Source organism: Oerskovia enterophila (assembly GCF_044748475.1).
In the GTDB taxonomy this organism is placed as follows: Bacteria; Actinomycetota; Actinomycetes; order Actinomycetales; family Cellulomonadaceae; genus Oerskovia; species Oerskovia enterophila.
The window spans coordinates 1,045,837-1,093,381 of sequence record NZ_JBIVFZ010000001.1; the positions used below are offsets into that span (position 1 = coordinate 1,045,837).

Sequence of the window (47,545 nt, forward strand, 5' to 3'; positions counted from 1 at the left end):
CACTGACCCCACCCACCCCCTCCGCGGGGGGGGGGGCGGGCGCGGGTTAACGGGGCCCGGCCCCCCCCCCCGCTCTCGTCGTGCGCAGGGCGTCAGCGCACCCCGAGCACGAACGGGTAGACCGCCGCGGCTCCTGCCTGGCGCAGCAGGCGGGCGGCGACCGTGAGGGTCCAGCCCGAGTCGGTGTAGTCGTCGACCAGGAGGATCCGGCGTCCTGCGAGCCCCGCCATCGCGGGGGCCGAGAGCTCGAGCCGCAGACGCTCGACGACCCCGGCCAGGCGCATGGCCGAGTTCACGTCATGTCGGCCGGGCTGCTCGCGCCCCGGCACGGGACCGACCGAGCCGACGAGCGGACGGTCGAGGTAGCGCGCGAGCCCGCCCGCCAGGTGCTGGACCAGGTGCGGGCGCGTGGCCGACCGCACGGACACGATGCCGTCGAGCAGGAGGCGGCGCGCGGGAGCGTCGCTCCCGTCAGCCGCCGCGGCGTCGACGACAGCCTCGCCGGTCCCGGTGGGCTCACCGTCCGTGGCGGCAGGCGCGTACAGCGCGTCCCACTCGTCGAGCACGCGCGCTGCCGCGCGACGCAGCGCGACGGGGGTCTCGCCGTCGGGCACGCCGGGGGCGAAGAGCTCACGCAGCGGACCCGACCATCCGAGCCCGTCGAGGCGCGCGACGGCTCGGCCCGGGGACGCGAGCTCCTCGGGGGACAGGCGTCCCTTGAGGTCGAGTCCCATCCGGTCGAGGCCCGTGGGCCACTGGCGACGGGCCACGACCTCGACGCCCGGGCGGTCCATGTCGGCGCGCGCCGCGGAGACGGCCTCGGCGTCGGGGGCCGCGGGCAGGTCCACGCCGCCGCAGCGGTCGCACCGGCCGCACGTCCAGCCCGGCTCGAGCTCGGGGTCGTCGAGGGTCGCGCGCAGGAACGCCATGCGGCAGCCGCTCGTGGCCTCGTAGTCGATCATGGAGCGCTGCTCGGCGAGCCGGGTCTGCTCGACGCGCGCGTAGCGGTCGGCGTCGTAGACCCAGGGCTGACCGGTCGAGACCCAGCCGCCCTTGACGCGACGGACCGCGCCGTCGACGTCGAGGACCTTGAGCATGGTCTCGAGGCGCGAGCGCTTGAGGTCGACCTGGGTCTCGAGGGCCGCGACCGACTGCGTCCCGCCGCCCGCCTCGAGGGCTGCGAGGGTCTCGCGGACCTGACGCTCGGCGGGGAACGCGAGCGAACCGAAGTACTCCCAGATGCGCCGGTCCTCCTCGCCGGGCAGCAGCACCACGACTGCGCTGTCGACGCCACGCCCGGCACGACCGACCTGCTGGTAGTACGCGATGGGCGACGACGGGGCGCCCAGGTGCACGACGAACGCGAGGTCCGGCTTGTCGAAGCCCATGCCGAGCGCCGACGTCGCGATGAGGGCCTTGACCCGGTTCTCCTTGAGGTCGGCCTCGAGCTGTTCGCGCTCGGTCGTGTCGGTCTGGCCCGTGTACGCGGCCACGGCCAGCCCGGTCGCTCGCAGCTGGCTCGCGACCTGCTCGGCGGCCGAGACCGTGAGGCAGTAGACGATCCCCGAGCCGTCGACGTCCTGGAGCGTCTCGGCGAGCCACGCGATACGGCTGGGCTGGTCCGGCAGGTTGAGCACGGCCAGGTGCAGCGACTCGCGGTCGAGACCGCCGCGCAGCACGAGCACGTCCTCGCGCGGCCCGGCGGGCGCCCCGGCGGCGGCGTCACCGGCCGCGGACGACGTGCTGGCCGCTGCGCTGCCGACCGACGCGCCCGTGACCCCGAGCTGCTCGGCGACGTCGGCGGTCACGCGTTCGTTGGCGGTCGCGGTCGTGGCGAGCACGGGGATGCCGGGGGGCAGGTCCGCGAGGAGGGTGCGGATGCGGCGGTAGTCGGGGCGGAAGTCGTGGCCCCAGTCGGAGATGCAGTGCGCCTCGTCGATGACCACGAGGCCCGCGTCGGCAGCGAGCCGGGGGAGCACCTCGTCACGGAAGCCGGGGTTGTTGAGGCGCTCGGGCGAGCAGAGCAGGACGTCGACCTCGCCCGCGGCGATCGCGGCGTGCACGTCGTCCCACTCGGTCATGTTCGACGAGTTGATCGTCACGGCGCGGATCCCGGCGCGGGCCGCGGCGGAGATCTGGTCGCGCATCAGGGCCAGGAGCGGCGAGACGATGACCGTGGGCCCCGCGCCGCGCGAGCGCAGCAGCGAGGTCGCGACGAAGTAGACGGCCGACTTGCCCCACCCGGTGCGCTGGACAACGAGGGCCCGACGGCGGAACGCGACCAGGGCCTCGATCGCGAGCCACTGGTCGTCGCGCAGCTTCGCGTCGTCGCGACCGACCAGCGAGCGCAGCGCGGTCTCGGCTTCTTCGCGCAGGTCCTTGCCCTCGAGGAGACCGCGCAGCATGGCGACCTTGGCGAGCCGCGCGGCGTCGGCCGCCGAGACGGCGTGGGCTGTGGCGCCCGGCGTCGGGGCGGCAGCGGGCTCCGCCGCGGTCGGCGACGGGCGAGCGGCGCTCGCGCCGACGGACGCGCGTCGCGGCGCGGCCCCCGCGTCGTCGGGGACCGGGGGCTCGTCGTACAGGTCGGCAGGCGGCTCCGACGCGAAGTCGGGAGGGAGGTCGGCGTACGGGTCGTGCTGGTCACGGGGGAACGAGGTCACCCAGCGATCGTAGGCGCAGGGTGGGACACCGCGTGCTCGGTGCACAGGCCGGGTGCCCAGGTGCGGCGGTGTGCCACGAGCACGGCCCGGTGCCGTTCCACGGAGATCCGTCGAACGGCACCGGGCCGCGGGGCCGGGCAGGGGCCGGCAGTCAGCCCCGCTCGAGCCTCGTCAGGAGTGCATGTCCATGACGACGCGGCCGTCGATCTTGCCCTTCTCCATCTCGCTGAAGATGTCGTTGACGTCGCTCAGCGGGCGCACGGTGTAGGTCGGGCTGACCTTGCCGCGCGCGAAGAAGTCGAGCGCCTCGGCCATGTCCTTGCGCGTCCCGACGATCGAGCCGCGGACCGTGAGCCCGAACAGGACGGTCGTGAAGATGTCGAGCGGGAACTTCTCGGGCGGCAGCCCGACCAGGGAGACCGTGCCGCCGCGGCGCAGCGCGCCGACGGCCTGCGGGAACGCGTGGGCGTTGACCGCGGTCACGAGGGCTCCGTGCACGCCGCCCCCGGTCTTCTCCTGGATCTCGGCCGCGGGGTCGGCCGACGTGGCCGCGTTGACCGTGACCTCGGCGCCGTGCTTGCGCGCCAGGGCGAGCTTCTCGTCGTCCACGTCGACCGCGGCGACGCGGCGTCCCATGGCCACGGCGTACTGGACGGCGATGTGCCCGAGTCCGCCGATGCCCGAGATCAGGACCCACTCGCCGGGCTTGGTGTCGGTCTGCTTGAGGCCCTTGTAGACCGTGACGCCCGCGCACAGGATCGGCCCCACGGCCGCGTCCTCGACGCCCTCGGGGATGATCGGGGCATAGCGTGAGTCGACGAGCATGTACTGGCCGAACGAGCCGTCGACCGAGTAGCCACCGTTCTTCTGGTGTGGGCAGAGGGTCTCCCACCCGGTCTCGCAGTACTCGCACTCGCCGCACGCGCTCCACAGCCAGGCGTTGCCGACCTTGTCCCCGACCTTGACGCGCGTGACCTGGTCGCCGACCGCGACGACGGTGCCGACGCCCTCGTGGCCCGGCACGAACGGCGGGGACGGCTTGACGGGCCAGTCGCCGTGGGCTGCGTGCAGATCCGTGTGACAGACGCCGGTGTAGTCGACCTTGACGAGCGCTTCGAGGGGTCCGGGGGTGGGGATCTCGATCTCGTCGATCGTGAGCGGCTCGGCGAACGTGTGGACGACGGCTGCCTTCATGGTGCTCATGACTCTCCTCCAGGAGCGGACACCGGGGCGGGGTCGAGCCGTTCGTCGACGGGCGCGACAGGCACGACGGGACGCGCTTCGCGTCCGATGGTGTCCGGTCCTTCGACCGTATCCGAGCGTGTTCGGGGCCGCTCGCGCAAGGTCCGGCACACCGGACGAAACTATCTTGTGAAGATCGTCACAAGCGATATCGGTGCAGTTCAGGCGGCCTTTCTGGACCTGCCCGAGGCCCGTCGTCGCTCGACGACGAGGGCCAGCAGGGCGCCGACCAGCGCGACCCACTCGCTCACCGCGGCCGTGACCTGCTGGACCCCGCCGACCGTCTCTTCCACGGTGAAGAACCCGACCGTCGTCGAGAGGTAGAACGCGCCGAGCGTCGCGACCGAGAAGCCGATCGCCCCGAGCAGCGGCAGCCAGTGGCGCCAGACCAGCACGAGCAGACCGAGCACGAACCCCGCGACCGCGTTGAGCAGGAACAGCGGGCCGACGACCTCGATGTCCTGGTACCCCTGGACGTAGAGGAAGAGGTGCACGTCGGCCGAGAGCAGCAGCCCCGCGGCCGTCACGCCGCGCAGCAGCCAGGCGCCGCGCGGCAGCGGCGGTGGCACGGGTGGGGTGCCCGACGACGGAGCTCCCCCCGGCGTGGACGCTGCGGGGGGTGGGGGATCGGACGCGGCCATGGGGTGCTCCGAGTGCTCGGGTGCGGGTGGGCGGGAAGCCCGGGCGGGACGTCGCGCGCTCGCGCGCGGCGCCGGGCCCGATGCTTCAATTGAAAGACTTCTCGACCCCGGACGCACGGCGGAGGGTGACCATGACCTCGACCTCGCAGCAGACCCCGGACCGGCTCGGCGCCTCGCGAGCGGTCGCCGCGCAGGCCGCGACGGACGGAGCGTGCGCGCCGACCGACTCGGGCCCCGCTCCCCGCGACCGGTTCACCCGACGCGCGGTGCTCGTCTCGGCGGGCGCCGGGGCGGGGGCCCTCGTCCTCGCTGCGTGCTCGGGCGGCGGGGGAGGGGCGAGCACCGCCGGGACGGGCGACGCGGGTACCGGGACGGGAGGCGGCGGCTCGGCCGGTGCGCCGCCGTCGGGCACCGCGGTCACTGCCACGGGCGACGTGCCGGTGGGTGGCGCGGTATCGGTCCAGGTCGACGGTGCCCCCTACCTCGTGACCCAGCCCGAGGAGGGGACGTTCGAGGCCTTCAGCGCGATCTGCACGCACCAGGGCTGCACGGTCGCGCCGGGCGACGGCGAGCTCGACTGCCCGTGCCACGGCTCCCGCTTCGACCTGAGCACGGGCGACGTGATCGCCGGTCCGGCGCCCACGCCCCTGCCGCGCCTCGCCGTCACGGTGAGCGGCACCGACGTCGTTACCGCCTGACGGGTCGCGGGCTCGTCCGGCGGGGAGCGGACCTCTGCGAGAGGCGGGCGCACCGACCGCCTGCCGGACGTCCACCCGTCCCTCACGGACGGCTTCGTAGACTGTCCTGGTGACCACTCCTCTTCTCGAGTCCCCGGACGACGCACCCCAGGCAGGTGCCTCCACCTCGCAGCCCCGCACGCACGCCGCGGCGCAGGTGCACCTCCCGGTCCGGTCCGAGCACGCGGGGATCGAGCCGTACGGTGCCCCGCAGCTCGACGTGCCTGTCCTGCTCAACGTCAACGAGAACCCCTACGCGCCCTCGGCCGAGGTCGTGGCGACCATCGCGGCCGACGTCGCGACAGCCGCCGCGACGCTCAACCGCTACCCGGACCGCGACTTCCTGGGCCTGCGCCAGGACCTCGCCGACTACCTCGCGGGGGAGTCGGGCGTGCGCGTGGCCCCCGAGCAGGTCTGGGCCGCGAACGGCTCCAACGAGGTCATGCTGCACCTGCTCCAGGCCTTCGGTGGCCCCGGGCGCACCGCGCTCTCGTTCGCGCCGACGTACTCGATGTACCCCGAGTACGCCCGCGACACCTCGACCGCCTGGGTCACCGGGCGGCGCGCGGAGGACTTCACGCTCGACCCCGACGCCGCACGCGCCGCGATCGTCGCGCACGCCCCCTCGGTGATCCTGCTGGCCAGCCCCAACAACCCGACGGGCACGGCCCTGACCCGCGAGGTCGTCGAGGCCGTGTGCGAGGCGGCGCTCGCGGTCACCCCGCACGGCGCCGAGCCCGGCACGTCGGCCGTCGTCGTGGTCGACGAGGCGTACGGAGAGTTCCGCCGGGCCGGGGTGCCCTCCGCGCTCGAGCTGCTCGAGCGCTACCCGAACCTCGCGGTCTCGCGCACCATGTCCAAGGCGTTCGCGCTGGCCGGGGCCCGCGTGGGTTACCTCGCCGCGTCGACCGCGCTGGTCGACGCGCTGCGCGTCGTGCGCCTGCCGTACCACCTGTCGGCCGCGACCCAGGCGGTCGCGCGCGCGGCCCTCAAGCACTCGTCCTCGCTGCTGGCCCAGGTCGACGCCCTGCGCGCCGAGCGGGACGCGACGGTGGCCTGGCTGCGGGCCCAGCGTCCCGCTGCTCTGGGCGGCGCCGCGCTGCAGGTCGCCGACTCGGACGCGAACTTCGTCCTGTTCGGCGCGTTCCCGGACCGCCACGCGGTCTGGCAGGGCCTGTTGGATCGAGGCGTCCTCATCCGGGAGACTGGTCCCGAAGGTTGGCTGCGGGTGTCGATCGGCACACCGCAGGAGATGACGGCGTTCAAGGACGCCCTGGTGGAGGTGGCAGGACTGTGAAGCGCACCGCGCGCATCGAGCGCGCGACGTCGGAGTCGAGCGTCCTCGTCGAGCTGGACCTCGACGGGACCGGCAAGACGGACATCTCGACGACCGTCCCGTTCTACGACCACATGCTGACGGCCCTCGGCAAGCACTCGCTCATCGACCTCACGGTCCGGGCCACGGGCGACACGCACATCGACGCGCACCACACGGTCGAGGACGTCGCGATCACGATCGGCGAGGCGCTCAAGATCGCGCTCGGCGACAAGGCGGGCATCTCCCGCTTCGGCGACGCCATGGTGCCGCTCGACGAGGCGCTCGCGCTCGCGGTCGTCGACGTCTCGGGCCGTCCGTACCTCGTGCACGAGGGCGAGCCCGCGGGCCAGGAGTACCACCTGATCGGCGGGCACTTCACGGGGTCGCTCACGCGCCACGTGCTCGAGTCGATCGCGCACCACGCCGCGATCTGCATCCACGTGCGCGTGCTCTCGGGCCGCGACCCCCACCACATCGTGGAGGCGCAGTTCAAGGCCCTCGCCCGAGCGCTGCGGTTCGCCGTGGCGCCCGACGCCCGGGTCGACGGCATCCCGTCGACCAAGGGCGCGTTGTGAGCCCCGAGCCCACGACCCCTGCACAGCCCGACGGGTCCGAGCGCGGCCACGAGCTCAGCCACGGACCCGTCGACCAGCCCCACGGCGACCACGCGCCGCGGACGACCGAGACGGACGACATGAGCACCCCGCAGAACCCCGAAGAGCCCGAGCTGGACCTGGTGATCCCGGACGACATCTCGAGCCTGCTCTCCCCGACCTCCGACCCCGAGCTCGCGGTCCTCGTGACCCAGATCGCGGGCGCCGAGCCGCTGGCCGCCGCCTGCTCGCTCGCGCAGCTCGAGATCGACGCCGTGCCCACCGAGATCGGTGCCCTGGCCGTCCTGCACGACCTGACGGGCGACGCCCCGCAGCAGGCCGCGGCCGCGGTCTCGACCCTCGTCAAGGGCGTCCCGCTCATCCTGCTCACGCGCCGCGGCGAGCAGCTCAGCGCGACGCGCTGGCAGGACGGCGTCGAGGGCGACGTGCTCGCCCCGGGGCTCGTCCTCGGCGGTGCGCCCGAGGAGCTCGAGGACCTCGTCACGGGCCAGACGACCGTCGCGGAGCTCTCGGGCGTCGTCCCGAGCGCGGGGATCTCGCGCTGGAAAGCCATGCGCCTGCTCACGTCGACCGCCCGCAAGGCGCGCAAGAAGTGAGCGCCGGACCCGCGGTCGTCGTCCTCGACTACGGCTTCGGCAACGTCCGCTCGGCCGTCCGCGCGCTCGAGCGGGTCGGGGCGCAGGTCGAGCTCACGGCCGACCGTGCGCGCGCCTCGGAGGCCGAGGGGCTCGTCGTCCCGGGCGTGGGCGCGTTCGCCGCCGTCATGGCCGGGCTCAAGGCCGTGCGCGGCGACCAGATCGTCGAGCGTCGCCTGGCCGGCGGCCGCGCCGTGCTCGGCATCTGCGTCGGCATGCAGGTCATGTTCGACGAGGGTGACGAGCACGGGACCCTCACCGAGGGGCTCGGCGAGTGGCCCGGCATCGTCGACCGCCTCGACGCGCCCGTCGTCCCGCACATGGGCTGGGACACGGTCCAGGTGCCCGAGGGCTCGGTGCTCTTCGACGGCATCGCGGACGAGCGCTTCTACTTCGTGCACTCGTACGCGGCCCGTCGCTTCCCGCTCGGCGTCGACGAGCCCGTGGGGCCCGCGTTCCGCGCGCCGCTCGTCACCTGGTCCGAGCACGGCGGCCCGTTCGTCGCGGCCGTCGAGAACGGCCCGCTGAGCGCGACCCAGTTCCACCCGGAGAAGTCCGGGGACGCCGGTGCGGCGCTCCTGGAGAACTGGGTCCGCTCGCTCTGACCCGTCCCGGGCGGTGTCCTGCGACCCTGCCCGCTCCCTTCATCCCGTCCATCGTTCTCGTGCATTCCCTCGGAAGGACCCCCTCATGACCGATCGTCTCGTCCTGCTGCCCGCCGTCGACGTCGCCGCCGGGCAGGCGGTGCGCCTCGTCCAGGGGGAGGCCGGCTCGGAGACCTCGTACGGTGACCCGCTGTCGGCCGCTCTCGACTGGCAGGCCGGGGGCGCCGAGTGGGTGCACCTCGTCGACCTCGACGCGGCCTTCGGCCGTGGCTCGAACGCCGAGCTGCTGGCCGACGTCGTCGCGCGCCTCGACGTCAAGGTCGAGCTCTCGGGGGGCATCCGCGACGACGAGTCGCTCGCTCGCGCCCTGGCGACGGGCTGCTCGCGCGTCAACCTGGGCACCGCCGCTCTCGAGAACCCCGAGTGGACGGCCAAGGTCATCGCCGAGCACGGCGACGCGATCGCCGTCGGGCTCGACGTGCGCGGCACGACCCTCGCGGCGCGCGGCTGGACCCAGGAGGGGGGCGACCTCTGGGAGGTCCTCGAGCGTCTCGACGCGGCCGGCTGCTCGCGCTACGTCGTGACCGACGTGACCAAGGACGGCACGCTGCGCGGCCCCAACGTCGACCTGCTGCGCGAGGTCGCCTCGCGCACCGACGCGCCCGTGATCGCCTCGGGCGGCATCTCGAGCCTGGCCGACCTCGAGGCGCTGCGTGCGCTGGTCGGCGAGGGCATCGAGGGCGCGATCGTCGGCAAGGCGCTCTACGCAGGCGCCTTCACGCTGCCGCAGGCCCTCGACGTGGCAGGCCGTCCGTGACCTCGGACCCGCACGCCGGTCACGCCCACGCGTCCGGCCAAGCGTCCGACCACGGCGCGGCACCGCTGTCGAAGGGCAAGGCGCTGCCGCCGTCCTCCGGGTTCTCCGGGGACGACGGCTCGGCCGACCCGGCGCTGACCGCGGTCCTCGCAGCGTTCGTCGAGGGCGGGGCCAGCCTGACCCAGGTCGTCGCGCAGCTCGGTCGCTCGCGCCTGCTGATCCCGATCCTCGCCGAGCTCGTCACGGCGGGCGAGGGTGAGCACGGGCAGAAGGTCGACAAGGAGGCCGCGGCCGGCGTCGTCGCGCTCGAGGCCCCCGACGGCCGGCGTGCCCTCCCGGTGTTCTCGAGCGTCGCGAGCATGGCCGCCTGGCGGCCGGACGCCCGCCCGGTCCCCGTGGACGCGCCGCGGGCCGCGCTGTCTGCCGTGAGCGAGGACTGGTCGCTGCTGGTCCTCGACCCCTCGGGCCCAGTCACGGTCCTGATCCCTCGTCCCGCGGTGTGGGCGCTCGCGCAGGGCAAGGAGTGGGCCCCTGCCGTGGCCGACGGTCAGGTCGTGGCGGACGTCGCCGACGCGATCGCGGGTGCGGTCTCGGGAGTCGAGCACGTCGCGGCCGTCCGTGCCGAGACGGGACGCAGCGCCGAGGTCGCGGTCGTCCTCGCGATCGACTCGGGCCTGGACCGGCGGGGCCTCGATGCTGTCCTCGCCCAGGTCAACGCGGCCCTCGCGGGCAGCGACGTGGTCTCCGAGCGCGTCGACTCGCTCGAGCTGCGCATCGGCCGCGCCGACTGACCCACCTGCGCTGCGCCGTCGGGCATCCTGCGAGGACGCCCGACGGCGCGGACGTGCCCGCGCGGTCCGGTGCGTCCGCCGGCTCGCCCGGCGCGACCGCCTCAGCGGTGGCGACGTCCCAGGACCCAGCCGCCCACCAGGGCGAGCACCACGGCCACGGCCTGCCCACCCAGGATGACCTTGTTGAGGTCGAGCGCGGGATGCCACCGCGCACCCTCCGGGCCCACGACGTACACGCCCAGCGGGCGCACGCTCATGCCGTAGCCCCCGCCGCCGCCGGCTCCCTCGCCGCCTGCGTCGGAGGTGGCTGCCGGGCTCCCGTCGCCCGGTGCCTGCGCGCCGTCTCCCGGCGAACCCACCCCGTAGCCGTAGCCCGTGCCGGTACCGCCCCACACCTTGGCCACGGGCACCACGAGCGTCCCGTCGCGCTCGTAGGCCTCGCCGAAGACCTTGCGCACCGAGAAGGCGTCGTTCGCTGCGCGCGTGACGAACGTGGGGTCGGGCCGTCCTGCCGTGCTGGCGTCGTTGCTCATGCTTCGCAGCCTACGAGCACGCGGGCAGGGGCGCGAAGGCCGAGGTGTCGTCGAGCATCGACCGCAGCGTCGAGACCGGGACGAGCAACGAGGCGTTGCTCGACTTCGCGTACACGACGCCGATCACCTCGCCGTCCGCGTTGAGCGCCGCGGAGCCCGAGCTGCCGGGCTCGACCTGCGCGTCGGTCACGAGGACCTCGCCGAGGTTCGAGTGCAGCGGGTCCGTGGTGGTGCCCACGACGGTGCCCTGCGTGACCGTGAGCTGCCCGCCCTCGGGGTAGCCCACGACGGTCACGGCCTCGCCCTGGACCGGGTCCGCCGCCGCGAGCGTCGGGGCCGAGGGCAGGTCGTCGCTCGTGCGCACGATCGCGAGGTCCGCGAGGCCGGCCGCGCTGGCCGTCTCGACCTTGATGTCACGACCGTCGTACGTCAGCACCTGGAGCGACTTGGAGCCCTCCACGACGTGCTTGTTCGTGATGAGCGTGCGGTCGTCGAGCGCGAAGCCCGAGCCCGTCGAGAGCGACGAGCACCCGACGTTGCGGATGCGCACGGCCATGCGCTTGACCGCGTCGAACCCGTCCGGGGAGAGGTTCTCCGAGCCCACGGGCTCGGCCTGCTGGGCGAAGCTGGGCACGACCGAGCTGGGCATGGGCTCGGGGAGCTCGGGCAGGACCCCACAACCCCCGGCCAGCGCTACGAGCAGCGTGACGGCAGCGAGCCTCGCGGCCGGTCGCGGTCGACGGTGCCGCCCGTCGGTGCTCCTCCTCACTGGTTGAGCTCCTTCTGGAGCTCGGTGTTGGCGTCGGTCGCGGCCTTGCACAGCTCGTCGACCTGGGTCGCGAACTGGGCGAGGTCGTCGGGGTTGTAGGCGTCGCGGTTGTTGAGGTAGCCGATGAGCTCGTCCTGGGCCGTTGTGCACTGCCCGAGGGCCGCGGCGACCGTGCCCGCGGCCTCGGAGATGCGGGCCTGGTAGTCGAGGTACTGCTGCGAGGCCACGTTCTCGTCGCCGAGCTGCGCCTTCTCGTTCGCGAGCTCGGTGATGCGCTCCTGCGTGGTCGCGAGCTGGGTGCGCGCCGACTCGAGCTCGGTGTTGGCGCCGTCGAGGTCGGCCGTGAGCTGGGCGACGTCCTCGCCCAGGCCGCGCGCCTCGGACTCCCACTGCGCGCTGCGGTCCTGCCAGCTCAGGGTCGTGACCAGGAGGTACGCGCCGAGCCCGAGCGAGGCGAGCAGCGCGACGCTCAGGACGACGATCGCGACGGTCTTGCCGCGCCCTGGGCGGGGACGCCGGGCGCTGCTCGTCGAAGCGCTGCCGGGAGGACCCACGGGGCTCGCCCCGGGCAGCGTCGCCGCGGCCTGGTAGGCGGACATCTGCGGGGATGCGTCGTCGGCGGCCAGGGGCCGTGCTGACGTCGGGGTGTGCGCCGGCTCCGGCGGGACGCCGGGAGGAGCGGGCGGGGGAGGACCCGCCGGGCCGCCGGGCGGGGGCACGGCGCCGTGTCCCCCGTGCGCGCTGGACGGCGGGGGAGGCGTCGGCTGCCCGCCCGACGGGGTGCTCAACTGACCGCGCCCGTGTACTTCTCGCCCGGGCCCTCGCCCAGGGCGTCGGGGTAGACCGAGGCCTCGCGGAACGCGAGCTGGAGCGTGCGGAGCCCGTCGCGCAGCGAGCGCGCGTGCTGGTTGCCGATGTCCGGGGCGGACGCGGTCACGAGGGCGGCGAGCGCGTTGATGAGCTTGCGCGCCTCGTCGAGGTCCAGGTGGCCCTTCTCGGCGGCGTCCTCGGCCAGGCCGCACTTGACGGCGGCGGCGCTCATGAGGTGGACCGCGGCCGAGGTGATGACCTCGACGGCCGCGACGTCCGCGATGTCCCGGGTGGCGTCCTGGGTGGTGGGGTCGTTCTCGGTTGTCATGGCTCCATCCTTCCAGAGCGCGGGCCGTGCGGGGACCCCGGGCGGCTCGTCACCGGCTGGGGCCGGGCCCAGGGGACGCGGACGGCCGGGGCGAGCGGCGCCGTCGGGCCTGGTCTGTCTCATCGAAGCAAATAGTGTGCCAAGCGCGAGGTGGCCGGAGTGCGCGCCGCCCCGGGCGGGCGGCGGGCCGAACGCCCGGAGGCCGGGCCCGCTGAGCGGACCCGGCCTCGGGGGTGGTGCACAGGCGTCCTGCCCGACGACGTCGCGCCGGTCAGGCGCGCAGGGTCAGGAGTGTGCGGGCTCCGACGTGACGCCCGGCTCGTCGGCCGCGAGCGGGGCGGCCTCGAGCGCGCTGCGCAGGGCAGCACCGAGGTTCGCGTCGACGTTGGTCCAGTACTGGATCGCGCGCTCACGGATCGCCAGGCTCTGGACGCCGCCGACGGCCCCCGTGATGGTCTCGAGGAAGCGGGCCTTGGCCGCGTCGTCGAACACCTCGCGGTAGAGCGTGCCGGCCTGACCGAAGTCGTCGTCCTCGGCGTGCAGCGTCGCCGCGGCCCGCGTCAGCTCGCCGTCCGACTCCCACGACCCGACACCGGCGCGAGCCTCGTCGGCCACGGGGCCGCCCAGGCTGTTGGGGGCGTAGACCGGCGTCGAGGGCGCGTTGAACCCGTGACGCTGGGCGCCGTCCTGCGAGTAGTTGTGGACCGGTGCGGCGTGCGGCGCGTTGACCGGGATCTGGTTGTAGTTGGTGCCCACGCGGTAGCGCTGCGCGTCCGGGTAGGAGAAGACGCGGGCCATCAGCATCTTGTCGGGGCTGATGTCGATGCCCGGGACCGTGTTCGCCGGCGAGAACGCCGCCTGCTCGATCTCCGCGAAGAAGTTCTGCGGGTTGCGGTTGAGCGTGTGCGTGCCGACCTTGATGAGCGGGTAGTCGGCGTGCGGCCAGACCTTCGTCAGGTCGAACGGGTTGAAGCGGTAGGTCTTGGCGTCCTCGTACGGCATGACCTGGACGTGCACGTCCCAGGACGGGAAGCTGCCGGCCTCGATCGCCTCGTACAGGTCGCGGCGGTAGTAGTCCGCGTCGGCGCCTGCGATGAGCTCGGCCTCCGAGCCCTCCATCTCGACGTTGCCCTGGTTCGACGTGAAGTGGTACTTGACCCAGAAGCGCTCGCCCGCGGCGTTGATCCACTGGTAGGTGTGCGAGCCGAAGCCCGGCATCTCGCGCCACGAGCGCGGCAGGCCGCGGTCGCCCATGAGGTAGGTGACCTGGTGGGCCGACTCGGGGGACAGGGTCCAGAAGTCCCACTGCATGTCGGCGTCACGCAGGCCCGAGCCCGGCAGGCGCTTCTGCGAGTGGATGAAGTCGGGGAACTTGATGCCGTCGCGGATGAAGAAGACGGGGGTGTTGTTGCCGACGATGTCGTAGTTGCCCTCGGTCGTGTAGAACTTCACCGAGAACCCGCGCACGTCGCGCCAGGTGTCGGGGGAGCCCTGCTCGCCCGCGACGCTCGAGAACCGCTGGAGGGTCTCGGTGCGCGCGCCCGGCTGGAACACGGCCGCCCGCGTGTAGGCCGAGACGTCCTCCGTCACGACGAACTCGCCGAACGCGCCGCCACCCTTGGCGTGGACGATGCGCTCCGGGATGCGCTCGCGGTTGAACTGCGCGAGCTTCTCGACCAGGTAGCGGTCGTGCAGCGCGGTCGCGCCGTCCGCCCCGGAGGTCAGGGAGTGGGCATCGCTCGGGACGGGCGTGCCCGTCTGCGTGGTGGTGAAGGGGGTGTTCGTCATCGTCTTCTCCTTCAGGTGAGGGCTCTGTGGGCCCGGTGCCTGCTCGTGGGTAGGGGGCGGTAGGGACAGGTGCTCCGGGGGGAGCGGTCAGGGGCTGGGGATGGCTCGGCGGGCTGCCGTGGTGCGGTGCCGGGCGTCAGTCCGCGCAGTCGGGGCACAGGCCCCAGTACGTGACCTCGGCCGTGTCGATCGTGAAGCCGTTGTTCCCGCTCGGGGTCAGGCACGGGGCGTGACCCACGGCGCAGTCGATGTCGGCGACCGCGCCGCACGAGCGGCACACGACGTGGTGGTGGTTGTCGCCCAGCCGGCGCTCGTAGCGTGCGGGGTGGCCGGCGGGCTCGATCCGGCGGAGCAGGCCGTGCTCGGTGAGCGCGTTCAGCACGTCGTAGACCGCCTGGACGGACACCGACCCGAGGGCCTCGCGGGTGGCCCGCAGGACGTCGTCCGCGTCGGCGTGCTGCTGCCGGGTCACGACGTCGAGGACCGCCAGGCGCGCAGCTGTGACACGGAGCCCGCTGTCGCGGAGCTCGGTCTCGTGGTCCGCGGGGCGGAGCGTCTTGTCGGTCGGCACGGTCCTACTCTAACCACACTTTCTGGAAGAGTTCCAACAATGGAGGGTGTCCAGTGCGTGTCGGGCCGATGAACCCTCGTGGTGGTCGCAAGGTCCGGCGTGGGATCCTGGGCGATGCTCGGGCGGCTCCTTGCCCGCCGTCCTTTCGCGCGTGCGTGGGACGGCGGCGTCGGACGCGGGAGGCGGGACGGCCCGTGCGGGCTGGTCGCTCCTGGTCGTCACCGGACCCCCGCCCGTGCGTGCTATTGTTGGTCGCTGACCGACCCGTAGGTTCTTGTCGAGGCTCCAGCAGGTGCTTCGAGAAGTGGACTACGGGTGCGCAAAGTGGATTCCATCCCACCTGAGCTTCAACTGCTGACGATCGTCACGACAGAGGCCGGGTCTCGGTCCGGAGCGTCGCCGTTCTTCACGGTGGCGCGACGGTGTGTTCGTCGCACCCGCGACGACCCGATCGATGGCCTCCTCCCTGCGCTCTGGGACGGGGGCCTTTCTCGTTCCTGGTGGTCTACCGACGACTTCCTAGGAGCATCACATCAGCGAGCCTCGCATCAACGATCGGATCCGTGTCCCCGAGGTCCGACTTGTCGGCCCAGGTGGGGAGCAGGTCGGCGTCGTCCGCATTGAGGTCGCCCTGAGCCTTGCCCAGGACGCTGACCTCGACCTGGTGGAGGTCGCCCCCGACGCACGCCCGCCGGTGTGCAAGCTCATGGACTTCGGCAAGTTCAAGTACGAGTCGGACATGAAGGCCCGTGAGGCTCGCCGCAACCAGGCGAACACGGTCCTCAAGGAGATCCGTTTCCGTCTGAAGATCGACCCGCACGACTACGGCACCAAGAAGGGCCACGTCGAGCGCTTCCTCGCAGCGGGCGACAAGGTCAAGGTCATGATCATGTTCCGCGGCCGTGAGCAGTCGCGCCCCGAGATGGGTATCCGTCTCCTGCAGCGCCTCGCGGAGGACGTCGCGGAGCTCGGCTTCGTCGAGAGCTCGCCCAAGCAGGACGGGCGCAACATGATCATGGTGCTCGGCCCGGTCAAGAAGAAGGCCGAAGCCAAGAACGAGCAGCGTCGCCGCGCCCAGGAGGCCGAGCCCCGCCAGACGAAGTCGGCCGCCAAGGCCGCTCCCGTCGAGGTCTCCGAGGAGCCCGCGGACGGCAACGACGTGCCTTTCGAGGTGCAGGTCGCCGAGGCCGCAGAGATGGTCGCGTCGGCCGAGGCAGCTGCCGCGGTCAAGGCCGCCGCAGCTCCCGAGCCGGCACCGGCGCCCGTCGCCGAGGCCGCTCCCGCAGCAGCCCCCAAGGCGGCAGCGCCCCGCACGTCTGCCCCCAAGGCTGCGCCTCGCACCTCGGCCCCCAAGGCTCCCGCAGCCCCCAAGGCTGCTGCTCCGGCCGCGCCGGCCGCTGCGCCCAAGCCTGCGGTGGCCCCCAAGCCCGTCGCGGTGCCCAAGCCGGCCGCGATGCCCAAGCCTCCGGCTCCCCGGCCGGCAGCGCCCAAGCCCGGTACGGCTGCGAAGCCCAAGCCGGGTGGCAAGCCCAGCTGACCAACTGACACCGAGCCAGGCCCACCGGCCCCGGCCCGAACACGTCGGGTCCCTCCCGGGATCTCGACCAGACAAAGGAGAAACGGCAGCCATGCCGAAGAACAAGACGCACTCCGGCGCCAAGAAGCGGTTCCGCATCACCGGCAGCGGCAAGGTCATGCGCGAGCAGGCCAACAAGCGCCACCTGCTCGAGCACAAGTCGAGCACGCGCACGCGTCGCCTGTCTGCTGACCAGGTCGTCGCCCCCGCAGACGTCAAGAAGATCAAGAAGCTGCTCGGTAAGTGATCTGCCTGGTGGTCGCGCCCCGGCGCTGATCATCGCTGAATCCCTACCTGAGCCCCGAACTGCAAGGAGCATCACGTGGCACGCGTGAAGCGGGCGGTCAACGCCCAGAAGAAGCGCCGTACAACTCTCGAGCGCGCTGCGGGTTACCGCGGCCAGCGTTCGCGTCTCTACCGGAAGGCGAAGGAGCAGGTCACCCACTCCCTCGTCTACTCCTACCGTGACCGCAAGGCGCGCAAGGGCGACTTCCGTCGTCTGTGGATCCAGCGCATCAACGCTGCGTCCCGCGCCCAGGGCCTGACGTACAACCGCCTCATCCAGGGCCTCAAGGCCGCTGGCATCGAGGTCGACCGTCGCGTGCTCGCGGACCTCGCGGTCAACGACGTGACCGTCTTCAACGCGCTCGTCCAGGCCGCCAAGGACGCGCTGCCTGCTGACGTGAACGCTCCGAAGGCTGCTGCCTGATCATCGAGCAGCGACTCTTCTCACCGGACGCCCGCACAGTGAACGATCTGTCCTCAGGTCGCCCCGTACCGTTCTCCCATCGTGTTCCCGAGGTCTCGAACCCTCGGAGCGACCGGGTCAAGGCGGTGCGGGCACTGTCCGGGCGTTCGGCGCGTTCGCGCCACCAGCAGTTCCTCGTCGAGGGACCGCAGGGAGTGCGCGAGGCCGTCCGGCACGGTGCCCACCTGGTGCGCGACGTGTACGTGACCTCCTCCGCCGCCGAGCGCTACGCGGAGATCGTCGACGACGCCCTGGACCAGCGCCTGTACGTGCACCTCACGACACCCGAGGCGTTCGAGGCCATGAGCCAGGACGCTCAGGGCATCCTGGCCGTCGTCCGGGTCGAGGAGCTCACGCTCGACGAGGTGCTCGCGCGCGGTCCCCGGCTCGTCGCGGTCCTCGCGACCGTCCGTGACCCGGGCAACGCCGGCACGGTCATCCGCGCAGCCGACGCGGCCGGGGCGGACCTGGTGGTGCTCGCGGGCGAGAGCGTCGACGTGCACAACCCCAAGGTCGTGCGCTCGACCGCGGGATCCCTCTTCCACCTCCCGGTCGTGACCGGTGCGGGTCTCGAGGAGACCGTCGACGCGCTGCGCGCCGCCGGGCTCTCGGTCCTCGCGGCGGACGGCGCGGGCGACCACGACCTCGACGACCTGCTCGACGTGGCGGGCAGCGCGCCCAGCGGCACCCCGGACCTGGCCCGACCCACGGCGTGGGTCTTCGGCAACGAGGCCTGGGGGCTGCGCCCTCAGGACCGAGAGCTGTCCGACGCGGTCGTGAGCGTCCCCCTCCGTGGTCTGGCCGAGTCGCTCAACCTGGCGACGGCGGCCACGGTGTGCCTCTACGCCTCGAGCCGGGCGCACCGTCCGCGCGTCACGGACGAGGCCCCGTGAGGGGACGGTCGGCGAGGCTCTTCGCCGCCCTCTACCCCTCGGACGAGGCGCTCGACCACCTGGGCCTGGCGCTGTCGGCCCTCGGCGCGGTGGCCCTCGACGACGGCCGGCCCTCGCTGCGCTGGACGCCGCGCGACCTCATGCACCTGACGGTCGCATTCTTCGGCGAGGTCGCCGACGGGGCGGCCGACGACCTGGGGCGTGCCCTCGACGAGGTCGCGGACACGACCGAGCCCCTCACGCTGCACCTGCGCGGGGCCGGCACCTTCGAGGACCGCATCCTGTTCGCCGGGGTAGGTGGCGACGCGGAGGCGCTGCGCCGCCTGAGCGCCGCGACCGCGGAGGCGGCCTCCGACGTCGGGCTGCGGCTCGACCGACGGCCGCGCCAGCGCGCCCACCTGACCGTGGCGCGCGCCTCCGGGCCGCGCACGAGCGGGCGGCGCAAGACCGACCTGCGCCCCACGGGTCCCGGGCTCGCGGAGCTCGCGCACGCCCTGGCGGTCTACGAGGGGCCACGGTTCACGGCCGACGCGCTGTGCCTGGTCGAGTCGATCCCCGGGGCAGGGCGCAGCGGAGGCCCGTCGTACGAGGTCGTGCGGACCTCGCCGCTCGGCGTGCGTCGTTGACGGGCCGCTGACGAGCCCGGTCAGCCCTGGGCGCCGCCCCAGACGAACGCCGCGACCATGAAGCCGAGCAGCAGGCCGTATACGCGTGTCCAGGCCCGCAGGGCGCCGGGCACGGGGACGGCGTCCGTGCGCCGGCGGGTCGTGGCGTACCGGACGACCCAGGCGACGACCGTCGCGACCGTCGAGACCCCCAGGACCATGCCCCCGATCCCCACGGGCAGGAACACCGCCGCGTCGTCGAGCGTCAGCCCGCGCGCCGAGCACGTCCCGAGGTAGGCCGCGCCCACCACGGCACCCAGCACGAGCATCCACCGAGCCGTCCGCCAGAACCCGGCGGGCGGCTCGTCGCCGTCCGTCGTCGGGCGAAAGGCCGTCCGCGTCGTCCGCGCGGCCGGGTCGGGGTCGCGCACGAGCGCCTCGACGCCCGACGGCGGAGCGTCCGGCGGGCGGTGGGGTGCGGCGTCCGCGGGGCGCGTCCCGGGCGCGGGAGCCGCGGGTCCCGTGAGGTCCGCGTCCCGGGTCGCCGAGAGCGGGTCGGACGGGCCGGGCGTCCCGGCGGGGTAGGCGGGCCAGGGGTCGTCCGGACCGTCGGCGCCCGGGCCGTACCGGTCGTGGTCCTCGTCGCGACGCCCTCTCACGTCGCCAGTCTCTCACCGCGCCTGCCGTGCCCTCGGCGCGTGCTGTGCTGTGCTCCGCCCTGCTCTGCCCTGCCCACCCTCGCGCCCCGGACCGCGTGTGGGACGATGGGGGCATGCAGCGCGATGATCGCCGATTTACGTGGCCCGCTCGAGGGCCGCGCGGCTGACGCTGCGCACGTCGACCACCGGCCGCCGCACGGCGGCCGCGGATCGACCGGTCGTGCCCCGGCGGGCGCTCTAGAATCTTCAGTTGGACGCGCGAGGTGACCTCTGCGCGTCCGGTCCCGATCCCGCCAGGAAGGCACGCATGTCCACCCCTGATCCGGTACAGCCCGCTGCGCCGTCGCCCCTCGACGGCCCCGCGCTCGAGGTCGTCCTCTCCGAGGCCCTCGCGGCGGTCGAGGCCGCCCGCGACCTCGACGAGCTGAAGTCGGTGCGCCTGCAGCACACCGGCGACCGCAGCGCCCTCGCCCTCGCCAACCGCCAGATCGGCCAGCTCGCCCCCGCTGACAAGGCGGCCGCGGGCAAGCTCCTCGGACCGATCCGTGGGCGCCTCAACCAGGCGCTCGCCGCGCGCACGCTGGTCCTCGAGGCCGAGCGCGACGAGCGGGTCCTCGTCGAGGAGTCGGTCGACGTGACGCTCCCCGTCGACCGTGCCCCCGCGGGGGCACGGCACCCGCTCGAGACGCTCCAGGAGCGCGCGGCCGACTTCTTCACGGCCATGGGCTGGGAGATCGCGGAAGGGCCGGAGATCGAGGCCGAGTGGTTCAACTTCGACGCCCTGAACTTCGGTCCGGACCACCCGGCCCGCCAGATGCAGGACACGTTCTTCCTCCAGACCCCGGCGGGACCCGACGGCGAGCCGGGCGAGCCGTCGAACCTGGTGCTGCGCACGCACACGTCGCCGGTCCAGGCCCGCACGCTCCTCGAGCGCGAGCTGCCCGTGTACATCGCGTGCCCCGGCAAGGTGTTCCGCACCGACGAGCTCGACGCGACGCACACGCCCGTGTTCCACCAGGTCGAGGGCCTCGCGGTCGACAAGGGCCTGACCATGGCGCACCTGCTCGGCACCCTGGACCACTTCGCGAAGGCGATGTTCGGTCCCGAGGCCCGCACGCGCCTGCGCCCCTCGTTCTTCCCCTTCACCGAGCCCAGCGCCGAGATGGACCTGTGGTTCCCCCAGAAGAAGGGCGGGGCCGGCTGGATCGAGTGGGGTGGCTGCGGCATGGTCAACCCGAACGTCCTGCGCTCCGCAGGGATCGACCCCGAGGTCTACTCGGGCTTCGCGTTCGGCATGGGCATCGAGCGCACGCTCATGCTGCGCCACGGAATTGCAGACATGCACGACATGGTGGAGGGCGACGTCCGCTTCTCGACCCAGTTCGGAATGGGGATCTGATGCCGAACATCGTCATCGACTGGCTCGGCGAGCACGTCGAGCTGCCGGCCGACCTGACGGCCGAGACGCTGGCCGCCGCGCTCGTGAAGGTGGGCCTGGAGGAGGAGGCGATCCACGGGTCGTCCGTCACGGGTCCGCTCGTCGTCGGCCAGGTCGTCTCGGTCCAGCCCGAGGAGCAGAAGAACGGCAAGGTCATCAACTGGTGCCAGGTCGACGTCGGGACGCACAACGTCGACGGCGTCCCGGTCGCCGAGGGCGGGACGCCGCGCGGCATCATCTGCGGCGCGCACAACTTCGGCCCGGGTGACCGGGTCGTCGTCGCGCTGCCCGGTGCCGTGCTGCCCGGACCGTTCCCCATCGCGAGCCGCAAGACCTACGGCCACGTCTCGGACGGCATGATCTGCTCGGCCAAGGAGCTGGGGCTGGGGCAGGACCACGACGGCATCATCGTGCTCGACCGCTACGGGTACTCCCCGGAGACGGGCTACGACACGACGCCCGGCACGGACGCGCTCGAGCTCCTGGGCCTCGGCGACGAGGTCCTCGAGATCAACGTGACGCCGGACCGCGGCTACTGCTTCTCCTACCGCGGCGTGGCACGTGAGTTCTCGCACTCCACGGGCGCGGCCTTCACGGACCGCGGCCTCCCGTCGGGCGACCTGCCGGGCGTGACGCCCGACGGATTCCCGGTCGAGGTCGAGGACGACGCCCCGATCCACGGCGTGACCGGCTGCGACCGGTTCGTCACGCGCATCGTGCGGGGCATCGACCCGCAGGCGCCGACCCCGGCCTGGATGCAGCGCCGCCTGACGCAGGCGGGCATGCGTCCCATCTCGCTCGCGGTCGACATCACGAACTACGTCATGCTCGACCTCGGCCAGCCGCTGCACGCCTACGACCTCTCGAAGGTCGCAGGCCCGATCGTCGTGCGCCGGGCGCACGCGGGGGAGCGGCTCACGACGCTCGACGGCGTCGACCGTCGGCTCGACGTCGAGGACCTGCTCATCACCGACTCGCCCGAGGGCGCTCGTGCGTCGCGGGTGCTCGGGATCGCGGGCGTCATGGGTGGGGCCTCGAGCGAGGTCGGCGAGACCACGACCGACGTCCTGGTCGAGGCCGCGCACTTCGACCCGATCACCGTCGCGCGCTCGGCCCGTCGCCACAAGCTGCCCTCCGAGGCGGCCAAGCGCTTCGAGCGCGGCGCCGACCCGGCGCTGCCGCCCGTCGCGGCCCAGCGCGTCGTCGACCTCCTCGTCGAGCTCGGTGGAGGCACCGCGGACTCCGCCGTGAGCGACCTCAACACGGTCGCCCCCGTCACGCCCGTCGTCTTCCCGATCGGCGAGGCCGAGCGGCTCGTGGGTGTGGAGTACACCTCGGAACAGGTCCGCGGCGTCCTCGTCGAGATCGGCTGCACGGTCCGCGACCTCGACGGCGGCACGACCCTCGAGGTCACCCCGCCCACGTGGCGCCCGGACCTGACCGGTGCGGCCGAGCTGGTCGAGGAGATCGCCCGCCTCGTCGGCTACGACAAGATCCCGTCGATCCTCCCGCCGGCCCCGGCCGGCCGTGGGCTCACGACCGCGCAGCAGCTCCGCCGCTCGGTCGCGCGCGCCCTCGCGGAGGCAGGGTTCGTCGAGACGCTCAGCTACCCGTTCGTGAACCCGCAGGCGCACGACGACCTGCGCCTTCCGGTGGACGACGAGCGTCGTCGCGCGCTGCGGCTGGTCAACCCGCTCGCGGACGACCACCCCGAGATGCGGACGAACCTGCTCACGACGCTGCTCGGCACGCTCAAGCGCAACGTGGGACGCGGTAACGCAGACCTCGCGATCTTCGAGATCGGCCTCGTGACGCGCCCGGTCGCCGGTGCGCCCGCGGCGCCGCAGCTGCCGGGCGGCGTCCGCCCGAGCGAGCAGGACCTGACCACGTTGCAGGCCGCGGTCCCGCCGCAGCCGCGCCGCGTCGCGGGAGTCCTCACGGGGCAGCGCGACGCCTCGGGCTGGTGGGGCGCAGGTCGCGCCGCCGACTGGACCGACGCGCTCGCGGCCGCCGAGCTCGTGGCCGACCGTGTGGGCGTGGACGTGGTCGTCGTCGCCGACCACGACCACGCGCCGTGGCACCCCGGCCGGACGGCGAGGCTCGAGCTGTCGGACGGGACCGTCGTCGGGCACGCGGGCGAGCTGCACCCCAAGGTGCTCGAGACGCTCGGCCTGCCCGCGCGGACCGTCGCGTTCGAGGTCGACCTGGACGCCCTGATCGCCGCCGCCCCGGAGCAGCCCGTGCAGGCGGCTCCCGTCTCGTCGTTCCCGCTCGCGAAGGAGGACCTGGCGCTCGTCGTCGACGCCTCCGTGCCGGCCTCGGCCGTGCGCGCCGCGATCGAGGAGGGGGCGGGCGACCTGCTCGAGGAGCTCGCGCTCTTCGACGTCTACACCGGTCCCCAGGTCGGCGAGGGCAAGAAGTCGCTCGCGTTCTCGCTGCGCCTGCGCGGCACCGACCGCACCCTGACCGCGGAGGACTCCGCGGCGGTGCGCGCCGCGGCCGTCGCCGCGGCGCACGAGAAGGTCGGGGCCGAGCTGCGTGGCTGACGTCGTGAGCGTCGCCCCCGCGCGTACCGCCCTCGTCACGGGCGGTACGCGCGGGATCGGCCGCGCGGTCGTGCGGGGGCTCGCCGAGGCGGGCCTGGACGTCGCGGTCCTGGGTCGGGACGCGTCCCGCGTGGACGACGTCGTCGCGGAGGTTCGCGCGCTGGGTCGCCGTTCCGTGGGGCTGGTCGCGGACGTCGGTTCGCCCGCGTCGGTGGACGCGGCGGTCGCGCGCGCCGAGGCCGAGCTGGGCGGGATAGACCTCCTGGTCAACAACGCCGGGCGCATCGATGCCGAGGTCCCGCTGTGGGAGGCGGACCCCGACGAGTGGTGGTCCGTCATGGAGACCAACGTGCGTGGGCCGTTCCTGCTCGCACGCGCGGTCGTCCCCCGGATGCTCGCCCGCGGCGGGGGCCGGGTGGTCGACCTCAGCTCCGGTGCGGGCTCGCACGACATGGACGGTGCGAGCGCCTACAACGCGAGCAAGACCGCGCTGCTGCGCATGGGGTCGAACCTGCACCTGTCGGGTCATGCCCGGGGGCTGCGGACGTTCGAGGTCTCGCCCGGGGTCGTGCAGACCGACCTGACCGCGTCCATGGACATGCACGTGGGACGCACCGAGTGGACCCCGGTCGAGCGGACGGTCGAGATGATCGTCGCGGTCGCGCGCGGAGAGCTCGACGCGTGGTCGGGGGCGTTCGTCCGGGTCACGCACGACTCTCCCGAGTCGCTGCGAGCCGCGTCCGACGCTGCCACCGGCTCGACGGACAGCGTGCCAGGACCGGAAGCGCGTCGGTTGCGCGTGACGCGGTTCGGTGACGACGACCCGATGCCGGGGGCGCTCCCGGCGCGCTGAACCCGGGCCGCTCGCTTCCCGCGACCGATCAGAAGGGCCGCTGCTCCTCCGGGAGCAGCGGCCCTTCGCGTCGTCCACCGTGGTCGGGAGGTGGCCAGGTTCACCCTTCGAGTAGTTGAACTTTCTACTACTCATGGGGAATGCTCGAGGGGCACACCGACCCGGTCGGTGCGGACACCGCCGTTCTGCACCTGCGAGAACGAGCGAGAGGCCCTGCCCGGATGACGATCGACCACCCGACCCGGTTCTGGAACGGCATGACGATCCCGGATGCGGGGACGTTCCTGTTGGACGAGGCCCACAAGCGGGTCGGGTTCCTCGGCAAGCACATGATGGTCTCGCCGGTGCGCGGTGAGCTCACGCGTGCGAGCGCCACGATCGTCGTCGGGGCCGACCCCCTCGCGTCCACGGTCGCCGCGACCATGGACGCGACAAGTCTCACGACCCACCACGACGAGCGCGACGGGCACCTGCGCAGCGCCGACTTCCTGGACGTCGAGCGATTCCCGACCGTCGAGTTCCGCAGCACGTCGGTGCGCTGGCAGGGCCCGCAGGACGACGCCATGCTCAGCTGGGCGCGCCTGCGCAACCGTTCGCCCGAGCGCTCCGAGGTCCCTGCGGCCAGGATCCAGGGTGCTGGTGCGGGGCACTTCGTCGTGAGCGGGCTGCTCACGATCCGGGGAGTGACCCTGCCGATCGATCTGACCATGCAGTTCGGCGGGGCGCGGCGAGACCCGTACGGCCGCGACATCTTCGGGTTCAGCGCCTCGGGCACGTTCGACCGCGAGGCCTACGGGCTCGTGTGGAACGTCGTGCTGGAGACCGGCGGGCTGCTGGTGGGCAAGAAGGTCGAGATCGAGATCGCCGGCGAGGCGATCCGGCAGGACTGAGCGACTGTCGCTCGTCGCTCGGTGGTCAGGAGTGGCGGCGTCCGCGGGACGCCCCGAACGGACCACCCACGAACAGCCCCAGGCCGAGCACGAACCCGAAGTCGTACCAGTTCCCGTTGTTGTGGACCTCGTAGATGTTCACCGTGTCGGTGAACAGCGAGATCACGAACGTCACGGGCACGATGATGCCCTGCCACAGGCCCAGCCAGAACCCCGCCGGGCTGCCGTCCGCGGTGGGCGTGCCGACGTCGGGGTTGGGTCCTGGGGCGCACGCGGCGAGGACGAGGGCCGCGCCGACCAGTGCCAGGGCGAGGACCAGGCGTCGACGGCCGCGGTCCGGACCACCCTCCGAGCGGGTCCGAGGTGAGACGTCGTTCCCGTGGGTCGAGCTCATGACCGGCCTCCTCGTCGTGGGGCCGTCCTGGCCCACCTCCAGGATCCGCCGATCACCGCGCGGGCTCAACCGGGCGGGCTCACCGGGCGCGCTCAACCGGGCGGGGCCGTCGGGCCGTCAGCCGGTCGCCGGCAGTCGCCTCGTCCCACCGATCACGAGCGTGACGTCGACGTCGACGTCGGCGAGCCCCGCCTCGTCGAGCGCCGCGCGCAGGGTGGCGGCATCGGCCTCGGGGGCCGGGCCGATCGCTTCGATCCTCAGGACCGACCCGCTGAAGGAGATCCCGGTGATCGTCCAGCTCTCCTGCTCGGCCCACGCCTGGGCCACAGGAGCCGCGGCGATCTTGTCCGCGTTCTGCCGCAGGACGTGCTGGCTGATGGTGCTGAGGGGAACCGCGACGAGGAGCAGGGCAGCTGCGACCGTGACGAGGCTCGCACCCCGCAGGGGGCCGACGAACCGCTCGGTCTCGCCTGCGGCCGTGCGGACCTGGAAGAGCAGGAAGACGATCGTGCCGGTCGCGATGATCGCCGCGACGTTGGTCGCGAACAGCAGCAGCGCCCCCAAGGCCTGGTTCGGGGCCCCGGACTCGAGCGTGAGGCCGACGACCGCGAGCGGCGGGACGAGCGAGATCGCGATGGCGACGCCCGGCAGGGCGTCCGACACGTCAGCGCGTACCAGGGCGAACGCACCGACGGCCCCGGTCGCGAGCGCCGCGAGCAGGTCGATGAGCTGGGGCGTGACGCGGCCCGCGACCTGGCTGTTGGTCGCCGCGACGATCTCGATCGGGACGAACAGCCCGACGACGTACCCGGTCGCGACCACCCCCGCAGCGCCCGCGACGACCAGGAGCGCCGACGAGGTCAGGTTCCTGTGGTCGTTGAGGACGATCGCGAGCGCGGTCCCGACGATGGGCGTCATGAGGGGCGCGACGATCATGGCGCCGATCACGGTGGCCGTGCTGTCGGCTGCGACGCCCGCCGACGCGATGATCGCGGCGAGGATCAGCAGGGTCCAGAACGTGGCCTGACGCGACCGGGAGGACGGCCCCTCGCTGATGAACAGCGCGGACGTCATCCGCTGGACGTCGGCCGTGGTGACGCGCATGCTGCCTCCCGGGGCGTCTGAGTGCCCCCAGCATCACAGGGGGTCGGCGCTCGCGCTCGGTGTACCGGTGCGGACACGGCGCACGCGCTGCCAGGTCTTCAGGGACTTGCGTGCCGCGCTCGCGACCGTGCTGCCGTTCGCGATGGCCACGGTCTCCTCCGCAGGGTCTGCTGCGACGTGGAGCAGCCGCTCGTGGACACGCTCGCTCCCGGTTCTCCCGAGGGCACGGACCGCCCAGTACCGGGTGTGGACGTCCGGTGCGCACGCCTGGTCGAGGAGCCAGACCGACTGGTCGGGGTCGATCGAGCCCAGGGCGTTCGCCACGTACCCCAGGAGCGGGAACCGGTGCTCGACGAGCTCGCGGCGCAGCGCGTCGACGGCGTCGGCACCCCCGAGACCGGCCAGCGCTCCGGCCGCGGCCTCCCGCACGACGTGCTCGGGGTCGCCGAGCCGGGCGACGAGGTGCGGCACTGCCTCGTGCGCGTCCAGGTCACCGAGCACCTCGCAGCCGACACTCCGCTCGGAGGTGACGGGGGAGCCGAGCAGGGCGAGGGCGTAGGGGACGGCTCCCCGGAATCCCGCCCGAGCGCAGGCTGCCGTGAGGTACCAGGTGGCCGACACCCCGGACTCGAGGGCGCGCATCATCGCCGGTTCGAGCGATGGGTCCGCGAAGGCGTAGAGGCGGTTGAGAGTCCGCTCGAACGTGCCGATCGGGTATCGCTCGACGTGCAGCACGACGTCGCGCAGGGCGTCGACGGCGCCCTGGTCGTCGTTCATGGCTCGCTCGGCGGCGTCGTCGACCGCGTCCTCGTGGACCTCGGGGTCCGGGTCGAGGAGCCCGGCGACCAGGTCGTCGGTCATCGTGAGGCCGAGGGGCGCGAGCGACGCCGGCGAGCGGGAGCGGAGCGAACCATGCGGTGAGCATAGAGGCGGGCGACGCCTCAGGTGCCGCCACCAGGCGGACCGCCGCCGGCAGGACGCCCCTCGCCCGCTAGAGTTCCCTGCAATGACACGGGGTGCCCGCTCCCACGAGCCGGGCTGAGAACACACCCGTCGAACCTGATCTAGCTAGCACTAGCGAAGGGATGTCGGCAATGTCGCTTGCTGCCACCGCACCTGTCCTGCCCACCCCCACCCCCGCACCTGCGCCGGGGACCCGGGGTGCGACCGAGCACGGCGTGTCGCCGGGGGCCGAGGCCTCCCGCCCCCGCGTCCTGTCCATCGCGGGCACCGACCCGACGGGAGGCGCCGGGATCCAGGCCGACCTCAAGGCGTTCGCGGCGCACGGCGCGTACGGCATGGCGGTCACGACCGCCCTGGTCGCGCAGAACACGCACGGCGTCCGCACGGTCCACGTCCTGGGTGCGGACTTCCTCACCGAGCAGCTCGACGCGGTCTCGGACGACGTCACGATCGACGCGGTCAAGATCGGCATGGTCGCCGACGAGCCGAACGCACGCGCGATCGCCGCGTGGCTTCGTCGTGTGCAGCCGCCGTTCGTCGTGCTCGACCCCGTCATGGTCGCCACGAGCGGCCACCGCCTCCTCGACGAGGAGGCCGAGCAGGCCGTGCGCGAGCTGGTCGCGCTCGCCGACCTCGTGACCCCCAACCTCCCCGAGCTCGCCGTCCTCGTCGGCGAGCAGGCCGCGACCACCTGGCCCGACGCCCTCGCCCAGGCGAGGCGCCTGCACGCGGCGAGCGGCGCCGTCGTGCTCCTGAAGGGTGGTCACCTCACCGGGGAGGAGTCGCCCGACGCCCTGGTGGGCGCGTGCGGGCCCGACGACGTCACGACCTTCTCCGCGCCCCGCGTCGACACCGTGCACACCCACGGGACCGGGTGCTCGCTGTCGGCGGCGGTCGCCGCCCTGCGTCCCCGACGGGACGGCTGGGAGAGCGCGACGCGCGACGCGAAGACCTGGTTGACCGGCGCGCTGCGGGCCGGGGGAGCGTTGGCGGTGGGCACGGGCCGCGGACCCGTCGACCACCTGGCGCACCTGCCCACGCTGGGCAGGCAGGTGTTCTCCGAGGAGGCCTGGGCGCGGATCGAGGGGTGGCGCGAGGCCGTCGAGAGCATGGGGTTCGTGCGGGCGCTCGCGGACGGGAGCCTCGCCGCCGAGGACTTCGGGTTCTACCTCGCGCAGGACGCCGCGTACCTCGCCGAGTACTCGCGCGTGCTGTCGCGGGCGAGCCAGCTCGCGCCGACGCCGGAGGCCCGGCAGTTCTTCGCGGGGGCGGCAGTCGAGTCGCTCGAGGTCGAGCAGGCGCTGCACCGTGACTGGTTGGGCGAGCACGCCGGGATGGACCGGGGGGCGGTCGAGAGCGTCGACCCCTCTCCCGTGACCGCCGCCTACACCAACCACCTGCACGCGGCGTCGAACGGGTCGTACGCGGAGACCGTCGCGGCGCTGCTGCCGTGCTACTGGTTGTACTCGTACATCGGCGACGTCCTGGTGCGCCGGGCGGGGGACCTCGACGGGCATCCTTACGCGCGCTGGATCTCGCTCTACGGTGACCCGGCCTTCCAGGAGGCGACACGCACCGCGTGCTCGTTCGCCGACGAAGCCGCGCGCTGGGCCTCGCCCGCCGAGCTCGAACGCATGCTGCGCGCGTTCGAGCTGTCCTCGATGCACGAGTACCTGTTCTTCGAGCAGGGGCTGACCCGGCCGACCTGGCCCGAGGCGCCGGTCGGGGGCGCCGAGAAGTGAGTAGATGCTCCTGATCCGGGGGGAACGGGGGCATCTGCTCACTTCTCGGCGCGAGCGGCCGTCCTCAGGCGCTCGTCGTCCCGCCGTCCGGGTACGTGCAGCTGTACCCGGGCGGCCACCAGCGCCACGACGTGCTGACCTCGTTCGACGACACGCCCTCGGGGCGCTCCGTGACGCACTGCGCGCGCATCTGGTCGAGCCCGACCGTCAGGTAGTAGACCGCGAGCACGCCCGTGAAGACGACCATGAGGACGGTCAGCGCCAGGCGCAGGCGGCGGTCCGTGCGCCGGGTGGGTTCGTCCTCGCCGGGGCGCGGCGGCACCCAGTCCCAGCTCACGAGGCGGCGCCCGGGACGAGCAGCACCTTGCCGGTCGTCTCCCGGCCCTCCAGGGCGCGGTGCGCGTCGGCGGCGCGGGCGAGCGGGAACGTCGCGCCCACCCGCACGTCGAGGTCGCCCGAGGCCACGAGCGCGAAGACCTCGTCGGCGCGCTCGAGGAGCTCGGCGCGCGTCGCGGTGTAGTCGTCGAGCTTGGGGCGGGTCGCGAACAGCGAGCCACCCTTGTTGAGGCGCTGGAGGTCGAACGGAGGCACCTGGCCCGAGGACCCGCCGAACAGCACGAGCATCCCGCGGCGGCGCAGCGACGCGAGGGAGGCCTCGAACGTGTCCTTGCCGACCGAGTCGTAGGCGACCGCGACGCCCCGACCGCCCGTGAGGTCGCGCACGATCGCGGGCAGCTCGGTCGTGAGGTCGTCGAGCTCGGCGTAGTTCACGACGTCGGACGCCCCGGCCGCGCGCGACAGCTCGGCCTTGGCCTCGGTCGAGACGGTCGTGATGACGCGCGCGCCGCGGCGCACCGCGAGCTGGGTCGCGAGCAGGCCGACGCCTCCGGCCCCCGCGTGCAGCAGGACGTCGTCCCCGGGCTGGACCTGGTACGTCGAGGTCACGAGGTAGTGGGCCGTGAGCCCCTGCAGGCCGACGGCCGCCGCGACGCGCAGGTCGACCGACTCCGGCACGGGGATCGCGACGTCCGCCGGGACGACCACCTGCTCGGCGTACGAGCCGAACGCGTTGGTCCACGCGACGTGGTCGCCGGGCTCGAAGTCCGTGACGCCGGGGCCGACCGCTGCGACGACGCCCGCGCCCTCGGTTCCGACCACGTGCGGGTACTCCATCGGGTACACCCCCGCCCGACGGTAGGTGTCGATGAAGTTGACGCCCGCCGCCGCGACGTCGACGAGGAGCTCGCCGGGTCCGGGTGCTGGGGTCGGGAGCTCGACGAGCTCGAGGACGTCGGGGCCGCCTGCTTGGAGTGCCTGGATCGCGCGCATGGGGTCAGCCTAGGCGGGGCGTCGGGTCAGGCGGTGCCCGGACCCGCCGAGGCCCGCCAGCGTCCGTGGCGGCGCTCGACGTGGACGGGATGAGCGAAGCAGCGCGAGACGGCCTCGGTCGTCAGGACCTCGTCCGCGCGACCGGCCGCGGAGACCCGCCCCGGCGCGAGCAGCAGCGCGTGGCTCGTCGACGTGGGCAGCTCCTCGAGGTGATGGGTCACGAGGACCGAGGCGACCTCGGGGTGCGCGACCCGCACCGCGTCGATCGTCGCGAGCAGCTGTTCGCGTGCCGCGACGTCGAGCCCCGTGCTCGGCTCGTCGAGCAGCAGCAGCGCGGGGTCGGCGACGAGCGCCCGGGCGATGATCGTGCGCCCGCGCTCTCCCTGGGACAGCGTGGTCCATTGCTCGTGCTCCTTGCCGGCGAGCCCCATGTCCGTGACGAGGGCGCGCGCCCTGTCGACCTCGGCCCGGGTCGGCTCCCAGCGCTGGCGCCACTCGGTCGTCCCGGTGATCCCGGTCAGGACGACCTCCTGGATCGTGAGCGGCGTGCGCAGCGGGTGACGCGGGTTCACGTGCCCGATCCTGCTGTGCAGGGCCTGGACGTCGACGCGCCCGAGCGTGCTCCCCAGCACGTCGACCTCGCCGCGCGTGGGGTGGTTGCGCGCCCCGCACAGGCTGAGGATCGTGCTCTTGCCCGCACCGTTGGGGCCGACCAGGGCCCAGTGCTCGCCCGCGCGGACCGTGAGGTCCACGTGCTCGAGGATCGTGCGGCCGTTGCGGACGAACGCGACGTCGCGCAGGTCCAGCACGACGGCGCCCGCCGAGGGTGGTGGTGCGTCGGCGGGCGGGACGGGACCCCGGGTGCCGGCGCGCACGGAGGACGGGGACCTGGCCGGGACGCTGGGGGAGGCGGTGTCAGTGCTCACGGGTGACCTTCTCGTGGACGGAGTCGAGGTGCCGGCGGCTCGTCGCGGCGGCACGGTCGGCGTCGCGGTCGCGGACGGCGTCGAGGATCGCCTCGTGGGCGTCCTGGTCGTGCCGGTGGCGCTCGCCCGCGCCGTCGAGCTCGATCATGTCGACCATCGCCCGACGCAGGCGAGGGACGAACGTGGCGAACAGGTCGGTCAGGACCGCGTTGTGCGCGGCGTCGACGACCGCTCGGTGGAAGACCAGGTCGGCGTCGACGTACTCCTGCGCGCTCGCGGTCGCCGGCACCTTGCCGCGACCCGCGAGCGCCGCGGCCATGGCGCGGAGGTCGGCCGGGGTGCGGCGGGCCGCGGCGAGCCGGGCGGCCTCGGTCTCGAGGGCTCCGCGGACCTCGAGCACGTCGACGATCTCGCCGCGCCGCAGCACCTCCTGCCAGTCCTCGCCCGGCTCGGCCCGGACGACGTAGACGCCCGAGCCCTGGCGGCTCTCGAGCACCCCTCTGCCCGCGAGCTGACGGATGGCCTCGCGCACGGTCGATCGTCCGACGCCGAGCTCGGCTGCGAGCGCCTGCTCGCCGGGCAGCCGGTGGTCGAGCGGCCAGGTGCCGGTGCGGACGCGGTCGAGCATGAGCTCGGCCGCCTGGTCGGCGAGGGGGAGCCGGCGGAGCGTGGGCATGGGAGCCAACCTCTCAGGTTGTCTGAGGACTTGATCGCGGCTAGCGTACCTCCCATGTCGTGGAGCGCACTCCTTCTTGGTCGCCGCGGCGGGGCCTGAGCCGACCGGCTCCCCGCCGTGGGGGTCTGCCGTGCGCCGGTCGGACGCCGCCTGCCGTGCACCGCGCGGCCCGCACCCGGAGACATGACCATGACCACCAGCCCGTTCCCCACGTTGTGCACCCCCGACGGCCCACCAGCACCTGGCCGGCCCGCGTGGAACCGCCAGCGCGCCTCGCGCATGCCCTCGCACCGCTACCAGGACGTGTTCTCGCGCGTCGACGTCCCGCTCACGGACCGCCGGTGGCCCACCCGTCGCCTCACCGCGGCGCCGCTGTGGGTGCCCGTCGACCTGCGGGACGGCAACCAGGCCCTGACCGAGCCCATGGACCCCGCCCGCAAGCGGCGGTTCTTCGAGCTGCTCGTCGCGATGGGCTACACCGAGATCGAGGTCGGCTACCCGTCGGCGTCGCAGACCGACTTCGACTTCGTCCGCCTGATCGCCGAGACGGACCTGGCGCCCGAGCACGTCACGATCGTGGTCTTCACGGCCGCCCGGGCGGACCTGATCGCCCGGACTTTCGAGTCGGTCCGTGGTCTGCGCAACCCCGTCGTGGTGCACCTGTACACCGCGACCGCCCCGACCTGGCGCGACGTCGTCCTGGGCAGGGGCCGGGCCGAGCTCTCGGACCTGATCGCCGCAGCGGGCACCGAGGTCCTGCGGCACGCGGGGGACGATCCGCGCGTCCGCTTCGAGTTCTCGCCCGAGGTCTTCAACCTCACCGAGCCCGACTACGTGCTCGAGGTCTGCGCGCGCATGACGACCCTGTGGGACGCGACGCCCGAGCGGCCCGTGATCCTCAACCTCCCGGCGACGGTCGAGGTCGCGACGCCCAACGTCTACGCCGACCAGATCGAGTACATGCACCGGAACCTCGACCGGCGCGAGGCCGTGATCCTGTCCGTCCACCCGCACAACGACCGCGGCACGGGCGTGGCGTGCGCCGAGCTCGCGGTCCTCGCGGGCGCGCAGCGCGTCGAGGGCTGCCTGTTCGGCAACGGCGAGCGCACGGGCAACGTCGACCTGGTGACGTTGGGCCTCAACCTGCACGCGCAGGGCGTGGACCCCGAGATCGACTTCTCCGACATCGACGAGATCCGTCGCACGGTCGTGGACTGCAACCGGATCGGTGTGCACGAGCGCCACCCGTACGCTGGCGACCTGGTCCACACGGCCTACTCCGGGACGCACCAGGACGCGATCCGCAAGGGGTTCGCGCGCCATCACGCGCAGGCGCGTGCGGCGGGCCTCGATCCTGCGGACGCCCCCTGGAGGGTGCCGTACCTGCCCGTCGACCCTGCCGACGTCGGGCGCTCGTACGACGCCGTGGTGCGCGTCAACAGCCAGTCCGGCAAGGGTGGCATCGCCTACCTGCTCGAGTCCGCGTACGGGCTCGAGCTGCCGCGACGGCTCCAGATCGACTTTGCGGGCCGCGTGCAGGAGCACGCGGACGACAGCGGGGGAGAGGTGACGGCCGAGCGCCTGTGGCGCCTCTTCGAGGAGGCGTACGTCCTGCCCGACGACGGAGGTCGCCAGATCCTGCCGCTCGCCTGGTCGGTCGTGCGGCCGGGCGAGACGCACGACGGCGGCGAGCGCCTCGACGTCGTGCTGTCCGTGGAGGGTGAGCGGGTCGAGCGGTCCGCGGTCGGTGCGGGACCCGTCGACGCGCTCGCGAGCATCCTGGCCGGGCTGGGACTCCCGGTCGAGGTGCTGGGGCTGACGCAGCAGTCGATCACCTCGGGCAGCGACGCGGGGGCTGTGACCTACCTCGAGCACCGCACGGCGGACGGTGCGGTCGCGTGGGCCGTGGGGAGGGACGCGTCGGTGCTGGGCGCGAGCGTGCGGGCCCTGGTCGCGGCGGCGACCCGCGCCTGACCTGCGCTCACGGCACGGCGGGCGGCGGCGCGAGGGCAGGCGCCCGCCGCCCGCCCGCTCAGCCCCAGCGCGTCACGGTCCCCTCGCCGACCTGGAGGAGCGCTCCGTCGATCGCGGCGAACCACCCGAGGTCCGACAGGCCGTCGACGACCCAGGCCTCCTGGCCCGTCCTGAGTTCGTGAGCCGTGAGGCGGGTGCCGTCCGTGGACTGGTCGCCGCGCATCGTGACCTCGATGAGACGACTGCCGTCCGTGAAGGAGCCGGCCGAGAAGCGGTCGCCGTAGCCGGCCTCCGTCTCCCAGAGCGTCTGCCCGGTGGTGGGGTCGAGCGCCCACCGGTACAGGTAGCTCGTGACGACGACCTGTTCGCCGGCCTGCACCAGCACCTGCTCGGCGGGGATGTCCGCCGTCCACAGCTGGCGGCCGTCGCGAGGGTCGACCGCGACCAGCCGGCCGTCGGAGGAGAGCAGCGACACCTCGAGCGCGGAGCCGTCGGTCGAGCCGGGGTAGAGGTAGCGTCCCGGGCTCTCCCACCGGACCGTGCCGTCGTCGTCCAGCGCGTTGGTGGTCTCGACGTCCCCGGCGATCGAGACGAACCCGCCCGACGTGACCGGGACCACGCCGATGCTCGCGTCGCCAGGAGCCTGGAGCTGGACGCCGTCGGCGGAGAACAGCGAGCGCACCCCGCAGCCGGAGACCTGGACGACCCCTCCGGCGTAGCGGACCGTCAGGCTCTCGACGTCGACGGTGTGGGACTCGACGCCCTCCTCGTCGCTGAAGCGGGCGACGCAGTCGCCGACCGCGTCGCCGGGTAGGACGAAGTCGACCTCGTGCTCCCAGCGGACGGCGCCCGTGGTGGCGTCGACGACCGAGACCTGCACGCCCCTGCCGACGGGGACGACGACGTCCTCGGAGCTGTTCGTCGTCTGGACGCTGACGGTCGTCTCAGGGGCGGCGTCCGACGGCTCACCCACCCGTTCGGCCAGGACGACCGACCCCGCGGGGCCGGGCGCGACGTCTGCTCCCGTGCTGAGGAAGTCGTCGAGCGGTAGCTCGCCGAGGGCGTTCCCGTCGCCGTCGAGCACCGTCACCTCCCGGTCGTCGGTGCCCGACAGGCACACGAGCGGGTCGTCCTGGTCGACGGCCGCCCGCCAGCCCACGTCCGTCCCGCACTCGAGGTCGGTGCCGACCTCGCGCGACCACTCGAGGTCTCCCGTGCCCAGGTCCACCCGGGAGACCGTCTCGCGGTCGAGGAGCACGAGCCCTGCGGCGCCACCGGAGACGAGACGACCCCCCGGCGTGTCCAGCGACCACAGCTCCTGAGGCGGTTCCGCGAACCACGGGGACAGGCCACCGGGAGCAGCGACCAGGCGGTCGGCGGCGCGCCGGTCCTCGATCTCTCCGCCGAGCGCGAGCCCGGCGGCGATCACGGCGACGACGGCGCCGCCCGCGATCCATCGACGGCTCAGCCGGCGGCCGGAGGGCCGAGCCGTTCCGGTGCCCTCGATCGTGCTCGTACTGTCTGCTGTGCCGGCACTCCCGGGCTCGGTCTGTGCCCCCTCGCCCTCGGCCTGTTCCTCCTCGAACTCCATCGTCCGCATGCCTGACCCACCCCTGCGACTCCGCGACATGCCGAGACCCTAGCGGTACCGGATGCGTCCGGCCGACCCGTCCGGGGCGACGGGCGCAGTCCGCGGCTCGGTCCGGTGTCGGTGCCGCGTGGCACGCTGCCTGCATGGCTACCCATGCGCACGGCATCCATCACTCGATCGACTACCTCGAGCTGTCCGTCACGGACATGGCCGAGGCGCAGTCGTTCTACGCCGAGGCCTTCGGGTGGGAGTTCGTCCCCTACGGTCCGGGGTACGCGGGCTTCCGCACAGCGGCGGAGGAGGGGGAGGCGGAGGCGGGCGGTCTGGCGCTCGCCGACCAGGTCACGCGGGGTGGCCCGCTCGTCCTGCTCTTCTCCGCAGACCTCGACGAGTCGCTCCTGCTGGTCCAGGACGCGGGTGGAGAGATCCTCGAGGGGCCCTACGACTTTCCCGGTGGGCGGCGCTTCCACTTCCTCGACCCGAGCGGCAACGAGCTGGGCGTCTGGGGTCGGTAGTTCCTGATTCGACTGCATAACTATGTATAGTTCTGCATATGACGATCACAGTGGCGGTTGCCGGGGCTTCCGGGTACGCGGGAGGGGAGATGCTCCGGCTGCTGTCCGGGCACCCCGAGGTCCAGGTCGGAGCGCTCACGGCGCACTCCAACGCGGGGTCGGTCCTCGGGCTGCACCAGCCGCACCTGCGATCGCTCGCGGACCGCGTGCTGCTGCCGACGAGCGTCGAGCACCTGGTGGGCCACGACGTCGTCGTGCTCGCGCTGCCGCACGGCGCGTCCGGTGAGATCGCGGCGCAGCTGCCCGACGACGTCCTGGTCCTCGACCTCGGTGCCGACCACCGGCTCTCCTCGGCCGCGGACTGGACCGCGTTCTACGGGTCCGAGCACGCGGGCACCTGGCCCTACGGCCTGCCCGAGCTCCTGATCGCCGAGCAGACGGGCGCCGGGGTCGAGTACACCAAGCAGCGCGAGGTCCTCGCGGGCGCGCGTCGCATCGCCGTACCGGGCTGCAACGTCACGGCCGTGACCCTGGGCCTGCAGCCCGGCGTGGCCGCGGGGCTCCTGGACCCGGTCGACGTCGTCGCGGTCCTCGCCAACGGGTACTCGGGCGCGGGCAAGTCCCTCAAGACGCACCTGCTCGCCTCGGAGGCGCTCGGCTCGGCCCAGCCCTATGCCGTGGGCGGCTCGCACCGGCACATCCCCGAGATCGCGCAGAACCTGCGCTCGGCGGGCGCGGCAGAGGTGACCATCTCGTTCACGCCCACCCTCGTCCCCATGTCCCGCGGCATCCTCGCGACCGCGACCGCGCGCCTCGCGCCAGGCCACCAGGACCTGAGCGTCGACGCCCTGCGCCAGGCCTACGAGCAGGCGTACGCGGGCGAGCCGTTCGTCCAGCTCCTGCCCGAGGGCCAGTGGCCCACGACGGCCATGACGCTGGGCGCGAACACAGCCCTCGTCCAGGTCGCGATCGACCGCGCCGCAGGCCGCGTCGTGACCGTCACCGCGATCGACAACCTCGTCAAGGGCACCGCAGGCGGCGCCGTCCAGTCCATGAACATCGCCCTGGCTCTGCCGCAGACCCTGGGGCTCACCACCGAAGGGGTCGCACCGTGACCGTCACCGGACCGCTCGGCTTCCGGGCCGCAGGAGTCGTCGCCGGGCTCAAGTCCACCGGCAGCAAGGACGTGGCCCTCGTCGTCAACGAGGGGCCGCTCGACGTCGCGGCGGCCGTCTTCACGTCCAACCGCGTGTTCGCGGCCCCCGTCGCGTGGTCGCGCCAGGCCGTCGCGGACGGGATCGCGCGCGCCGTGGTCCTCAACTCGGGTGGCGCCAACGCGTGCACCGGACCCGAGGGCTTCGCCGACACGCACCACACGGCCGAGTACGTGGCCGACCTCCTCGAGGTCTCCGCGGGCGACGTCCTGGTCTGCTCGACGGGACTCATCGGCGAGCGCCTGCCCATGGACAAGCTCCTCGCGGGCTGCGACGCGGCAGCGGGGGCTGCCGACGCCGAGGGCGGCCCCGACGCGGCCCTCGCGATCATGACGACCGACACGGTCGCCAAGACCGTGCTCGTCACGCGCGAGGTGCGCGACGGCCACAGCGTCGACGGCGCCTCGAGCTGGTCCGTCGGCGGCATGGCCAAGGGGGCGGGCATGCTCGCGCCCGGCCTCGCGACCATGCTCTGCGTGCTGACGACCGACGCCGTGGTCGACGCCGCCACCGCCGACGCCGCGCTGCGCGCCGCGACGGCCACCACGTTCGACCGGGTCGACTCGGACGGCTGCATGTCGACGAACGACACGGTGATCCTCCTGGCCTCCGGCGCGTCCCAGGTGCCGGTGACCCTCGAGGAGCTCACGGCCGCCGTGACCGAGGCGTGCGCGGACCTCGCCCGCGCCCTGGTCGCGGACGCCGAGGGCGCGAGCCACGACATCGCGGTCGTCGTGAAGAACGCGAGCGACGAGACTGCGGCCCTCGCGGTCGCCCGCGCCGTGACGCGCTCGAACCTCTTCAAGGCCGCGGTGTTCGGCAACGACCCCAACTGGGGCAGGGTCCTCTCGGCCGTGGGGACCGTCCCCGAGGACGTCGCACCCTTCGACGCGCTCGAGCTCGACGTGTCGATCAACGGGGTCCAGGTCTGCCGGGCCGGGGGGGTGGGCGAGCCGCGCGAGCTCGTCGACCTGGCCTCGGCACGCGAGGTGCACGTCGAGATCGACCTGCACGCGGGTGACGCGCAGGTCACGGTCTGGACCAACGACCTCACGCACGACTACGTCCACGAGAACAGCGCGTACTCGTCATGAGCGCCTCCACCTCCGAGGACTTCGTGTTCGACACCCGCACCGACCTGACCCCCGGCCAGAAGGCCGAGGTCCTGCTGGAGGCCATGCCCTGGCTCCAGGAGTTCCGCGGGGCGCTCGTGGTCGTCAAGTACGGCGGCAACGCCATGATCGACGACGAGCTCAAGGCCGCGTTCGCGCGCGACATGGTGTTCCTGCGCCAGGTCGGCCTGCACCCCGTGGTCGTCCACGGCGGCGGTCCCCAGATCTCCGCGATGCTCGCGCGGCTCGGTATCGAGAGCGAGTTCCGCGGCGGGCTGCGCGTCACGACCCCCGAGGCCATGGACGTCGTCCGCATGGTCCTCACGGGACAGGTCTCGCGAGAGCTCGTCGGGCTCATCAACGCCCACGGGCCCTACGCGGTCGGGCTCTCGGGAGAGGACGGCGGCCTGCTCCAGGCTCAGCGCCGGCACGCGATGGTCGACGGCGAGCCCGTCGACGTCGGCCTGGTCGGCGACGTCGTGGAGGTCCACCCGTCCGCGGTCCAGGACCTGCTCGACGCCGGGCGCATCCCGGTCGTCTCGACCATCGCCCCGGACCTCGATGACCCCACCCAGGTGCTCAACGTCAACGCCGACACGGCGGCCGCGGCGCTCGCGGTCGCGCTCGGCGCCAAGAAGCTCATCGTCCTGACCGACGTCGAGGGCCTGTACACCTCGTGGCCTGACAAGACCTCGCTCGTCAGCCAGATCACGCGGTCCGAGCTCGCGGCGCTGCTGCCCTCGCTCGAGTCCGGCATGGTCCCCAAGATGGAGGCCTGCCTGCGCGCGGTGTCCGGCGGCGTCCCGCGCGCGACCGTGATCGACGGCCGCGTGGCCCACTCGGTCCTCCTGGAGGTCTTCACGACGCGCGGCAACGGGACCATGGTCGTCCCGGACCCGCTCACGTCGAGCACCACGACAGCCCCCACCGACCACGTCACCTCGCAGGAGCAGGCATGAACGGCACGACCGGCGAGATCTCGCCGACCACCGCGGGCAGCGTGACCGGCTCCGCGGCCACGGAGGTCCAGGGTGCACCCGGCCCCGAGGGCACCGCGGACACGACCCTGACGGGACCGGGCAGCGTCGCGCAGTGGACCGAGCGCTACACGCACGCGGTCATGGACACGTTCGGGGCCCCGCAGAAGGTCCTGGTCCGCGGCGAGGGTGCGTACGTGTGGGACGCCGACGGCAAGCGCTACCTCGACCTGCTCGCGGGCATCGCGGTCAACGCCCTGGGCCACGCGCACCCCACGCTCACCGCAGCCGTCAGCGCCCAGCTGGGCACGCTCGGGCACGTGTCGAACTTCTTCGGCACGCCCACCCAGATCGCGCTCGCCGAGCGGCTGCTGAACCTCGCGCAGGCACCCGAGGGATCGCGCGTCTTCTTCACCAACTCGGGCACCGAGGCCAACGAGGCCGCCTTCAAGATGGCGCGCCGCAACCGTGACGGGGCCGCCGGCCCGGGCACGCGGACCAGGATCCTCGCGCTCGAGGGCGGCTTCCACGGCCGCAGCATGGGCGCGCTCGCGCTGACCTCCAAGGCCGCGTACCGCGAGCCGTTCGAGCCCCTGCCCGGTGGCGTCGAGTTCGTGCCGTTCGGCGACCTGGTCGCGCTCGAGGAGGCGTTCTCGGACGAGGCCGTCGCCGCGCGCGGTGAGGTCGCCGCGCTGTTCGTCGAGCCGGTCCAGGGCGAGGCGGGCGTGCGCCCGCTCCCGCCGGGCTACCTGGTGGCCGCGCGCGAGCTGACCGCGTCGTCGGGCGCGCTGCTGGTCCTCGACGAGGTCCAGACGGGCGTGGGGCGCACGGGGACGTGGTTCGCGTTCCAGCAGCAGGAGATCGGCGGGGGCGTCGTGCCCGACGTCGTCACGCTCGCCAAGGGGCTCGGCGGCGGGTTCCCGGTGGGTGCCGTCGTGGCGTTCGGCGAGCGTGCCGCGACCCTCCTGGGACGGGGCCAGCACGGCACGACGTTCGGCGGCAACCCTGTCGCCGCGGCGGCGTCGCTCGCGACGCTCGCCGTGATCGAGCGCGACGGGCTGCTGGCCAACGTGCGCACGGTCGGGGAGCACCTGCGCGAGGGCATCGCTGCGTGCGGCAACCCCGTGGTCGCCGGCACGCGTGGCCACGGCCTGCTGATCGCCGTCCAGCTCGCGGCGCCCGTCTCGGCCGAGGTCGCGCGCCTGGCCCTCGAGGCCGGGTTCATCGTCAACGCTGTGCAGCCCGACGCGATCCGCCTCGCCCCGCCCCTGATCCTGACCCGCGACCAGGCGAGCGAGGTCGTCGCGTTCTTCGCGGGCCTGCCCGCCGACCTCGCTCGACGTGTCGCCGTACCCGCCCCCGCTCCCACCGCCTCCGCCACGCCTCCGAAGGGCTGACAGTGACTGCCTCGACCGCCCCCGTCCGACACTTCCTGCGCGACGACGACCTCAGCCCCGCCGAGCAGCGCGAGGTCCTCGAGCTCGGCCTCGGCTTCCGTGAGGACCGCTTCATCCGCACGCCCCTGCGCGGCCCCCAGGCCGTGGCGCTCATCTTCGACAAGCCCTCGACCCGGACGCGCGTGTCGTTCTCGGCGGGGGTCGCCGAGCTCGGCGGGTACCCGCTGACGATCGACGGCGCGACGAGCCAGCTCGGTCGCGGCGAGCCCATCGCGGACACCGCCCGGGTCCTGGACCGCCAGACGTCCGCGATCGTGTGGCGGACGTTCGGCCAGGAGCGCATCGAGGAGATGGCCCGGGTCGCGAGCGTCCCGGTCGTCAACGCGCTGACCGACGAGTTCCACCCGTGCCAGATCCTCGCCGACCTGCTGACGGTCGCCCAGCTGCGTGGCGGCGTCGGCGCCCTGGCCGGCACGTCGCTCGTGTACCTGGGCGACGGGGCCAACAACATGGCCCACTCCTACCTCCTGGGCGGGGCGACCGCGGGCATGCACGTGCGCATCGGCGCACCGGCGCAGTACCTGCCGGACCCGGCGATCGTCGCCGACGCCGAGCGCATCGCCCGCGAGACGGGCGGCTCGGTCCTGGTCACCTCGGACGCGCTCGAGGCCGCGCGAGGGGCCGACGTCGTCGCGACCGACACCTGGGTCTCGATGGGTGACGAGGCGAGCGCCGCCGAGCGCGAGCTGCCGTTCGTGCCCTACCAGGTCAACGCCGCGGTCATGGCCGTGGCGGCGGACGACGCGCTCGTGCTCCACTGCCTGCCCGCGTACCGGGGCAAGGAGATCACGGCCGAGGTCATCGACGGCCCGCAGTCGGCCGTCTGGGACGAGGCCGAGAACCGTCTGCACGCCCAGAAGGCGCTGCTGACCTGGTTGCTGGAGCGATCGTGACGACCGGGGGCCTGGGGCCGGGCAGCGTGCCGACCACCAAGGCGGCACGCCACGCGCGCATCGCCCAGCTCGTCGCGCGGCACGAGATCCACTCGCAGGCAGAGCTCGCCAAGGCGCTCGCGGAGGACGGCGTGAGCGTCACGCAGGCGACGCTCTCGCGCGACCTGATCGAGCTGCGCGCGGAGAAGGTCCGCAGCGCGTCCGGCTCGCTCGTCTACGCGGTGCCGGGCGAGGGCGGGGACCGCTCGGTCCAGGTCGCGAACGACGCCGAGTACGTCGCCGCCCGGCTCGCACGCCTGTGCGGCGAGCTCCTGGTCTCGGCCGAGGCCTCAGGCAACCTCGTGGTGCTGCGGACCCCGCCGGGGGCGGCGCAGTACCTGGCCTCGGCGATCGACCACTCGGTGTTCGTCGGGGTGCTCGGCACGATCGCGGGCGACGACACGGTCCTGGTGATCTCGCGCGACGTCGACGGCGGCGAGGAGATGGCCGCGCGCTTCCTGGCGCTGAGCAACCCGGTCGGGCCGTCCGCCTCCTGACGGACGACGGCCTGCGGGCTGACAGACTGTGACAGGACACCAGAGGCCGTGACGCGCGCGGGGCCGCCTGCCGCACCCCGCGTCCCCACGGCCGCACACGCACGACAGACAGACAAGAACGACCCCGCCGACGACGAGGGCGACCCGCTCGCCCGGTCGCCGGCGGGGAGAACCCTCGAGGTCCTCGGCCGACGGCCGGGGCCTCGGCCGCCCGCGACGAGACGTCCGGGAGCGGCATCGACCTCGGTACCGGGAGCCAGAACCATGAGCGACGACCTGAACGACAACACCCCTGCGCCCGGGGACGAGCAGCCGGCGGCCGCCGCACCTGCCGCCCCGGTCAGCCTGTGGGGTGGCCGCTTCGCCGGTGGCCCCGCCGAGGCCCTTGCAGCGCTGTCGCAGTCGACGCACTTCGACTGGCGGCTCGCGCAGCACGACATCGCCGGATCCCGGGCGCACGCCAAGGTCCTGGCCGCTGCCGGCCTGCTCGACGAGGACGAGCTCACGGCGATGCTCGAGGCGCTCGACGTGCTCTCGGCGGACGTCGAGTCGGGGGCCTTCCTGCCGGTCCTGGCCGACGAGGACGTGCACACGGCGCTCGAGCGCGGGCTCATCGAGCGCGCAGGGACCGAGCTGGGCGGCAAGCTGCGTGCGGGACGCTCGCGCAACGATCAGATCGCGACGCTCGTGCGCTCGTACCTGCGCGAGGAGGCCCGCGCGATCGGCATCCTGGTGCTCGACGTCGTCGACGCCCTGATCGAGCAGGCCGAGGCGCACCCGGGCGCACCCATGCCGGGGCGCACGCACCTGCAGCACGCGCAGCCCGTGCTGCTCGCGCACCACCTGCTCGCGCACGCGTGGCCGCTGCTGCGCGACGTCGACCGCTTCATCGACTGGGACGTGCGTGCGGGGCGCTCGCCGTACGGCTCGGGCGCGCTCGCGGGCTCGTCGCTCGGTCTGGACCCGGCGGCCGTCGCGGCAGACCTGGGCTTCGACGGTCCGGTCGAGAACTCGATCGACGGCACGGCCTCGCGCGACGTGGTCGCGGAGTTCGCGTTCGTCTCGGCGATGCTGGGCGTGGACCTCTCGCGCTTCGCCGAGGAGATCATCATCTGGAACACCAAGGAGTTCGGCTTCGTCCGCCTGGACGACGCCTACTCGACGGGCTCGAGCATCATGCCGCAGAAGAAGAACCCGGACATCGCGGAGCTCGCGCGCGGCAAGGCGGGGCGCCTGATCGGCGACCTGACGGGCCTCCTGGCGACGCTCAAGGGCCTGCCGCTCGCGTACAACCGTGACCTGCAGGAGGACAAGGAGCCGGTGTTCGACCAGGTCGACACGCTCAAGGTCCTGCTGCCCGCGTACGCGGGCATGGTCCGCACCCTGACGTTCGACACCGAGCGCATGGCCTCGCTCGCGCCGCAGGGCTTCTCGCTCGCCACGGACATCGCCGAGTGGCTCGTCCGCGAGGGCGTGCCGTTCCGCGTGGCGCACGAGGTCGCGGGAGCGTGCGTGCGCGTGTGCGAGGAGCGCGGCACCGAGCTGTGGGACCTCTCGGACGCGGACCTCGCCGAGATCTCGGAGCACCTCACGCCGGGGGTGCGCGACGTGCTGACGGTCGAGGGTTCCCTCGCGTCGCGCGACGCGGTGGGCGGCACGGCCCCTGCGCGCGTCGCGGAGCAGCTCGAGGAGGCGAAGGTCCGCTCGGCGGAGTACCGCTTCTGGGTCCAGGGCTGAGATCGCCGTGAGCGTGAGCGCGGAGGTCCTCGCGGACCTCGTCTCCCGCGTGCACGACGGCGCAGCCTGCCTCGGCGCGGGACGTCCGGCCGGTCCGGGCGTCCCCGCCGGGCCGGGGTGCCGGCTGGTCGTCGTCGACGGGCCCGCGGGCTCGGGCAAGACGACGCTCGCGGCACAGCTGGGCGAGGCGCTGTCCGCGCAGGTGGTCCACATGGACGACCTGTACGAGGGCTGGACCGGGATGACCGCGGGCGTCGGGCGGCTCGTCGAGCAGGTGCTCGACCCGTTGTCCGAGGGCAGGGCGGGGCGCTACCAGCGCTACGACTGGACGCTCGGCGACTTCGCGGAGTGGCACGACGTCCCCGTGGCCCCGTTCCTCGTCGTCGAGGGCTGCGGTGCGGGGGCCCGCAGGATCGCCGACCTGACGACCCTGCTCGTCTGGGTCGAGGCCGACGACGAGGTCCGGCTCGGGCGGGGTCTCGCCCGCGACGGCGAGGACGCGTACGACGCGTGGATCGACTGGATGGTCACCGAGCGTGCGGTCTACGCCGCCGAGGGGACGGCCGAGCGGGCCGACGTCGTGCTCGACGGGTTCGGCGAGCCGGCCCCGCGACCGGCCGTCCCGGCGGACGGCGTCGCGGACGCCTGACTCCGCTGCCGTGGCGCTCGGGCGTCTCGTGGGACGCACCGACGAAACATGCGGGGCGTAGATTGCGGGGGAGACCCGCGCCGAGCCAGGGAGGCCTCCCGTGCCCGAATCCCTCCGATCCGCCACCCCAGACCTCCGTCTCGTGCCCGACCCCGGCGAGCCCGCCCTGGACGTGCCGGCCCGGGGTTGGTTCGCGCGGTCGAGCCTCGAGGTCGCGCGCGATCTGCTGGGGTCGTCGATCACGCACCGCACGCCCGAGGGGGTCGTCACGGTCCGCCTCACCGAGGTCGAGGCCTACGACGGGGAGCGGGACCCGGGCTCGCACGCGTTCCGTGGCCGCTCGGAGCGCAACCGTGCCATGTACGGCGAGCCCGGTCACCTCTACGTCTACCGCCACCTGGGGCTGCACCACTGCGTCAACGTGGTGTGCGGGCCGCTCGGGCAGGCGTCCGCGGTCCTGCTGCGGGCGGGCGAGGTGACCGACGGCGCCGAGCTGGCCCGGGCACGCCGTCTCGCGGTCGGGGTGTGCGACTCTGACCGTCAGATCGCGCGCGGGCCCGCCCGGCTCGCGGTGGCGCTCGGTCTCGACCTCGACCACTACGGGCTGGACGTGACGGACGTGGCGGGAGACGTCGTCGTGCACCGCGACACGCGTACGCTGCGACCCGCGATCGCGACCGGACCACGCGTGGGCGTGAGCGGCGACGGGGGAGACGCGAGCGTCTACCCGTGGCGGCTGTGGCTCACCGGGGACCCGACCGTCTCGGCCTACCGCCCCGCGTACCGCCGGACGCGCTGAGGCGCGCGGGTCGGCTGGTTCCGGCCCCGGACGTCGTCGGGGGCCGCGACGCGCGGGCGTCCACGCTGCAGGGGAAGTCGGTGCTCGGGGGCAGGACACGGCAGACTAGGACCTCGGGCGCGCGGGACGACGGCGCGCCCCACCCACGCCCTGCGCCGCACCGCGCGCGGGCACGACGAAGGAGATGCAGTGAACGACGTTCTCGACGAGTTGCAATGGCGAGGCCTGGTGGCGCAGTCCACCGACGAGGCCGCGCTGCGTGCTGCGCTGGCCGAGGGACCCGTCACGTATTACTGCGGCTTCGACCCGACCGCGCCGAGCCTGCACCACGGCCACCTGGTCCAGCTCATCCTGCTGCGCCACCTGCAGCTCGCGGGGCACCGGGCGATCGCGCTCGTCGGCGGCGCCACGGGGATGATCGGTGACCCGCGTCAGTCGGGGGAGCGGATCCTCAACACCAAGGACACGGTCGCCGAGTGGACCGAGCGACTCAAGTCGCAGGTCTCGCGCTTCCTCGACTTCGAGGGCGACAACCCGGCCCGCATCGCGAACAACCTCGACTGGACCGGTCAGCTCACGGCGATCGACTTCCTGCGGGAGATCGGCAAGCACTACCGTCTGGGCACCATGCTCGCCAAGGACACCGTGGCGCGCCGCCTGAAGTCGGACGAGGGCATCAGCTTCACCGAGTTCAGCTACCAGATCCTGCAGGGCAACGACTACCTCGAGCTCTTCCGGCGGGAGGGCGTCACGCTCCAGACGGGCGGCAACGACCAGTGGGGCAACCTGCTCTCGGGCGTCGAGCTGATCCGCAAGGCCGAGGGCGCGTCGGTGCACGTCCTGACGACCCCGCTCATCACCAAGGCCGACGGGACCAAGTTCGGCAAGACCGAGGGCGGGGCCGTGTGGCTCGACCCGGACATGATGAGCCCGTACGCGTTCTACCAGTACTGGGTCAACGCGGACGACGCCGACGTGGTGGGCTGGCTCAAGATCTTCACCTTCCGCAGCGCGCAGGAGATCGCCGAGCTCGAGCGTGCGGTCGCCGAGCGCCCTGCGGCGCGCGAGGCGCAGAAGGCGCTCGCGGCCGACGTCAGCACGCTCGTCCACGGCGCCGCCGCGACGGAGGCCGTCATCGCCGCGAGCCAGGCGCTGTTCGGCCGGGGTGACCTGGGCGCGCTCGACGCGGGCACGCTCGCGGCGGCCGTGGCCGAGCTGCCGCGCACGACGGCGGCTGCCGGCGACACGGTCGTCGACCTACTGGTGGGATCGGGCCTGGTGGCCTCGAAGGGGGCGGCACGTCGGGCGATCGCCGAGGGTGGGGCGTACGTCAACAACGTCAAGGTGACCGAGGAGGACGCGGTCCTCGGCGCGGAGGACCTGCTCCACGGGCGGTTCGCCGTCCTGCGTCGCGGCAAGCGGACGCTGGCGGTCGCGGCTGCCGAGTAGTCCCTGGACGTGCGGGGCCCGGTGAGCTGTCGACCGGGTCCCGCGGGCTTCCGCGGGCGCGTCCAGCTCGCCGGCGGGACTGCGGTGACCGGCGTCACGACGGCACGGTTTGACCTTCCCGGCAACCTCCACGTAATGTTCTGGATGTCAGCCCGACAGGGAGGAACAGACACCACTGCGAAGCTCTTCGGAGCCGCCGCGAAGTGGCTGGTCCCGCAGGTTGGCTCCTCCGAGAAGTTCAGGTCCTGGATCTGGCGTCTCGTGAGGCAGATCAGCAGAGAGCGTCTCCGCTTCAGCGGTAGACACCAGCTCAGCGGTCTGGTAAGGTAGAGAAGTTGCCCCGAGCGAAGGCCTGGAAACGGGTTGGAGTCGGTGCGTGTCGGTTGCTTGAGAACTCAACAGTGTGCTTGATAGTTAATGCCAATTGTCCTGCATGGGCGC

At 73.2% G+C, this 47,545-nt stretch carries 47 protein-coding genes and 1 riboswitch; of the genes, 29 read left to right on the forward strand and 18 right to left on the reverse strand.

Annotated elements, in window-relative coordinates:
* Positions 1 to 92: 92 nt before the first annotated feature.
* From ACIPWA_RS04590 to ACIPWA_RS04600, 3 genes are all read right to left on the reverse strand, one after another.
* Positions 93 to 2,405 carry a DEAD/DEAH box helicase gene (locus ACIPWA_RS04590; protein WP_400288483.1) on the reverse strand — a complete coding sequence of 771 codons (2,313 nt, stop codon included), beginning with the start codon at positions 2,403 to 2,405 and terminating at the stop codon, positions 93 to 95.
* A 426-nt stretch (positions 2,406 to 2,831) separates the two neighbouring features.
* Positions 2,832 to 3,863, reverse strand: coding sequence for an alcohol dehydrogenase AdhP (adhP, locus tag ACIPWA_RS04595; protein ID WP_400288362.1), 1,032 nt, complete (start codon positions 3,861 to 3,863; stop codon positions 2,832 to 2,834).
* Between the two features lie 200 nt (positions 3,864 to 4,063).
* Complete coding sequence (locus tag ACIPWA_RS04600) at positions 4,064 to 4,543, reverse strand: hypothetical protein (RefSeq protein WP_400288363.1); 480 nt, start codon at positions 4,541 to 4,543, stop codon at positions 4,064 to 4,066.
* A 131-nt stretch (positions 4,544 to 4,674) separates the two neighbouring features.
* On the opposite strand from ACIPWA_RS04600, the gene ACIPWA_RS04605 reads away from it, so the two are divergent.
* The 7 genes from ACIPWA_RS04605 to ACIPWA_RS04635 all read left to right on the forward strand — a co-directional run bounded on the left by ACIPWA_RS04605 (position 4,675) and on the right by ACIPWA_RS04635 (position 10,060).
* Positions 4,675 to 5,241 carry a Rieske (2Fe-2S) protein gene (locus ACIPWA_RS04605; protein ID WP_400288365.1) on the forward strand — a complete coding sequence of 189 codons (567 nt, stop codon included), beginning with the start codon at positions 4,675 to 4,677 and terminating at the stop codon, positions 5,239 to 5,241.
* Between the two features lie 196 nt (positions 5,242 to 5,437).
* Positions 5,438 to 6,577: a histidinol-phosphate transaminase gene (locus ACIPWA_RS04610; RefSeq protein ID WP_400288485.1), complete on the forward strand. Its 1,140-nt coding sequence runs from the start codon at positions 5,438 to 5,440 to the stop codon at positions 6,575 to 6,577.
* On the forward strand, positions 6,574 to 7,173 hold the full coding sequence (gene hisB, locus ACIPWA_RS04615; protein ID WP_056648875.1) for an imidazoleglycerol-phosphate dehydratase HisB: 600 nt from the start codon (positions 6,574 to 6,576) through the stop codon (positions 7,171 to 7,173). Before ACIPWA_RS04610 ends, hisB begins: the two co-directional genes overlap by 4 nt.
* A complete protein-coding gene (locus ACIPWA_RS04620) occupies positions 7,170 to 7,808 on the forward strand; it encodes a hypothetical protein (RefSeq protein ID WP_235534189.1) in 639 nt (212 codons plus the stop codon). The genes hisB and ACIPWA_RS04620 overlap by 4 nt, the downstream gene beginning before the upstream one ends.
* Positions 7,805 to 8,452 carry an imidazole glycerol phosphate synthase subunit HisH gene (hisH, locus tag ACIPWA_RS04625; protein WP_056648877.1) on the forward strand — a complete coding sequence of 216 codons (648 nt, stop codon included), beginning with the start codon at positions 7,805 to 7,807 and terminating at the stop codon, positions 8,450 to 8,452. Before ACIPWA_RS04620 ends, hisH begins: the two co-directional genes overlap by 4 nt.
* An 85-nt stretch (positions 8,453 to 8,537) precedes the next feature.
* Complete coding sequence (gene priA, locus ACIPWA_RS04630; protein WP_056648878.1) at positions 8,538 to 9,269, forward strand: bifunctional 1-(5-phosphoribosyl)-5-((5-phosphoribosylamino)methylideneamino)imidazole-4-carboxamide isomerase/phosphoribosylanthranilate isomerase PriA; 732 nt, start codon at positions 8,538 to 8,540, stop codon at positions 9,267 to 9,269.
* On the forward strand, positions 9,266 to 10,060 hold the full coding sequence (locus tag ACIPWA_RS04635; protein WP_400288367.1) for an SseB family protein: 795 nt from the start codon (positions 9,266 to 9,268) through the stop codon (positions 10,058 to 10,060). Before priA ends, ACIPWA_RS04635 begins: the two co-directional genes overlap by 4 nt.
* Before the next feature lie 101 nt (positions 10,061 to 10,161).
* Here the strand turns inward: ACIPWA_RS04635 and ACIPWA_RS04640 are convergent, their stop codons facing one another.
* From ACIPWA_RS04640 to ACIPWA_RS04665, 6 genes are all read right to left on the reverse strand, one after another.
* Complete coding sequence (locus ACIPWA_RS04640) at positions 10,162 to 10,593, reverse strand: spore germination protein GerW family protein (RefSeq protein WP_400288369.1); 432 nt, start codon at positions 10,591 to 10,593, stop codon at positions 10,162 to 10,164.
* A gap of 10 nt (positions 10,594 to 10,603) precedes the next feature.
* Entirely contained in the window at positions 10,604 to 11,362 is a 759-nt protein-coding gene (locus tag ACIPWA_RS04645; RefSeq protein ID WP_400288371.1) for a trypsin-like peptidase domain-containing protein, read from the reverse strand.
* Positions 11,359 to 11,961 (reverse strand): hypothetical protein, encoded by a 603-nt coding sequence (locus ACIPWA_RS04650; RefSeq protein WP_400288373.1) that lies wholly within the window; start codon positions 11,959 to 11,961, stop codon positions 11,359 to 11,361. Before ACIPWA_RS04650 ends, ACIPWA_RS04645 begins: the two co-directional genes overlap by 4 nt.
* Before the next feature lie 185 nt (positions 11,962 to 12,146).
* Entirely contained in the window at positions 12,147 to 12,500 is a 354-nt protein-coding gene (locus ACIPWA_RS04655; protein WP_056648882.1) for a DUF1844 domain-containing protein, read from the reverse strand.
* A gap of 285 nt (positions 12,501 to 12,785) precedes the next feature.
* Positions 12,786 to 14,288 carry a catalase gene (locus ACIPWA_RS04660; RefSeq protein WP_068706700.1) on the reverse strand — a complete coding sequence of 501 codons (1,503 nt, stop codon included), beginning with the start codon at positions 14,286 to 14,288 and terminating at the stop codon, positions 12,786 to 12,788.
* 136 nt (positions 14,289 to 14,424) lie between these two features.
* A complete protein-coding gene (locus ACIPWA_RS04665; RefSeq protein ID WP_354511662.1) occupies positions 14,425 to 14,859 on the reverse strand; it encodes a Fur family transcriptional regulator in 435 nt (144 codons plus the stop codon).
* 559 nt (positions 14,860 to 15,418) lie between these two features.
* Between ACIPWA_RS04665 and infC the strand changes: the two genes are divergently transcribed.
* From infC to thpR, 5 genes are all read left to right on the forward strand, one after another.
* Positions 15,419 to 16,396 (forward strand): translation initiation factor IF-3, encoded by a 978-nt coding sequence (gene infC / locus ACIPWA_RS04670; protein ID WP_056648890.1) that lies wholly within the window; start codon positions 15,419 to 15,421, stop codon positions 16,394 to 16,396.
* Between the two features lie 91 nt (positions 16,397 to 16,487).
* Positions 16,488 to 16,682, forward strand: a complete 195-nt coding sequence (gene rpmI / locus ACIPWA_RS04675) for a 50S ribosomal protein L35 (RefSeq protein ID WP_030150472.1) — start codon at positions 16,488 to 16,490, stop codon at positions 16,680 to 16,682.
* 75 nt (positions 16,683 to 16,757) lie between these two features.
* Positions 16,758 to 17,144, forward strand: coding sequence for a 50S ribosomal protein L20 (gene rplT / locus ACIPWA_RS04680; protein WP_030150471.1), 387 nt, complete (start codon positions 16,758 to 16,760; stop codon positions 17,142 to 17,144).
* 38 nt (positions 17,145 to 17,182) lie between these two features.
* A complete protein-coding gene (locus ACIPWA_RS04685; RefSeq protein WP_400288376.1) occupies positions 17,183 to 18,076 on the forward strand; it encodes a TrmH family RNA methyltransferase in 894 nt (297 codons plus the stop codon).
* Positions 18,073 to 18,702, forward strand: a complete 630-nt coding sequence (gene thpR, locus ACIPWA_RS04690; RefSeq protein ID WP_400288378.1) for an RNA 2',3'-cyclic phosphodiesterase — start codon at positions 18,073 to 18,075, stop codon at positions 18,700 to 18,702. Before ACIPWA_RS04685 ends, thpR begins: the two co-directional genes overlap by 4 nt.
* Before the next feature lie 20 nt (positions 18,703 to 18,722).
* Here the strand turns inward: thpR and ACIPWA_RS04695 are convergent, their stop codons facing one another.
* Positions 18,723 to 19,340, reverse strand: a complete 618-nt coding sequence (locus tag ACIPWA_RS04695; protein ID WP_400288380.1) for a hypothetical protein — start codon at positions 19,338 to 19,340, stop codon at positions 18,723 to 18,725.
* A 307-nt stretch (positions 19,341 to 19,647) separates the two neighbouring features.
* Here ACIPWA_RS04695 and pheS point away from each other — a divergent pair, with 307 nt between their 5' ends.
* From pheS to ACIPWA_RS04715, 4 genes are all read left to right on the forward strand, one after another.
* Positions 19,648 to 20,739, forward strand: coding sequence for a phenylalanine--tRNA ligase subunit alpha (gene pheS / locus ACIPWA_RS04700; protein WP_400288382.1), 1,092 nt, complete (start codon positions 19,648 to 19,650; stop codon positions 20,737 to 20,739).
* Positions 20,739 to 23,324, forward strand: coding sequence for a phenylalanine--tRNA ligase subunit beta (pheT, locus tag ACIPWA_RS04705; RefSeq protein WP_400288384.1), 2,586 nt, complete (start codon positions 20,739 to 20,741; stop codon positions 23,322 to 23,324). Before pheS ends, pheT begins: the two co-directional genes overlap by 1 nt.
* A 4-nt stretch (positions 23,325 to 23,328) precedes the next feature.
* Positions 23,329 to 24,177: an SDR family NAD(P)-dependent oxidoreductase gene (locus tag ACIPWA_RS04710; protein ID WP_400288386.1), complete on the forward strand. Its 849-nt coding sequence runs from the start codon at positions 23,329 to 23,331 to the stop codon at positions 24,175 to 24,177.
* Between the two features lie 221 nt (positions 24,178 to 24,398).
* Positions 24,399 to 25,067, forward strand: coding sequence for a YceI family protein (locus ACIPWA_RS04715; protein WP_400288388.1), 669 nt, complete (start codon positions 24,399 to 24,401; stop codon positions 25,065 to 25,067).
* A 25-nt stretch (positions 25,068 to 25,092) separates the two neighbouring features.
* Here ACIPWA_RS04715 and ACIPWA_RS04720 read toward each other — a convergent pair whose 3' ends face one another.
* The 3 genes from ACIPWA_RS04720 to ACIPWA_RS04730 form a co-directional block, all read right to left on the reverse strand.
* Positions 25,093 to 25,461, reverse strand: a complete 369-nt coding sequence (locus ACIPWA_RS04720) for a hypothetical protein (protein WP_400288390.1) — start codon at positions 25,459 to 25,461, stop codon at positions 25,093 to 25,095.
* A 117-nt stretch (positions 25,462 to 25,578) separates the two neighbouring features.
* Complete coding sequence (locus ACIPWA_RS04725) at positions 25,579 to 26,565, reverse strand: DUF389 domain-containing protein (RefSeq protein ID WP_068627495.1); 987 nt, start codon at positions 26,563 to 26,565, stop codon at positions 25,579 to 25,581.
* A 33-nt stretch (positions 26,566 to 26,598) separates the two neighbouring features.
* On the reverse strand, positions 26,599 to 27,426 hold the full coding sequence (locus ACIPWA_RS04730; protein WP_400288392.1) for a HEAT repeat domain-containing protein: 828 nt from the start codon (positions 27,424 to 27,426) through the stop codon (positions 26,599 to 26,601).
* A 141-nt stretch (positions 27,427 to 27,567) separates the two neighbouring features.
* Positions 27,568 to 27,668, forward strand: a riboswitch (TPP riboswitch).
* Between ACIPWA_RS04730 and thiD the strand changes: the two genes are divergently transcribed.
* The gene (thiD, locus tag ACIPWA_RS04735) at positions 27,660 to 29,270 is read left to right on the forward strand and encodes a bifunctional hydroxymethylpyrimidine kinase/phosphomethylpyrimidine kinase (protein WP_400288394.1); all 1,611 of its coding nucleotides are present in this window, start codon (positions 27,660 to 27,662) and stop codon (positions 29,268 to 29,270) included. Its footprint overlaps the riboswitch before it by 9 nt.
* 64 nt (positions 29,271 to 29,334) lie before the next feature.
* On the opposite strand, the gene ACIPWA_RS04740 is transcribed toward thiD, so the two are convergent.
* The 4 genes from ACIPWA_RS04740 to ACIPWA_RS04755 are packed head-to-tail and all read right to left on the reverse strand — an operon-like array spanning position 29,335 to position 32,201.
* Positions 29,335 to 29,607, reverse strand: coding sequence for a hypothetical protein (locus tag ACIPWA_RS04740; RefSeq protein ID WP_400288396.1), 273 nt, complete (start codon positions 29,605 to 29,607; stop codon positions 29,335 to 29,337).
* The gene (locus tag ACIPWA_RS04745) at positions 29,604 to 30,599 is read right to left on the reverse strand and encodes a quinone oxidoreductase family protein (RefSeq protein WP_400288398.1); all 996 of its coding nucleotides are present in this window, start codon (positions 30,597 to 30,599) and stop codon (positions 29,604 to 29,606) included. The genes ACIPWA_RS04740 and ACIPWA_RS04745 overlap by 4 nt, the downstream gene beginning before the upstream one ends.
* Positions 30,600 to 30,625: 26 nt before the next feature.
* Positions 30,626 to 31,525 carry an ABC transporter ATP-binding protein gene (locus tag ACIPWA_RS04750; protein ID WP_449870370.1) on the reverse strand — a complete coding sequence of 300 codons (900 nt, stop codon included), beginning with the start codon at positions 31,523 to 31,525 and terminating at the stop codon, positions 30,626 to 30,628.
* On the reverse strand, positions 31,515 to 32,201 hold the full coding sequence (locus ACIPWA_RS04755) for a FadR/GntR family transcriptional regulator (RefSeq protein ID WP_400288400.1): 687 nt from the start codon (positions 32,199 to 32,201) through the stop codon (positions 31,515 to 31,517). Before ACIPWA_RS04755 ends, ACIPWA_RS04750 begins: the two co-directional genes overlap by 11 nt.
* Positions 32,202 to 32,390: 189 nt before the next feature.
* On the opposite strand from ACIPWA_RS04755, the gene ACIPWA_RS04760 reads away from it, so the two are divergent.
* Entirely contained in the window at positions 32,391 to 34,175 is a 1,785-nt protein-coding gene (locus ACIPWA_RS04760; RefSeq protein ID WP_400288490.1) for a 2-isopropylmalate synthase, read from the forward strand.
* A gap of 58 nt (positions 34,176 to 34,233) precedes the next feature.
* On the opposite strand, the gene ACIPWA_RS04765 is transcribed toward ACIPWA_RS04760, so the two are convergent.
* Positions 34,234 to 35,775, reverse strand: a complete 1,542-nt coding sequence (locus tag ACIPWA_RS04765) for an outer membrane protein assembly factor BamB family protein (protein ID WP_400288402.1) — start codon at positions 35,773 to 35,775, stop codon at positions 34,234 to 34,236.
* A 134-nt stretch (positions 35,776 to 35,909) separates the two neighbouring features.
* On the opposite strand from ACIPWA_RS04765, the gene ACIPWA_RS04770 reads away from it, so the two are divergent.
* The 11 genes from ACIPWA_RS04770 (at position 35,910) to tyrS (ending at position 47,104) form a co-directional block, all read left to right on the forward strand.
* Positions 35,910 to 36,281: a VOC family protein gene (locus ACIPWA_RS04770; protein WP_377616548.1), complete on the forward strand. Its 372-nt coding sequence runs from the start codon at positions 35,910 to 35,912 to the stop codon at positions 36,279 to 36,281.
* Between the two features lie 38 nt (positions 36,282 to 36,319).
* Positions 36,320 to 37,396 carry an N-acetyl-gamma-glutamyl-phosphate reductase gene (argC, locus tag ACIPWA_RS04775; protein WP_400288404.1) on the forward strand — a complete coding sequence of 359 codons (1,077 nt, stop codon included), beginning with the start codon at positions 36,320 to 36,322 and terminating at the stop codon, positions 37,394 to 37,396.
* On the forward strand, positions 37,393 to 38,589 hold the full coding sequence (gene argJ, locus ACIPWA_RS04780; protein ID WP_400288406.1) for a bifunctional glutamate N-acetyltransferase/amino-acid acetyltransferase ArgJ: 1,197 nt from the start codon (positions 37,393 to 37,395) through the stop codon (positions 38,587 to 38,589). Before argC ends, argJ begins: the two co-directional genes overlap by 4 nt.
* Entirely contained in the window at positions 38,586 to 39,566 is a 981-nt protein-coding gene (gene argB, locus ACIPWA_RS04785; RefSeq protein ID WP_400288408.1) for an acetylglutamate kinase, read from the forward strand. Before argJ ends, argB begins: the two co-directional genes overlap by 4 nt.
* Entirely contained in the window at positions 39,563 to 40,981 is a 1,419-nt protein-coding gene (locus ACIPWA_RS04790; protein WP_400288410.1) for an acetylornithine transaminase, read from the forward strand. Before argB ends, ACIPWA_RS04790 begins: the two co-directional genes overlap by 4 nt.
* A 2-nt stretch (positions 40,982 to 40,983) precedes the next feature.
* A complete protein-coding gene (argF, locus tag ACIPWA_RS04795; RefSeq protein ID WP_400288412.1) occupies positions 40,984 to 41,934 on the forward strand; it encodes an ornithine carbamoyltransferase in 951 nt (316 codons plus the stop codon).
* Positions 41,931 to 42,470, forward strand: coding sequence for an arginine repressor (locus ACIPWA_RS04800; RefSeq protein ID WP_400288415.1), 540 nt, complete (start codon positions 41,931 to 41,933; stop codon positions 42,468 to 42,470). Before argF ends, ACIPWA_RS04800 begins: the two co-directional genes overlap by 4 nt.
* A gap of 264 nt (positions 42,471 to 42,734) precedes the next feature.
* A complete protein-coding gene (argH, locus tag ACIPWA_RS04805) occupies positions 42,735 to 44,207 on the forward strand; it encodes an argininosuccinate lyase (RefSeq protein ID WP_400288417.1) in 1,473 nt (490 codons plus the stop codon).
* Positions 44,208 to 44,220: 13 nt separating this feature from the next.
* Complete coding sequence (locus tag ACIPWA_RS04810; protein ID WP_400288419.1) at positions 44,221 to 44,856, forward strand: uridine kinase family protein; 636 nt, start codon at positions 44,221 to 44,223, stop codon at positions 44,854 to 44,856.
* A gap of 100 nt (positions 44,857 to 44,956) precedes the next feature.
* A complete protein-coding gene (locus ACIPWA_RS04815; RefSeq protein WP_400288421.1) occupies positions 44,957 to 45,655 on the forward strand; it encodes a DNA-3-methyladenine glycosylase in 699 nt (232 codons plus the stop codon).
* Positions 45,656 to 45,844: 189 nt separating this feature from the next.
* Positions 45,845 to 47,104, forward strand: a complete 1,260-nt coding sequence (gene tyrS, locus ACIPWA_RS04820; RefSeq protein WP_400288423.1) for a tyrosine--tRNA ligase — start codon at positions 45,845 to 45,847, stop codon at positions 47,102 to 47,104.
* Positions 47,105 to 47,545 lie beyond the last annotated feature (441 nt).

Bases quoted from the DNA above. Each gene is read 5' to 3' on its own strand.
- ACIPWA_RS04590 (WP_400288483.1), bottom strand. From the start codon at position 2,405: ATGCTGCGCGGTCTCCTCGAGGGCAAGGACCTGCGCGAAGAAGCCGAG.
- adhP (WP_400288362.1), bottom strand. From the start codon at position 3,863: ATGAGCACCATGAAGGCAGCCGTCGTCCACACGTTCGCCGAGCCGCTC.
- ACIPWA_RS04600 (WP_400288363.1), bottom strand. From the start codon at position 4,543: ATGGCCGCGTCCGATCCCCCACCCCCCGCAGCGTCCACGCCGGGGGGA.
- ACIPWA_RS04605 (WP_400288365.1), top strand. From the start codon at position 4,675: ATGACCTCGACCTCGCAGCAGACCCCGGACCGGCTCGGCGCCTCGCGA.
- priA (WP_056648878.1), top strand. From the start codon at position 8,538: ATGACCGATCGTCTCGTCCTGCTGCCCGCCGTCGACGTCGCCGCCGGG.
- ACIPWA_RS04640 (WP_400288369.1), bottom strand. From the start codon at position 10,593: ATGAGCAACGACGCCAGCACGGCAGGACGGCCCGACCCCACGTTCGTC.
- ACIPWA_RS04650 (WP_400288373.1), bottom strand. From the start codon at position 11,961: ATGTCCGCCTACCAGGCCGCGGCGACGCTGCCCGGGGCGAGCCCCGTG.
- ACIPWA_RS04655 (WP_056648882.1), bottom strand. From the start codon at position 12,500: ATGACAACCGAGAACGACCCCACCACCCAGGACGCCACCCGGGACATC.
- ACIPWA_RS04660 (WP_068706700.1), bottom strand. From the start codon at position 14,288: ATGACGAACACCCCCTTCACCACCACGCAGACGGGCACGCCCGTCCCG.
- rpmI (WP_030150472.1), top strand. From the start codon at position 16,488: ATGCCGAAGAACAAGACGCACTCCGGCGCCAAGAAGCGGTTCCGCATC.
- pheS (WP_400288382.1), top strand. From the start codon at position 19,648: ATGTCCACCCCTGATCCGGTACAGCCCGCTGCGCCGTCGCCCCTCGAC.
- pheT (WP_400288384.1), top strand. From the start codon at position 20,739: ATGCCGAACATCGTCATCGACTGGCTCGGCGAGCACGTCGAGCTGCCG.
- ACIPWA_RS04715 (WP_400288388.1), top strand. From the start codon at position 24,399: ATGACGATCGACCACCCGACCCGGTTCTGGAACGGCATGACGATCCCG.
- ACIPWA_RS04720 (WP_400288390.1), bottom strand. From the start codon at position 25,461: ATGAGCTCGACCCACGGGAACGACGTCTCACCTCGGACCCGCTCGGAG.
- ACIPWA_RS04725 (WP_068627495.1), bottom strand. From the start codon at position 26,565: ATGCGCGTCACCACGGCCGACGTCCAGCGGATGACGTCCGCGCTGTTC.
- ACIPWA_RS04730 (WP_400288392.1), bottom strand. From the start codon at position 27,426: ATGACCGACGACCTGGTCGCCGGGCTCCTCGACCCGGACCCCGAGGTC.
- thiD (WP_400288394.1), top strand. From the start codon at position 27,660: ATGTCGCTTGCTGCCACCGCACCTGTCCTGCCCACCCCCACCCCCGCA.
- ACIPWA_RS04745 (WP_400288398.1), bottom strand. From the start codon at position 30,599: ATGCGCGCGATCCAGGCACTCCAAGCAGGCGGCCCCGACGTCCTCGAG.
- ACIPWA_RS04755 (WP_400288400.1), bottom strand. From the start codon at position 32,201: ATGCCCACGCTCCGCCGGCTCCCCCTCGCCGACCAGGCGGCCGAGCTC.
- ACIPWA_RS04760 (WP_400288490.1), top strand. From the start codon at position 32,391: ATGACCACCAGCCCGTTCCCCACGTTGTGCACCCCCGACGGCCCACCA.
- ACIPWA_RS04765 (WP_400288402.1), bottom strand. From the start codon at position 35,775: ATGCGGACGATGGAGTTCGAGGAGGAACAGGCCGAGGGCGAGGGGGCA.
- ACIPWA_RS04770 (WP_377616548.1), top strand. From the start codon at position 35,910: ATGGCTACCCATGCGCACGGCATCCATCACTCGATCGACTACCTCGAG.
- argC (WP_400288404.1), top strand. From the start codon at position 36,320: ATGACGATCACAGTGGCGGTTGCCGGGGCTTCCGGGTACGCGGGAGGG.
- argB (WP_400288408.1), top strand. From the start codon at position 38,586: ATGAGCGCCTCCACCTCCGAGGACTTCGTGTTCGACACCCGCACCGAC.
- ACIPWA_RS04790 (WP_400288410.1), top strand. From the start codon at position 39,563: ATGAACGGCACGACCGGCGAGATCTCGCCGACCACCGCGGGCAGCGTG.
- argH (WP_400288417.1), top strand. From the start codon at position 42,735: ATGAGCGACGACCTGAACGACAACACCCCTGCGCCCGGGGACGAGCAG.